Origin of the sequence: Cesiribacter sp. SM1, assembly GCF_020178975.1 — a bacterium.
Classification (GTDB): Bacteria; Bacteroidota; Bacteroidia; order Cytophagales; family Cyclobacteriaceae; genus Cesiribacter.
In genome coordinates, this window is the sequence record NZ_JAHXBU010000094.1 from 1 (window position 1) to 57,671 (window position 57,671).

Annotated in this window: 51 protein-coding genes and 1 rRNA gene (1 of these 52 running past the window's edge); 27 read left to right on the forward strand and 25 right to left on the reverse strand. The window is 45.0% G+C overall.

Features of this window, described 5'->3' with window-relative positions; genetic code table 11:
• Positions 1-205 (reverse strand): 16S ribosomal RNA (locus KWJ01_RS24220); the annotation flags it as partial.
• A gap of 1,466 nt (positions 206-1,671) precedes the next feature.
• Here KWJ01_RS24220 and KWJ01_RS24225 point away from each other — a divergent pair.
• The 4 genes from KWJ01_RS24225 (at position 1,672) to KWJ01_RS24240 (ending at position 6,436) form a co-directional block, all read left to right on the forward strand.
• Entirely contained in the window at positions 1,672-3,855 is a 2,184-nt protein-coding gene (locus tag KWJ01_RS24225; protein WP_224999719.1) for a S46 family peptidase, read from the forward strand.
• 161 nt (positions 3,856-4,016) lie between these two features.
• Positions 4,017-4,625, forward strand: a complete 609-nt coding sequence (locus KWJ01_RS24230) for a sigma-70 family RNA polymerase sigma factor (RefSeq protein WP_224999720.1) — start codon at positions 4,017-4,019, stop codon at positions 4,623-4,625.
• Complete coding sequence (locus KWJ01_RS24235; protein ID WP_224999721.1) at positions 4,625-5,470, forward strand: anti-sigma factor domain-containing protein; 846 nt, start codon at positions 4,625-4,627, stop codon at positions 5,468-5,470. The genes KWJ01_RS24230 and KWJ01_RS24235 overlap by 1 nt, the downstream gene beginning before the upstream one ends.
• A gap of 159 nt (positions 5,471-5,629) precedes the next feature.
• Positions 5,630-6,436 carry a hypothetical protein gene (locus tag KWJ01_RS24240; protein ID WP_224999722.1) on the forward strand — a complete coding sequence of 269 codons (807 nt, stop codon included), beginning with the start codon at positions 5,630-5,632 and terminating at the stop codon, positions 6,434-6,436.
• A 125-nt stretch (positions 6,437-6,561) separates the two neighbouring features.
• Here KWJ01_RS24240 and KWJ01_RS24245 read toward each other — a convergent pair whose 3' ends face one another.
• The 3 genes from KWJ01_RS24245 to KWJ01_RS24255 all read right to left on the reverse strand — a co-directional run bounded on the left by KWJ01_RS24245 (position 6,562) and on the right by KWJ01_RS24255 (position 9,327).
• Positions 6,562-6,885 carry a DUF721 domain-containing protein gene (locus KWJ01_RS24245; RefSeq protein ID WP_224999723.1) on the reverse strand — a complete coding sequence of 108 codons (324 nt, stop codon included), beginning with the start codon at positions 6,883-6,885 and terminating at the stop codon, positions 6,562-6,564.
• A gap of 162 nt (positions 6,886-7,047) precedes the next feature.
• Positions 7,048-8,004 (reverse strand): c-type cytochrome, encoded by a 957-nt coding sequence (locus KWJ01_RS24250; RefSeq protein ID WP_224999724.1) that lies wholly within the window; start codon positions 8,002-8,004, stop codon positions 7,048-7,050.
• Between the two features lie 192 nt (positions 8,005-8,196).
• Complete coding sequence (locus KWJ01_RS24255; RefSeq protein ID WP_224999725.1) at positions 8,197-9,327, reverse strand: DNA replication/repair protein RecF; 1,131 nt, start codon at positions 9,325-9,327, stop codon at positions 8,197-8,199.
• 157 nt (positions 9,328-9,484) lie between these two features.
• Here KWJ01_RS24255 and pdhA point away from each other — a divergent pair, with 157 nt between their 5' ends.
• The 4 genes from pdhA (at position 9,485) to KWJ01_RS24275 (ending at position 13,209) form a co-directional block, all read left to right on the forward strand.
• The gene (gene pdhA / locus KWJ01_RS24260; RefSeq protein WP_224999726.1) at positions 9,485-10,525 is read left to right on the forward strand and encodes a pyruvate dehydrogenase (acetyl-transferring) E1 component subunit alpha; all 1,041 of its coding nucleotides are present in this window, start codon (positions 9,485-9,487) and stop codon (positions 10,523-10,525) included.
• A gap of 60 nt (positions 10,526-10,585) precedes the next feature.
• Entirely contained in the window at positions 10,586-11,296 is a 711-nt protein-coding gene (locus KWJ01_RS24265; RefSeq protein ID WP_224999727.1) for a tetratricopeptide repeat protein, read from the forward strand.
• Positions 11,297-11,390: 94 nt separating this feature from the next.
• Positions 11,391-11,885, forward strand: a complete 495-nt coding sequence (gene ribH, locus KWJ01_RS24270; RefSeq protein ID WP_224999728.1) for a 6,7-dimethyl-8-ribityllumazine synthase — start codon at positions 11,391-11,393, stop codon at positions 11,883-11,885.
• 4 nt (positions 11,886-11,889) lie between these two features.
• Entirely contained in the window at positions 11,890-13,209 is a 1,320-nt protein-coding gene (locus KWJ01_RS24275) for an aspartate kinase (RefSeq protein WP_224999729.1), read from the forward strand.
• A 240-nt stretch (positions 13,210-13,449) separates the two neighbouring features.
• On the opposite strand, the gene KWJ01_RS24280 is transcribed toward KWJ01_RS24275, so the two are convergent.
• The 14 genes from KWJ01_RS24280 to KWJ01_RS24345 all read right to left on the reverse strand — a co-directional run bounded on the left by KWJ01_RS24280 (position 13,450) and on the right by KWJ01_RS24345 (position 27,487).
• Positions 13,450-14,766, reverse strand: a complete 1,317-nt coding sequence (locus KWJ01_RS24280) for a sugar transferase (RefSeq protein WP_255651204.1) — start codon at positions 14,764-14,766, stop codon at positions 13,450-13,452.
• 162 nt (positions 14,767-14,928) lie between these two features.
• Positions 14,929-16,071: a glycosyltransferase family 4 protein gene (locus KWJ01_RS24285; protein ID WP_224999731.1), complete on the reverse strand. Its 1,143-nt coding sequence runs from the start codon at positions 16,069-16,071 to the stop codon at positions 14,929-14,931.
• Positions 16,072-16,117: 46 nt separating this feature from the next.
• Entirely contained in the window at positions 16,118-17,362 is a 1,245-nt protein-coding gene (locus KWJ01_RS24290) for an O-antigen ligase (RefSeq protein ID WP_224999732.1), read from the reverse strand.
• A complete protein-coding gene (locus KWJ01_RS24295; RefSeq protein WP_224999733.1) occupies positions 17,346-18,437 on the reverse strand; it encodes a glycosyltransferase family 1 protein in 1,092 nt (363 codons plus the stop codon). The genes KWJ01_RS24290 and KWJ01_RS24295 overlap by 17 nt, the downstream gene beginning before the upstream one ends.
• Complete coding sequence (locus KWJ01_RS24300) at positions 18,406-19,677, reverse strand: hypothetical protein (RefSeq protein ID WP_224999734.1); 1,272 nt, start codon at positions 19,675-19,677, stop codon at positions 18,406-18,408. The genes KWJ01_RS24295 and KWJ01_RS24300 overlap by 32 nt, the downstream gene beginning before the upstream one ends.
• A gap of 91 nt (positions 19,678-19,768) precedes the next feature.
• Complete coding sequence (locus tag KWJ01_RS24305) at positions 19,769-20,827, reverse strand: glycosyltransferase family 2 protein (RefSeq protein WP_224999735.1); 1,059 nt, start codon at positions 20,825-20,827, stop codon at positions 19,769-19,771.
• Between the two features lie 3 nt (positions 20,828-20,830).
• Positions 20,831-21,781, reverse strand: a complete 951-nt coding sequence (locus KWJ01_RS24310; RefSeq protein ID WP_370634762.1) for a glycosyltransferase family 2 protein — start codon at positions 21,779-21,781, stop codon at positions 20,831-20,833.
• A gap of 109 nt (positions 21,782-21,890) precedes the next feature.
• Positions 21,891-22,838 (reverse strand): glycosyltransferase, encoded by a 948-nt coding sequence (locus KWJ01_RS24315; RefSeq protein WP_224999736.1) that lies wholly within the window; start codon positions 22,836-22,838, stop codon positions 21,891-21,893.
• An 11-nt stretch (positions 22,839-22,849) separates the two neighbouring features.
• The gene (locus tag KWJ01_RS24320; protein WP_224999737.1) at positions 22,850-24,412 is read right to left on the reverse strand and encodes an O-antigen translocase; all 1,563 of its coding nucleotides are present in this window, start codon (positions 24,410-24,412) and stop codon (positions 22,850-22,852) included.
• Positions 24,413-24,421: 9 nt separating this feature from the next.
• A complete protein-coding gene (locus KWJ01_RS24325; protein ID WP_224999738.1) occupies positions 24,422-25,528 on the reverse strand; it encodes a DegT/DnrJ/EryC1/StrS aminotransferase family protein in 1,107 nt (368 codons plus the stop codon).
• A gap of 45 nt (positions 25,529-25,573) precedes the next feature.
• Positions 25,574-26,266 (reverse strand): hypothetical protein, encoded by a 693-nt coding sequence (locus tag KWJ01_RS24330; protein WP_224999739.1) that lies wholly within the window; start codon positions 26,264-26,266, stop codon positions 25,574-25,576.
• 10 nt (positions 26,267-26,276) lie between these two features.
• A complete protein-coding gene (locus KWJ01_RS24335) occupies positions 26,277-26,666 on the reverse strand; it encodes a MaoC family dehydratase (protein WP_224999740.1) in 390 nt (129 codons plus the stop codon).
• Complete coding sequence (locus tag KWJ01_RS24340; protein WP_224999741.1) at positions 26,667-27,092, reverse strand: FdtA/QdtA family cupin domain-containing protein; 426 nt, start codon at positions 27,090-27,092, stop codon at positions 26,667-26,669.
• Positions 27,089-27,487 carry an FdtA/QdtA family cupin domain-containing protein gene (locus KWJ01_RS24345; RefSeq protein WP_224999742.1) on the reverse strand — a complete coding sequence of 133 codons (399 nt, stop codon included), beginning with the start codon at positions 27,485-27,487 and terminating at the stop codon, positions 27,089-27,091. The genes KWJ01_RS24340 and KWJ01_RS24345 overlap by 4 nt, the downstream gene beginning before the upstream one ends.
• 709 nt (positions 27,488-28,196) lie before the next feature.
• Here KWJ01_RS24345 and KWJ01_RS24350 point away from each other — a divergent pair.
• Positions 28,197-29,249, forward strand: a complete 1,053-nt coding sequence (locus tag KWJ01_RS24350) for a hypothetical protein (RefSeq protein WP_224999743.1) — start codon at positions 28,197-28,199, stop codon at positions 29,247-29,249.
• A gap of 222 nt (positions 29,250-29,471) precedes the next feature.
• Here KWJ01_RS24350 and neuC read toward each other — a convergent pair whose 3' ends face one another.
• Entirely contained in the window at positions 29,472-30,605 is a 1,134-nt protein-coding gene (gene neuC / locus KWJ01_RS24355; protein WP_224999744.1) for a UDP-N-acetylglucosamine 2-epimerase, read from the reverse strand.
• 325 nt (positions 30,606-30,930) lie between these two features.
• Here neuC and KWJ01_RS24360 point away from each other — a divergent pair, with 325 nt between their 5' ends.
• The 18 genes from KWJ01_RS24360 (at position 30,931) to KWJ01_RS24445 (ending at position 51,348) form a co-directional block, all read left to right on the forward strand.
• Positions 30,931-31,599: a heme exporter protein CcmB gene (locus KWJ01_RS24360; RefSeq protein ID WP_224999745.1), complete on the forward strand. Its 669-nt coding sequence runs from the start codon at positions 30,931-30,933 to the stop codon at positions 31,597-31,599.
• Complete coding sequence (ccsA, locus tag KWJ01_RS24365; RefSeq protein WP_225000357.1) at positions 31,596-32,261, forward strand: cytochrome c biogenesis protein CcsA; 666 nt, start codon at positions 31,596-31,598, stop codon at positions 32,259-32,261. The genes KWJ01_RS24360 and ccsA (KWJ01_RS24365) overlap by 4 nt, the downstream gene beginning before the upstream one ends.
• A 5-nt stretch (positions 32,262-32,266) precedes the next feature.
• The gene (locus tag KWJ01_RS24370; protein ID WP_224999746.1) at positions 32,267-32,533 is read left to right on the forward strand and encodes a CcmD family protein; all 267 of its coding nucleotides are present in this window, start codon (positions 32,267-32,269) and stop codon (positions 32,531-32,533) included.
• Positions 32,534-32,579: 46 nt separating this feature from the next.
• Entirely contained in the window at positions 32,580-33,002 is a 423-nt protein-coding gene (locus KWJ01_RS24375; protein WP_224999747.1) for a cytochrome c maturation protein CcmE, read from the forward strand.
• Positions 33,002-35,539, forward strand: a complete 2,538-nt coding sequence (gene ccsA, locus KWJ01_RS24380; RefSeq protein ID WP_224999748.1) for a cytochrome c biogenesis protein CcsA — start codon at positions 33,002-33,004, stop codon at positions 35,537-35,539. Before KWJ01_RS24375 ends, ccsA (KWJ01_RS24380) begins: the two co-directional genes overlap by 1 nt.
• Positions 35,540-35,595: 56 nt before the next feature.
• Positions 35,596-36,393: a Rossmann-like and DUF2520 domain-containing protein gene (locus KWJ01_RS24385; RefSeq protein WP_224999749.1), complete on the forward strand. Its 798-nt coding sequence runs from the start codon at positions 35,596-35,598 to the stop codon at positions 36,391-36,393.
• Between the two features lie 53 nt (positions 36,394-36,446).
• Positions 36,447-37,328, forward strand: coding sequence for a geranylgeranylglycerol-phosphate geranylgeranyltransferase (locus KWJ01_RS24390; protein WP_370634765.1), 882 nt, complete (start codon positions 36,447-36,449; stop codon positions 37,326-37,328).
• A gap of 33 nt (positions 37,329-37,361) precedes the next feature.
• Entirely contained in the window at positions 37,362-37,952 is a 591-nt protein-coding gene (locus KWJ01_RS24395) for a phosphoribosylglycinamide formyltransferase (protein WP_224999750.1), read from the forward strand.
• A gap of 101 nt (positions 37,953-38,053) precedes the next feature.
• Complete coding sequence (gene purH, locus KWJ01_RS24400) at positions 38,054-39,580, forward strand: bifunctional phosphoribosylaminoimidazolecarboxamide formyltransferase/IMP cyclohydrolase (RefSeq protein WP_224999751.1); 1,527 nt, start codon at positions 38,054-38,056, stop codon at positions 39,578-39,580.
• Between the two features lie 76 nt (positions 39,581-39,656).
• Positions 39,657-40,688, forward strand: coding sequence for a rod shape-determining protein (locus KWJ01_RS24405; RefSeq protein ID WP_224999752.1), 1,032 nt, complete (start codon positions 39,657-39,659; stop codon positions 40,686-40,688).
• A gap of 7 nt (positions 40,689-40,695) precedes the next feature.
• Positions 40,696-41,526 carry a rod shape-determining protein MreC gene (gene mreC / locus KWJ01_RS24410; RefSeq protein ID WP_224999753.1) on the forward strand — a complete coding sequence of 277 codons (831 nt, stop codon included), beginning with the start codon at positions 40,696-40,698 and terminating at the stop codon, positions 41,524-41,526.
• 2 nt (positions 41,527-41,528) lie between these two features.
• On the forward strand, positions 41,529-42,044 hold the full coding sequence (locus KWJ01_RS24415) for a Rod shape-determining protein MreD (protein WP_224999754.1): 516 nt from the start codon (positions 41,529-41,531) through the stop codon (positions 42,042-42,044).
• Entirely contained in the window at positions 42,041-43,849 is a 1,809-nt protein-coding gene (gene mrdA, locus KWJ01_RS24420; RefSeq protein WP_224999755.1) for a penicillin-binding protein 2, read from the forward strand. Before KWJ01_RS24415 ends, mrdA begins: the two co-directional genes overlap by 4 nt.
• A gap of 17 nt (positions 43,850-43,866) precedes the next feature.
• A complete protein-coding gene (gene rodA / locus KWJ01_RS24425) occupies positions 43,867-45,135 on the forward strand; it encodes a rod shape-determining protein RodA (RefSeq protein ID WP_224999756.1) in 1,269 nt (422 codons plus the stop codon).
• Between the two features lie 167 nt (positions 45,136-45,302).
• The gene (locus KWJ01_RS24430) at positions 45,303-47,204 is read left to right on the forward strand and encodes a DNA mismatch repair protein MutS (protein ID WP_224999757.1); all 1,902 of its coding nucleotides are present in this window, start codon (positions 45,303-45,305) and stop codon (positions 47,202-47,204) included.
• A gap of 25 nt (positions 47,205-47,229) precedes the next feature.
• Positions 47,230-48,330 (forward strand): anhydro-N-acetylmuramic acid kinase, encoded by a 1,101-nt coding sequence (locus KWJ01_RS24435; protein WP_224999758.1) that lies wholly within the window; start codon positions 47,230-47,232, stop codon positions 48,328-48,330.
• A gap of 25 nt (positions 48,331-48,355) precedes the next feature.
• Complete coding sequence (locus KWJ01_RS24440) at positions 48,356-49,582, forward strand: Glu/Leu/Phe/Val dehydrogenase dimerization domain-containing protein (protein WP_224999759.1); 1,227 nt, start codon at positions 48,356-48,358, stop codon at positions 49,580-49,582.
• Between the two features lie 245 nt (positions 49,583-49,827).
• Positions 49,828-51,348 carry a sodium:proton antiporter gene (locus KWJ01_RS24445; RefSeq protein WP_224999760.1) on the forward strand — a complete coding sequence of 507 codons (1,521 nt, stop codon included), beginning with the start codon at positions 49,828-49,830 and terminating at the stop codon, positions 51,346-51,348.
• 114 nt (positions 51,349-51,462) lie between these two features.
• Here KWJ01_RS24445 and KWJ01_RS24450 read toward each other — a convergent pair whose 3' ends face one another.
• The 6 genes in view from KWJ01_RS24450 to KWJ01_RS24475 are tightly spaced (at most 59 nt apart) and all read right to left on the reverse strand, a layout consistent with a single transcriptional unit that may run on beyond the window.
• The gene (locus tag KWJ01_RS24450) at positions 51,463-52,095 is read right to left on the reverse strand and encodes a porin family protein (RefSeq protein WP_224999761.1); all 633 of its coding nucleotides are present in this window, start codon (positions 52,093-52,095) and stop codon (positions 51,463-51,465) included.
• Positions 52,096-52,115: 20 nt separating this feature from the next.
• The gene (locus tag KWJ01_RS28405; RefSeq protein WP_224999762.1) at positions 52,116-53,030 is read right to left on the reverse strand and encodes an LD-carboxypeptidase; all 915 of its coding nucleotides are present in this window, start codon (positions 53,028-53,030) and stop codon (positions 52,116-52,118) included.
• Positions 53,031-53,089: 59 nt separating this feature from the next.
• Positions 53,090-53,656: an OmpH family outer membrane protein gene (locus KWJ01_RS24460; protein WP_224999763.1), complete on the reverse strand. Its 567-nt coding sequence runs from the start codon at positions 53,654-53,656 to the stop codon at positions 53,090-53,092.
• Between the two features lie 19 nt (positions 53,657-53,675).
• The gene (locus tag KWJ01_RS24465; protein ID WP_370634797.1) at positions 53,676-54,167 is read right to left on the reverse strand and encodes an OmpH family outer membrane protein; all 492 of its coding nucleotides are present in this window, start codon (positions 54,165-54,167) and stop codon (positions 53,676-53,678) included.
• 49 nt (positions 54,168-54,216) lie between these two features.
• Positions 54,217-56,946 (reverse strand): outer membrane protein assembly factor, encoded by a 2,730-nt coding sequence (locus tag KWJ01_RS24470; RefSeq protein WP_224999765.1) that lies wholly within the window; start codon positions 56,944-56,946, stop codon positions 54,217-54,219.
• Positions 56,943-57,671: the 3' portion of an isoprenyl transferase gene (locus tag KWJ01_RS24475; RefSeq protein ID WP_224999766.1), read on the reverse strand. The gene runs 21 nt beyond the window's last position; 729 of the gene's 750 nt are visible here — the last part of the coding sequence; the start codon falls outside the window, past its right edge — the gene reads right to left on this strand; it ends in the stop codon at positions 56,943-56,945. The genes KWJ01_RS24470 and KWJ01_RS24475 overlap by 4 nt, the downstream gene beginning before the upstream one ends.

The window sequence follows — 57,671 nt, forward strand, 5'->3', positions numbered from 1 at the left end:
TTAATCATATCCTCATGCGATTCAATGATGCCATGGGGTATTAATCCGGGTTTCCCCGGGCTATCCCCCAGTATAGGGTAAGTTGCATACGCGTTACGCACCCGTGCGCCGCTCTAGGTCTCCCGAAAGAAACTTGCCGCTCGACTTGCATGTATTAGGCCCGCCGCTAGCGTTCATCCTGAGCCAGGATCAAACTCTCCATTGTATATGTGCTTTACATCAGTTAAACTGATGTGCATTCTGTACCTGACCTTTCAGTAAACTGTATGATCAAATAAAAGAACACAATGTGTCATTTGCATCCCGAAACTCTCAAAGTGTCTTAACGAAGTTTGTTCCTACTGCTGATTCTCATCAGTAAATAAGACCAAAGTCTTCACTAAGCGGTTTGCTGTCAAAACATCTATTCAAAGAACTTTTCAGATTCCCTCTTATCACTATCACTACTGATAAGGCTTCCTCTCTTGTAGTTACTATCTATTATAGTAGCTATGTCTCTATCTCTTTCTATCGCCTCGGCTCGTTTGCCTGGGCTGCTCTTTTTCCAAAAGCGAGTGCAAAGTTAAGTAAGTTTCGCCTCTTATGTCAAGCTTTTTCCAGAGAAAATTTTCAGAAGTTTCTAACCTCTTCCCTCTTCTTTCGTTTAGCTTAACTGCTAGTGATCTTCATCCTTATGCTTATGCTAAGGTAAACATCCCTTGCTCCTCATTCGCTTTCAGTATTTCAATACCCGGTCCTGCGACCGCTTTCTTTTATTTCCCCCAGCCTGCTGCCGTAAGGGGAGTGCAAAGGTAGAAGCTTTTTTCCTCTTTGCAAGTGGCAAAGAGGAAAATATTTGAAGTTTTTTCTACTCCTTTTTTCAAGCTCTTCTGCTTGTGCTTTCACCACTTTTACATAAGGGCGCCTCTAAGGCGGCAAGAGTCTTAACCTCTGCTCTCTATGCTAAAGTTCCGGCTTTGGCTAAACTTTTTCAGATCTTCCTTAGAAGATAGAAGATATCAAAAACTAATATCTCTGCTGCTTCTAAGCTGAATCTGCCAAAACTCTCCTGCCGGTGCTGCTCTTTGCTTCACTCTTTCAATGCTTCAATCTTTTGCCCTTAGCTCTTTTGCCCGGGGCGCTTATTTATAACTGATCCAAGGCTTCTGATAGTTCCTGGGAAATAGACATTTTCTTGTCTTTTTCCTAAGACCTTGTACTGCTTCAGACTTCTTTTAGCCTGGTGTAGTATAACTATCTGAAGATGCTGTGAGTTCCCGGAGGTGAGAATTTATTCTTGCTCTCCTGGCTCCCTGCACTCTCCTTTTCAGGGGACGCAAGAGTCTTAACCTAATGGCTGTACTGCCGGTTCCCCTATCCAAAGAAAATCTTCAGGATCTTTACAAAGCTTTCAATCTTGTCTTTCCCTCCTGCCTTTCGCTGAAGTGGAGTACAAAGGTAAAGGCTCCCGATCCTGATTTCCTAGTGCTGTTTCAGGTATTTATTTTTTGCCGTTTTGGCTATTCTCTATTGCTAGTTTGCCCTCTCCTCATTCTCCCGCTTAATCTTTGGCTTTCATTATTACCAACATTCACATTATTTTCTGTTTGATGCGTTATGGAAAAAGGAAAAGGGCATAAAATTATTTTAATTAATTTCAGCCCAAAGAATTATCACCATTATATAATGTATATGAAGAGGATACTGTTGCTATTCCTGGCGCTCTGCCTGTCTCCGGCTTTGTGGGCAGCGGAGGGCATGTGGTTACCCCTGATGCTAAAGGCACTGCAGGATGATATGCAGGCGCAGGGGATGAAACTTACAGCCGAAGATATTTATAGTGTAAACCAAAGTAGCCTGAAAGATGCCATTGTTTCGTTTGGTGGCTTCTGTACTGGTGAGTTAATTTCCGATGAAGGTTTGATCCTTACCAACCACCACTGCGGCTATGGTGCAATCCAGGCTCATAGTTCTGTACAGGACGACTTGCTCACCAAAGGCTTCTGGGCGATGAACAAGGAGGAAGAAAAAGCGAATGCCGGTTTATTTGTTACATTCATTGTGCGGATGGAAGATGTAAGTGAACAGGTACTGAAAGGAATTGCGCCTGATATGCCCGAAGCTGAAAGAGAAAAGCTAGTGGCTGCGCGTATCAAAGAAATCTCCAGGGCCGCTACCGAGGGCACCCACTACGGTGCAACCATTAAGCCCTTCTACTATGGCAATGAATACTATATGTTCATTACCGAAACTTATGAAGATGTTCGCCTGGTAGGTGCTCCCCCCTCCTCTATTGGAAAATTTGGAGGCGATACCGATAACTGGATGTGGCCACGCCATACCGGCGACTTCTCCCTTTTCAGGGTATATGCCGGTCCCGATGGTAAACCTGCCAAATACTCTCCAGAGAATAAACCATTAAAACCCCGCCACCACCTGCCTGTTTCCCTTGATGGTGTACAGGAAGGTGATTTCACGATGGTCTTTGGTTTCCCCGGCCGCACTCAGCAGTACCTGACCTCACATGCTGTAAAGCTCCTGATGGAGCAGACTAACCCGCACCGCATCAACATCAGGGATAAGCGGCTGGAGATTATGGGCCGACATATGAAGGCTAATGATACTGTTCGCATTCAGTATGCCAGCAAATATGCCGGCGTAGCCAATTACTGGAAAAAGTGGATGGGCGAGAACAGGGGGCTGCACCAGCTGAATGCCCTGCAGGACAAGCAGGCACTGGAAGCACAGTTTACGGCATGGGTGCAGCAGAACGCAGAGCGCAGGGAAATGTATGGCAACTTACTTAACCGTTTTGCCGAACTATACCAGCAACAGGAGCGGATTGGATTGGCAGACACCTATCGGAGAGAAGCACTCTTAGGAGTAGACCTGATTCGCCTTGGCTCAAGCTTTGCACCAATTGCCTCTGGCAGTATGCCAGCTACAGACTTTACCACGCAGCGCGATCGCTACGATGCAGCCTTGCAGCGCCATTTCAAAGATTATAATGTGGCCACAGACAAAGAGCTGTTTGTGGACATGCTGCTGATGTACAAGCAAAATGTACCCAGCGAGTTTCAGCCGGAGTTGCTACAAAAGATTGACGCAACCGAAGCGGCTGTAAAAGCATATGCAGATAAGGTGTACAGCCAGTCTATACTTAGTTCACAGAAAAGAATGCAGGAAATGCTGGCTACCTACAATCCTAAGGCAACGGCTAAGAAGCTTCGTAAAGATCCGGGCTTTGTATTAGCCAGGGCTATTCAGGACATCTATGAAAAAGAGGTTGCACCGGTATTTGCCAGCACAGATCCGGAACTGGAGCTGCTGTACCGCCGCTTTGTAGCAGGTCTGCGCCAGATGCATCAGGATAAGCTGTTCTATCCTGATGCCAACAGCACCATGCGCGTTACCTATGGCATTGTAGATGGCTCTACACCGCAGGATGGGGTTAAATACCGCTACTACACTACGCTGGAGGGTATCATGGAAAAAGAGGATCCCAGCAACGAAGAGTTTATTGTGCCCCAGCGGTTAAAGGAAATTTACCAGACCAAAGATTATGGCCCCTACGCTAATGAAGATTACATGCCTGTTTGCTTTATTGCCTCAAACCATACTACCGGCGGTAACTCCGGCAGCCCGGTGATTGATGCAAGGGGCCGCCTGATTGGCCTTAACTTTGACCGCAGCTGGGAAAGTACCATGAGCGATATCAAGTATAGTCCGGAGATATGCCGGAACATTGCTGTAGACATCCGCTACGTACTGCTCATCATTGATAAGTTTGCCGGCGCCACTCACCTGGTGGAGGAGATGACGCTTGTTGATGAAGCCGCTGCCACAGAAAAAGTAGAATTATTAGAAGTAGATTAAGCAAACAAGAAGCTGAAATACCGGAGCCCTTTCAATAGTTGAAAGGGCTTTTTTTATGTTGAATGACAGGCCAGCCCTGTTCGCTTCAAAGCCCATTCTAAAGCTATTCCTATACAGTATGTATAAGCTGACTTAGAATTTGATAAACAAGGGTGACTCTAGTGAGGCTTTTTTATTCTCAAATCTTTGATTTACCTTGGACAGCAAATAGCTTATTTCTGAAAGCAGCAACTCCCCATATAGATGAACCTCAACTGGTAGCCCGCCTGAAAGCCCGGGATAAAGATGCTTTAGGTTATCTTTATGACCATTATTCGGCTGCTATATATGGTGTGGTGTTGCGAATTGTAAAGAAGGAAGATATAGCAGAGGAGGTAACACAGGATGCCTTCATGAAAATATGGAACAACATTGGCCAATATGAGGCCAGTAAAGCACGTTTATTTACCTGGATGTTTAACCTGGCTCGTAACCTGTCAATCGACAAACTGCGCAGCAAGGAAATAAAGCGGGAGCTAAAAACCGATGCTGTTTCCGACAACGTATATAGTATAGACAACCAGCACCACAATCAGCAAAAAACAGATACCATTGGTATAGTAAAGCTCCTGGAGCATTTGCAACCCGAGCAGCAATTAGTAATAAAGTTGTTGTACCTGCAGGGATACACTCAATCTGAAGTAGCGGAAGAATATGGCATTCCGCTGGGAACAGTTAAAACGCGCCACCGCCTGGCCATGATTCATTTACGAAAACTTGTTGGAGAGTAGTGGATATACAAGCTTACATATCATCCGGTATCCTGGAATCCTACGTGCTTGGCGAGCTTTCTCCATCAGATGCCCTGCAGGTTGAGGAAATGGCTGCCCGCTATCCCGAGGTTCGCGAAGAGCTACAGCTGATAGAAGAAACCTTAGCTGGGATAGCACAGGCGGCAGCCGTTACACCCAGGCCTGGCCTGCGAGCTTCCATATTGGAAAATATTGCAGCAGCTGCTCCTGATGCGGTAGTACCCCCTGCAGCAGCAGAGCCTGCAGCTGCGGCACCTGTACGCCCGTTACAGCCTGCAGAACCCGCAGTTCTTCCTCAAAAACAGTATTCCTGGCTAATGGCTGCCAGCATAGGCCTTGCCATTATGTCTTCGCTGGCAGCACTATTTTTCTGGAGCCGCTGGCAGGATACCGAACAAAGGTTAGCTTCCATGATAGCACAGAATGCTGTAATGGTGCAACATGTATCCACTCTGGAAAATCGTACCCAAGGTATGGAGCAAACCCTGGCGGTACTAACAGATCCTTCCTATAAAGCAGTGCCTATGGCCGGACTGGCCCCTGCTCCTGATGCACAGGCCATTGTGTACTGGAACCCGGCCAGTGCAGAAGTTTATTTAAACGCAGGCAGTTTACCAGCAGCCCCAAGTGGCAAACAATACCAGCTTTGGGCAATAGTAGATGGAAAACCTGTGGATGCTGGTATTTTTGATGCAACAGGTCTGCAGCTGAAAAAAATGAGGCAGATACAAAACGCCAGTGCCTTTGCCGTTACCCTGGAACCAGCCGGTGGCAGCCCTAGTCCTACCATGGATCAGATGTATGTGATGGGTGCAGCATCTTAAACTATAAAAATCAGCTCTGTTAATAATACCAATAGCCTGGCCCGCGCCAGGCTTTTCTTTTGCGCCGGGTATCTATTTTATTTTCAACTGCTGAAATCCGGTTAACCCGGATACTTCGTAGCTACTCAAAATTCTTGTAGAACTAACTTTTTATTAACTATGCTACGACTAAGCAACAAACTAACTTTTTTAGGAGCAAGCCTCCTGGCATCTATCAGCTTTTTAGCTGCCTGTGAAAATGATGAAGCAGAAATGCCCGTAATGCCTGATGGCCCCACCGGCAGCCTGCAGGTAAATGACCAGCTGCTTTCTTCAAATAAAATAATAGTACCCGCTATTACCATGAGCAAAACTGGCTGGGTAGTGGTGCATAAATCTACTGCAGATGGTGGTCCGGTGGTACCCGCCATTATATCGGTACCCAAACAGCTAATGACCGGCACCAGCAGTAATGTGGAAATTATGCTGAAAGATGAGGTAATGCTGGAGGATGGAGAAACCCTGTGGGTGATGCTCCATACCGATGACGGGGTGATGGGAAGCTATGAGTTTGATGGACAGAACGGACTCGACGGCCCCATTATGGAGGGCGACATGATTGTGATGGAGTCTATTGAAGCAGGCTCTCCGATGATTGTGGCAGAAGATCAGGCTGTAATGAACGGAATGGTAACCATAGCGGAGGTGAACGCTGCAGTAGATGGCTGGTTGGTAATCCACAACGACAACGGCAGCGGGCAACCCATTATTCCTGAAATTATTGGAAAAACATGGGTGGAAGCCGGCAGCAGCAGTAACGTAATGGTGGCGCTAGATGAGGGGGTAATGCTTCAGGCAGGGCAAAAGCTCTTCCCGATGCTGCATGTTGATTCGCCCGCCAATGAAACATACGATTTCCCTGATAATGGCGACGCGCCGGAGATGTTCGGTACAGGGATTATTATGGTAGACTTTACAGTTCAGTAAAGCATATAAGCTGAAAAAGCTCCTCTGCTTTAGCCAGGAAAAGCTGCCTCTGTTGGGGGCAGCTTTTATATTTTTTGGCAGTGGCTCTTAGGCATACGGTAGAAACATTACCTAAAGCATAGGGCTCAGATAAAGATTACTTCTTCCAGCAGGCCTTCGCCATATTCGCGACTAATGATTTCGAGCACCTTGCGCTTGCTGTTGTTCAGTTCGTGCTTAAGTGGGGCAGAGTTAAGCTCTACAAACAGCACCTTATTGCGTACATAAATTTTACTGGTGCGATTGGCAATTGGCGCTCCCATGAGGCGCTCCCACGAAGCAACCAGGCTGGCTTCGTCGAAGCGCGCCTTTATCTTATAAGTTTGCAGCAAGTCCTGGAGGGCCTCACCTATGGTATAGGTGTTGGTGGTGCTGTTTCGGCGGTTGCGATATTCTGAAGAGGAGCTCATAGAACAAAGATACTAAATGGAAGCTGGCAAAACAGGCACTGCTGATAAATCTATACTATTAATGTATAGGACAGAATGCACTGTTGCTAAACCTGAAAAAAGCGCAGAAGTTATCAAAAGCAAATAAGCCCTGCCAGCTGGCAGGGCTCCATGATGCGCTTATTACATAGATGATCGTTTTACCGGATTATTTACAGGCGGAACAGTCTGGAGGTAAGCAAAGATTGCTTTTGCTTCATAATCTGTAAGCTGTGGATAAGGCATCATTGGGTAACGCAAGGCAGGCTCCCCATCTTTCATACCATACTTTACTGCTTTAATGAATTGCTCTTCAGTCCAGTTACCAATGCCTGTTTCTTTATCGGGTGTAAGGTTCATGGTTAGCAATTCTTTACCTTTCAGATCAAGCATTTTGTTTCCACCGGCCAGAAAATGATAACTATTTTCCGGAACCATCACATCCAGCTTGGTAAAGTCGCCGGAGTGGCAGGTCCAGCAATCGAGGTTAACGGTGAGGTAACGGCCATAAGCCACCAGGTCGGTGCTGTCTGGTATGTTGATGGCTGTGGTAGGAAAAGGCAGTGGCTTGAATTCGATGGTAGACAGAAACTTGGTCATGAATGAGGGCTGGCTGGGCACGCTGGGTATTTCAGATGCTCTTACCATTTCATCGTCAGACCGTAAAAAGGCTACAATGGAGGCAATGTCTTCATCAGACATATGCGGCAACTTGGCCATATAAGGCGGTGCATAGCTGCCATCTCGCTTAATGCCTGTGCGCAGCAGGTAAATAATTTCTCCATCCGTCCACTCGCCAATACCATAGGTTTTATCCTGCGTAATGTTAGGCGCATGTATTTCGCCGAATACAGGAGGCGCATCGCTCATATGTTTTCCTGTAAGACGCTTGGTTTCTGCATTCATATGGCAGCCGGCACAGAGCATCGTGGCAAGCTTTTTACCTCTTGCAATGCGCTGGGGGTGGATTTCCACGCTTTGCTGGAGTACTGGCTTATCATAAGTAGGAATTCCGCGCAGCTGAATGAAGAGCGCGCCGGCACCAATCAGCAGCACAACAACTGCAAAGCCGGATAACAGGTAGCGTAATGCTTTTTTCATGTGGCTAGGGGTGGTAAGGGGTAGAACGGGAAAAGAAAGGCTTTATAAGCCCTGATTTATAATCAGGAGTATAAAGGCCATTTCTTAATATAAATATTATAATTTAATCTTAAACCGTAAAGGCATATGGTTAAATTATTTATAAGTTATATCCAAAACAACCTGCCAGGCTTTGCCGGGAATCAGCTGTTACTAGTCCCTTAACAACGTTTGTTCATCTACAGGAACAGCCGTTCCTTTCTCTACATAAAAATATACTACCTCACTCTCTGATAAATCTTTGAATAAGCGGGCAGAACGCTCCGGCCGGGCATCCGTTACAAACAGTTGTCCGAAAGCATGGCCCGAGACAAGTTCCATTAACCTGGCCATCCGTCTATCATCAAGCTTATCAAAAATATCATCTAATAAAAGTATAGGCTTGAAGCCTTTGTGCTCACGCAGCAGATCGAACTGTGCCAGCTTTAGTGCTATCAGAAAGCTCTTTTGCTGACCCTGCGATCCGTACTTCTTCAAAGAAAAGCCATCGATCTCAAAGGCATAATCATCCCGGTGAACGCCTATGCGGGTTCGCTGCAGGGCAACATCACGCTGCAGGTTATCCTGCATTAGCTTCTCCGGGTTTGTATCATCTAAATTAGTCTCGTACCTGATAAAGACCTTTTCTTCGCCATCGGTAAGGTTGCGGTAGTGGTGTTCGAACAGAGGCATGTACTCCTGCATAAACAGCCGGCGCCGCTCCAGCAGGGGCAGCCCATACTGCAGCAACTGAAGCGTAAATGGCTCCAGCAGATCGTGTTGTACCCTGCCCTGGTCGGAAAAAGTTTTTAAGAGGCTGTTGCGTTGCTTGAGGGCATGGTTATAGCGCAGCAGGTTTTGCAGGTAGGGCGAATCGATCTGTGAGAGTATGCCATCGAAAAACTTGCGGCGGGTTTCACTTCCCTCCCGGATCACATCTGTATCATTAGGGGCAATAAGAACAATAGGATAACGGCCAACGTGCTCGCTAAGCCGCTCATATTCTTTTCTGTTTCGCATCACCAGTTTACGCTGGCCCTGTTGCAGGCTACACTGCACAGTATCAACATTTTCCTCACGTTTAAACCATCCGCGGATAACCATTAAGGCTTCTTCGTGCTTAATACTATGGGCATCGGTTGTATGAAAGGCGCTTTTAGTCAGGCTCAGGTAATAAACAGCATCTAGCAGGTTGGTTTTACCACTGCCATTTGCGCCCACCAGACAATTGATGTCCGGCGAAAAATCCAGCGATAAGTCGGGATAATTTTTAAAGTTTAGCAATTCCAGCTTTTGCAGATGCATTAATTATTTTCTTCTATTGGGTTTTTCCCTTATTTTCGCACAACCCTGGCAACAGCATAAACATTTAGCTTTATAATTGTTTTGCACAATAAGCAAAGCCTGCCAGTAAATACCCCTGCAGCCGCTATGGGGCGACAGCAGCAAATTGAGAAAACCTATGGCAACAACAAAGAAGGCACCATCGAAAAAGACGGAAAATAACGGAGCTGAGGGCAGCTTCTCTAAAGAAACATACCTAACCTGGTTTGAGAGCATGCTCCTGATGCGCAAGTTTGAGGAAAAAGCAGGGCAGCTCTATGGCCAGCAGAAAATCCGCGGCTTCTGCCACTTGTACATTGGTCAGGAAGCCTGCGTTGCCGGCGCAGTTTCTGCACTGGAAGAAGGCGACAAATATATAACCGCCTACCGCGACCACGCACATCCACTGGGGCTGGGCTCCGATCCTAAAGCCATCATGGCTGAATTGTATGGTAAGGCTACTGGTATCAGCAAAGGTAAAGGTGGCTCCATGCACATGTTCGATAAAGAAAAAGGATTTTTTGGCGGTCATGGTATTGTGGGCGGTCAGGTACCGCTGGGTACTGGTATTGCCTTTGCCGAAAAATATATGAAAACAGGCAAGCTGTGTATTTGCTACATGGGTGATGGCGCCGTACGCCAGGGTGCTTTCCATGAGGCCCTTAACCTGGCCATGACCATGAAGCTACCGGTTATTTTTGCCATCGAAAACAACGGTTACGCCATGGGTACATCTGTAAAGCGTACCTCAAACGTAACAGAGCTTTACAAGCTGGGTTCGGCCTATGATATGCCAAGTGAGCCTGTAGATGCCATGAGTGTTGAGGAAGTGCATCACGCAGTAGCCAGGGCGGCAGAGCGTGCCCGCAATGGCGAGGGTCCTACCCTGCTTGAGTTCCGCACCTACCGCTACAAAGGTCACTCTATGTCAGATCCGGCCAAGTATCGCACTAAAGAAGAGCTTGAGGAGTACAAGTCCAAGGATCCGATTGAGCAGGTACGCATGACGATTCTAGAAAAAGGCTATGCCACCGAGGCCGATCTGGAAAAGATATCTGACAAGATTAAGGAACAAGTAGCTGAATCAGTGAATTTTGCAGAAGAATCTCCGTGGCCAGATGCGTCTGAGGCCTTTATAGACGTTTATGTACAGGAAGACTATCCCTTCATTAATGATTAATAAAATATTTCTAAATAATTGAGGGATAATTAGTACATTTGCAGCCTTAATTAGTTTGTAATGGCAGTAAAACAAAGTAGACCGAACAAGCCGGAGCAAGAGCATGTGTATGAGAGCCCGGAGGCGCTTCGCGATCGTTTGGCTCGTGGCGAGTCTTTTATCGAAAAGAATCGTAAATGGGTTTTTATTCTGGGGGGTATAATCGCTTTGGTTATAGCAGGCCTTTTTGCTTACAACTATTGGCAGGACAGGCAGAGCCAGAAGGCACAGGAAGAAATGTTCCAGGCTCAGTTTTATTTTGAAGCCGACGATCTTGACCGCGCCCTGAATGGTGATGGTAACTATCCTGGCTTCCTGGAGATTGTAGATAACTATGGCAGTACTGAAGCCGGTAACCTGGCTAAGTTTTATACAGGCCTGATTTACCTGAAAAAAGGTGAGTATCAGCAAGCCATTGATTATCTGGAAGATTTCAGCTCTGACGATCTCCTGGTGCAGGCACGTGCCTACGCACTTACCGGCGATGCCTACCTTGAACTTAAGCAGTATGACAAGGCTGCTGATCTATACACACAGGCTGCCAATTATAAAACTAATAAGTTCTTTTCTCCTATCTACCTGGAGAAAGCTGCTATTGCCCATGAGCTGGCTGGTAACAACCAGGCTGCTTTAGAGCGCTATACTGAAATTACTGAGAAGTATTATGGTGCCAATGAGTACGAGAATGCCCGAAAACAAAAGGCTAAACTCGAGGCTATGGCATCGAAATAAGCTCTTTGTATAATAAATTTACAAAAGGGATAAGGTGCCAGACACTTTATCCCTTTTTCTTTTTTAAGCCCACAAGCAATCACCACTATACCCTATGGCATCTTCTTTAAAAAACCTAAGCTCCTACAGCAGTAAGAACCTTGTTGACATTAGCCACAAGCGTTTTGGCATCATTGTTTCGGAGTGGAATGATGAAGTAACCGAAGCACTATATCATGGGGCCTATCAGACCCTGCTGGAGCATGGCGCCAGGGAAAAGAACATTATCAGCCAGACAGTACCAGGCAGTTATGAACTAAGCCTGGGAGCCCAATGGCTGGCAGAACGTTCCGATATCGATGCTGTTATCTGCCTTGGCTGCGTAATTCAGGGAGAAACCCGGCACTTCGACTTTATATGCGATGCCGTTGCCCATGGCATTACCAACGTAAGCTTAAAATACAACAAACCTGTAATATTTGGCGTACTCACCCCCGATACCCACCAGCAGGCACTGGACAGAGCCGGCGGAAAGCATGGCAACAAAGGCGATGAAGCCGCCATTACAGCAGTGAAAATGTTAGGCCTAAGACAAAACCTAGAACAATAGCAAAATGAGAGTAATTAAATTCGGCGGCACCTCTGTTGGTAGCCCCGAGCGCATGAGCACCGTTGCAGAACTTACGCTGCAGCAACCACAGCCCGTAGTGGTTGTATTATCTGCCGTATCAGGTACTACCAATGCCCTGGTAGAAATGGCAGCCCTCGCCACAGAAGGCCGCCACAAAAAAGCCCTTATTCAGCTGGACCAACTGCAGGAGAAATACCTGGCTTTTGTACCTGAACTGCTCAAAACAGAAGCGGGCAAGCAGCAGGGCAATGATATTCTGAAGGACCACTTTGGCTGGCTGGAGCGCTTGCTTAGCAAGGAAGGCTTTGGCACCGTAGAGGAAAAAGAAGTACTGGCACAGGGAGAGCTGCTTTCTACGCGTTTATTCTCTGCTTTTCTGAAGGAGCGCGATATTAAATCTACCTTACTGCCTGCGCTTGATTTTATGCGCATAGACCAGTGGGGAGAACCCGAAATAGAAACTATTCGTGAGCTGGTATTGCCCCTGCTGGGCGAAAATCCAACAGGCATATACATTACCCAAGGCTATATTTGCCGCAACCACCGCGGTGAGATAGACAATCTCCGCAGGGGTGGCAGCGATTACACTGCTTCTCTGGTTGGGGCCGCCTTAAGAGCAGATGAGGTTCAGATCTGGACAGACATCAGTGGTATGCATAACAACGACCCGCGCGTAGTGGCCAACACAAAACCACTGGCACATATGTCGTTCGATGAGGCCGCAGAACTTGCTTATTTCGGTGCAAAAATTCTGCACCCCAGCAGCATCCTGCCTGCCCAGAAATATAACATCCCCGTACGTTTGCTTAACACCATGAAGCCACAGGATGAGGGCACCCTGATCAGTGGAACAACAGAGGAAGCCGGCATTCGGGCCATTGCTGCTAAGGATGGTATCACAGCCGTAAAAATCAGGAGCGGCCGTATGCTGATGGCCTATGGCTTTCTACGCCGTGTGTTTGAGGTATTTGAGCAGCATCGCACTCCTATCGATATGATCACCACTTCTGAAGTGGCCGTTTCACTTACCATCGACGATGCTACCAATCTTGATGCCATCACCAAAGCCCTGGAAGCTTATGGCACTGTAGACGTCGACCGGGAGCAAACCATCATCTGCATGGCTGGCTACAACCTGATCAACCAGCGTGGTAAAGCAGCCCAAGCCCTCGAAGCCGTGCAGCACCTGCCCGTCCGCATGATTTCCTATGGCGGCAGCAGGCATAACCTGTCGCTGCTCATTCCATCGCAATACAAAACCGATGCCCTACAGAGTTTGCACAGGAGACTCTTTACAGAGTAGAATAAAACCTGCTTTAGAAGCAAAGAAAGGACTGCCAATCAGCAGCCCTTTTTTTTGCTCATTACCTTGTGGGCCTGCAGCACCAACAGACGATGCGAAGAAGATTGAACATCATCAGCTAAAGGACAAACGTTGCTCATAAGGCACAGGCACAAAAAAGGCCCTGGAGTAACTCCAGAGCCTCTAAGTCATGCATCTCTTATTCTTATAAAGCAGCCTTGGGGGCAGATTGCCAGCTGCTTATTTTCCTTTACCCTGGATCATCACCATGGCAGTCATAGCCATCACCCGGAGGTCAAGCGCCAGGGAAGCATTATCAATGTAAAGCAGGTCATAGCGCAAGCGCTTAAGCATTTCACTAACATTCTCTGCATAACCATACTTAACCTGACCCAGAGAGGTAATACCAGGCTTAACACGTAACAGGCGCTTATAATGAGGCGATGTTTCAATGATCTGGTTGATCCAGTATTGTCTTTCCGGGCGAGGTCCTACAACTGCCATATCACCTTTCAGCACATTATAGAACTGTGGCAGCTCATCGATACGAGTTTTTCTCATAAACCTGCCCCAGCAGGTAATCCTGGGATCATTGGTAGAAGAAAGCGCCGGTCCGAATTTCTCTGCATCAATACGCATACTTCGGAACTTATAGATATTAAACGGCTGCCCATCTTTACCAATCCTTTCCTGCACAAAGAACACCGGCCCTTTGGAAGTAAGCTTAATGATCATGGCCACCATCAGCAGAAAGGGGCTGATCACAGTTAACACGCAAAGGGAAAAAGCAACATCGAAAGTACGCTTCAATACGCGGTTTTTCACCTCATCCAGTGGGATCGCTGTAATGTTAAGTACAGGAATATTATCGTAACGCTCAAGCTTAAAACCTTTCTGGGAGAAGCCCCTGAAGTCTGCAAGTAGTTTTACTTTGATAATATTCGCATCAGCGAAATCCAAAAGCTCTTTCACTTTAGTGTAACGTACATAGGGAAGGCAGCAGTAAATTTCATCGACCTCATTCTTCAGTGCATACTCTTTGAGATCATCCATCTTACCTAGGATACCCTGACCTGTTCTGTTGTTATCGAAAAAGCCCAAAAGCCTGTAGCCATATTCGGGATGTTCCTCAAAATGCCTTTTCAACTCTTCTGCGAGATCACCATAGCCCATCACAACCACGTTACGGATATTATATCCATAACTTCTGTAAGACTGGAGGGTGTAGTAGAAGGCAGCCTTCCATCCAAAGTCAATCAGTACAAGTAGTGCAAAAGTAAGAATGAGGTGTTCTCTGGAGTAGTCTACTCTTCTGCCGATGAAGAGAAACGCAGTAAGTACCAGTAGATGAATTACGATTAAGCTCAGCTGCCTGCGTAGTACCTTAGAGAGTACCTCGGTACGTGCAATCTGGAACGGCTTGTAAAGAGCAGTTAACACCAGCCAGCTGATGTTAAAAAAGTAAAACATCTCAGCATAAAGGTGATTCTCCAGAAATTCGGCATTGCCAAACTTCAGAAAGTAGGCTAAGATAAAGGCAAGGTTAAGACCTGCCAAATCACCCAGAATTTGAAATGAATTTAAGAACCTAGAGTACCTGTGCGCCGCCATATGCCTTCTGTTAGCTGTTACTTTTAAGGGCCTGCAAATTAACGAAGGATATAATGATTTCTTGTTCTCATTTGCTGAAAAAATTACATAACAATCTGCGACACAACATCAATAGCCTTTTGTTATGAAATCCTGATATTTGATGGCTATGTACTCTTCTACCTGCTTTTCGAAACGTTGAGAACTAAACTTTTCGGCATGGGCTCGAATCTTAATCGGATCAAAACTTACCTTGCTTGCCTCAAAAACTTTAACCGCTTCTCCTATTGCTTTTGCAGTTTGCTCATAAAAGAACACCCCAGTATCCGGAGCCGATACTGTTTCCAGACTTCCACCTTTACCAAATGCAATCACAGGTGTTCCGCATGCCTGCGCCTCCACTGGAATGATCCCAAAGTCTTCTTCGGCTGCAAAAATAAAAGCCTTAGCCCGCTGCATGTAGTACTTTAGCTGGTCGAAAGGTTGATAGCCCAGTAATTCAATATTTTTAGTAGCCCTGGCTTTGATTTTATCATAATCGGGTCCACTGCCAATCACTAACAGCTTTTTATCAGGCATTTGGCTGAATGCTTCTACAATGATATCAATCTTTTTATAGGGCACCATTCTGGAGGCTGTCAGATAAAAATCCTCTTTATTTTCATGAAGTTTGAACGCATCCGTATCAACCGGTGGGTAAATCACATCGGCCTCACGGCGATACACTTTGTTGATACGTCTCGCTATAAATTGGGAGTTTGCAACAAAATGGTCTACTCGGTTGGTACTGATAATATCCCAGCTACGCATTCTGTGAAGCAAATATTTAGCCAACCAGCCTTTCATACCGCTGTTCAGACCAGCCTCCTCCAGATATTGATAGTACAGATCCCAGGCATAGCGCATGGGCGAGTGGCAGTAACAAATATGCAGCTGATTGCTATGCGTTAGCACTCCTTTGGAGACCGAAGTGGAAGAAGACAAGATCAGATCGTACTCTGTAAGATTAAACTGCTCCACCGCCAGCGGGAACAGGGGCAAAAACTTACGGTGATTTGATTTAGCCGTTGGCAGTTTCTGGATAAAACTGGTGTGCGCATGTTTGCCTTGCAACATGCGCTGCCTGTACTCATCAGAAAAGAAATCGATCAGGGAAAAAAGCTCAAAATTAGGGTTAACATTCAGAAAGGACTGTACACACTTTTCAGCGCCACCTTCTGTAATAAGCCAATCATGCACCAGGGCTGCCTTATATTCTTTAAGATCAATCATTTATGGAGGAAATAACTTTTACATGACTTTTACCAGTGATTACCGATTAGAACCAGTCGCTTCTATCACTCTTTGAAAACTTAAGCAAGATGTAAAAATACATAAAGAAGGTAATTCCTGCCTGTCTGCTCAATAATTCCTCGGTTTGAAAGCAGATCAGACTAAAGATTAGAAACATTGCTAGCAGGAAGTTTCTTTCTCTGTAAGAGAACCAGAGCCCGACAACAAAAATGGCTAAGAGCAAAAACAGACCAGGAAGCCCTGTTTTTACCCATACTCCTAAAAATTGGTTGTGGGTGTTGTAGTCTATCTGCCGATAGGCATCTGTTGGTAAAGTATGCAGGCAATTATTCAATACACTTTGTGCATCGCCAACACCTGTACCTAAAAAATAATGATCTTCTAGAATTTCTTTTGTACAATGAAAGATTCCCACACGAAGGTTTGTAGAATTGAAATGCTCGCCCTCCGGTAGCTCATATTTTGTTTCGATTGTCTCTAAAGCTCTTTGTCGTATGGTAGGAATAGCAATTATTGACAGAACCAGAATACCCAGGACTACAGCAACCAACATCAGTTTCTTCAGTAAGCTCCACTGTGCAACAAGCAGTTGAAAAAATAGAGTAACAACGAAAGCAATCATTGGCATTCTTGCAGCTAAGAGCATACTTACTCCAATAAACACCACTATGATGAATGCCTTACCTAATATTTGAAAAAATGTACTTTTTCTGCTGGAAAGCTGATCGATACAGATGATTCCTGCAAAAAGTATAAAAGTTGATAAGTAGGTAGGATGTGTACCTGTAATTTGCTCTGCATATTGTCGCTTTTGAATTTCTTCAAAGTGCGGAGGAACAGATGGATCGCTTTCATAGGAAAAGATATACATGCCAAGGAGATAGCACGCAAGTAAAAAGCATGCCGCCACGTAGACTGTTAGAGCAATATCAAAATGCTTATTTTTCAGCTGCAGCTTATTCCAGAAAAGCATAAGTGGAAACACTGCGAGTGGTACACTTTTTTCGATTACGAACAAACCAGCGGGGAGATTATCTGTATATACTAAGGATGCTGTAAACATTAGAAAAAGGCCGATTGGCAGCATCCAATATATTAGATCCGATCTTTTACCTGCATTTCCATAAAGCCCTGCAGCAAATGTTACCACACACCATATAATGGTGAAATTACTTCTTAAGGAAACAGATAAAATGGGAAATAAAGCCAGTGCAATAGTACTCCAAGAGAAATAGTCTGGCAGCTTTGAAGCCTTAAATATTTTCAGCAACGTATTGAAATTTATTTTCTAAGATCTTTAAGAAAGATTGTGCAGACTCTTTCCAGCTAAAGCGAGCATGCTGGTAATTGGCTTCCTCAACAAGCCTAATACGCAAATCAGCATCGGTGATTCCCTTTCTTAGTCCTTCGGCTATAGACTTTGGATTCATTGGATCAACAAATATAGCAGCCTTTGCACATACTTCGTGAAAAACTGCCAGATCGGAAGTTACAACCGGCACTCCAAAGGCCATCGCCTCTAGATTAGGAATGCCAAAGCCTTCATACAAAGATGGATAAGCAAACAAACGTGCATGCCTGTAGTAGTCAGCCAACTCAGTATCGGAGACCCTGCCAATAAACTTTATCCGCTTGTCCTCCTCAATGCCGGGAACTGTGTTGCTAAATGAAAATAATTTATTGCCACCACCTACAACATATAGTTGTAAATTAGATATTGGTAGGGCCTGAAAAGCCTGTATAAGCCTTAGCAAATTTTTTCTTGGGTCCAGCGACCCTACTGTCAGGATATAAGCCTCTCGTTCATGCTGATGAACGTTTTTGGGAGATTGCAGCAGGTGATCTGCAACGCCATTATAAACAACAGAAATTTTAGACTCGCTAACCTTTAACACTGCAGCAATTTCTTGCCGCATTGCATGACTTACCGTGATAATGTGCTGTGAATTCTTTGCTATTCTGGGAATTAAAAATTTGTAATAATTTCTGAATACAAAAGAAAACCAGGCCGGGAAGTGCAGAAAAGCTAGATCATGAATTGTTACAACCTGGTTTTCATAAAAAAGAGGTGCTGTATTGGTAAGATTTACCAATAGTGGAGAACCCTTTTTCTTTAAAAATGCTGTTAACTCCAGCTGCTCCCATGCATGTCCTTTTAGCTTTCCAATCTTTTTAACTGCCAAGCCATGGTTATCATCTACAGTGTTTGGAACCAATATCTGAAATTGAATATCTGTTTGACGGATGGCTTGCTTTAGTATTTCCAGCGCAAAACGCTGTACGCCAGTAATAGCCTGAGTTAAAAAGCGGCCGTTAATGTATACTGTTTTCCTGCTGGCTTTCATAATTATAATCGAGTTTTAACTGGTTATAGGCCAGTCCGAGAAAAAGCCAGATTACCAAGTAAGAGTACTCTGGAACAGCTATCATCATTGATAGATACAAGAAGACAAGACTGTACCTTAAGGCACTTTGCCTTTTGCCATTTCTAAGTTTGAACACAGGGTAGAGGAATGCAAACGTAAATGTAAAAAAACCCAAATACCCACTATTAACCAGAATGGTTGTAAAAAAATCTGTTGATCGTACTGTGCCAAAGCCAACTCCCGTAAGCTGTACAAAAAAAGGCAGCTGCACAAAAAAACTAAAATGGTTAATAAAGAATGTGCTCCTTTCTGCCCCGGATGCATTCTTTGCCGTTAATTTTTGCCACACAACTTCTTCAAATAACTCAATAAGTGTAGGCAGAAAAAGAATGAACAGCACGACAGCGCCAAAAAGACTAAAGAAAACCAGTTTGTCTCTTATGCCCCTTTGCAGGAATCGCCCTGTCAATAGTATGGCAAGTCCCAGGTAGAACGTCGTAGAGAAAGAAAGAACAAGAGAAATCAAAATTGCATAGGCAATTTTCGTTTTGCCAGAGAAATAAGCATAAATAAAGACAGGGAAAACTGTTAGGGCATACATAGAAGGCTCGCCAGTAAGACTCTTGAACCTTTGTAATACTATTCCACCAAAACTTATAGACTGCAGTAAACTTCCAGACCCATCTTCTCCAAATACTCTGTTTGATAAGAAATCGCCATATGTACCCGTTAGGACAAAGTAAATCTCTTCATAGAATCCGTATATCAAAAGCAGCACAGCGCCTGCATATAAATAACTATCATGAAAATCTGACTGATAATATACATATACGTACACAAAAGCTAGCAGGCAAACAAACAAGTACAAATGCTGAGTAAAAAAGCTACTCCGCAGAAAAAATCCTTTATCCTGACTTATCAAGATCAGATTTTCTGATGAAGGGAACCGATGTTCAAAAAGTAAAACATTCAGCTGAGATAACAGAGCCAAAATAAATACTATACTTAGAGCTAGGCAAAGCCTAGTTATGTATACACTGGATTTGTAGCGTGAAAAAATTATAGCTAAAGGAAGAGATAAAAACGTTAGAAGATATGCAGGCGTAGTTCCTTTTACTGATGGAAAAACGACTATTGATGTCACAAAGAACAATAATAACCAAAAAGCCAGATAGCTTTCGGTCAATCTGTTTCGCCTCAACAATAGTGGAACATCCATATAGAGAATATAATATATTAATTACAGTTTCAGAATGAGTGAACCAACTTAGGGAACACTTTCTAAAAATTGTACAGCAGCAAAACCACCCTTATCTTTTCAAGAGAGGATCTTCTTGCTGATAAGGTCGGGAAGGATTGAACAACATTTTCATAATCATACCAACTCGCTTCAACTCCTTTCTTTTGATTCTGTTGGCAATAACTATCAGAAAGCTTAATTGAGTAAGAGGAAGGTACTGTGGATAATACTTTCTGGTAAAAAGGAGCCTATTGCGAAGAGCGTAGTAATCAGCTAGTTCAGACTTTTTTTTCTTATAATCAATAGCATTATTGATGGTTGCTCCCTCCTTATGATAGACCAACGATGTGGGGCAGTAATCAATATAATAGTGGTACTTTTTAGCAACAGTTGCCCAGTCTATCTCCTCAAAATAAAGAAAATAGTCTTCCGACATCAGCCCTACCTCTTCCAGAAAATGTCTTGACACGAACATAGAAGCACCTATAACGTAATCTATCTCCATATGCTCCTTTGCCGCTAAAGCTTTGACTGGGAGTCCCTGTCCCTGATGGCCAGTAACTGCAAAATACTTATTGAACTTGCCACCTACTCCCTGCACTAGCTCAGGTGTATCGTAGTACAAAAGCGCAGAACCTAATATTCCCAGCTTTTTGTTTCCCTCTGTATTTGCTTCTGCATAGTAATTTACCAAAGCCTTTAGGGCATCGGAGTCAACAACAGTATCATTATTCAGTATCCAAGCAAAGCCAAAATCATCTCTTTGCATTACATATCTTAGACCAATATTATTACCTGCAGCAAAGCCTTGGTTGCTGTTAGCTTTAATCAGGGTTAGCTTATTTGAACCATCTCCTTCTGCACTTTCAATCTCATGTTCCATTAAAACCTTGATATTAATAGGCTTTTTTATATAAGGCTGCAATATACCTTCAAACAATGTTTTAATGGAATCTATCTTCCCATTTGCCCAGTTCAATATGTACTCAATAGAATCGTTCGTATCCGAATTATCAACAACAATTATCTCAAAATTGGAATAATTCAATTTCAGGCAGCTCTCTAAACATTCTACTGTATCGAGGTGGCCTTTATAATTGAGCACGATTATGTAAACTTTATCTTTCAATTTTTACTTAAGTTTCGCTATCATCTTAAGAAGTATAAAATTTAAAAGGCCTCTGTTAGAGCACAATAGTGATCGCTCAGTCCTGGTGAAGGGCATTTTGCCAACATACCTGCTTAACTCCTGCTTATCAGTTTTATAATATGCAACGAGGCTGATAAAGGCCTTTTTAAATTTTCTATCAAATAATCCGTTCAGGTCACTATCAGAACTAAAAAACACTTTGTGTTTTTTGTATAGAACAACTAATGCAGTAAGCATTTTTACGCCATTATTAGTCATACTTGATCCATGAAGGCGTATGTAGGTAATGGCATTTGCATCGTCTGAATAGTAAAAATGAAAATTATTTTCTGCAGCCCTCATCCAAAGATCCCAATCTTCATATGACTTCAACTCAATATCAAAAAAGCCTGTTTTATCGAACAGAGATCTCCTAACCAAAGGAGCGCTAACCACCATAATATTACCCCTGATTAACTGCCGCAGAACTTTTCTTCCCCGACCCGAAACCTTAGGCATCCATTCCCTGCCTTTTTTTTGAAAATCTTTATAGAAAACAGCCGGATGTTCCGTATCAAAATAAAGTGCCCTGCAGTACACAATATCTGTTTTTTCAGATGCAGCAAATACTGCAGCCTGGCTCGCTAGCTTTTCTTTAGAGAGCAGATCGTCCGCATCAAGAAACTGAATGAATTCGCCTTTACTTTTTAGTATTCCTGTATTTCTTGCTGCTGATAGTCCTTGATTAGTCTGATGAAAATACTTTACTCTTGGATCCTTCTTCTCTAACTCTTCTGCAACTTCTCTGGTACTATCCTGTGATCCATCATCTATGATCAGGCACTCAAAATTTTGGTATGTCTGATCAAGAACAGAATTAACAGTTTCCTCCAAAAAGTGACTGTAATTGTAGCATGGTATAATTACAGATATCAATGCTTGGTTTTTCATCATTTATTTTCTCACTGTGCAGCAGCATTCATTCTGAGAAGCATCAAGAGATTTTCTTTTCTGTGTCAGTACAAAACACAATCTACTATGGCTACGGCATCAAACCCTAAATTTACCAACTATAGCTCTTCAGTTTTATATTCCGATATGCTTTGATTGGTACTCCGGTTAGTTTATCTAACAATTTCATGGCTTTTGTATTTTTATTTAGTCCTAGAGCATTAAAAGCCTTCATTCTTTTAAAATCATATGTATAAAGAAGTCTTTCAATATGAGGCAGGTTAGGATAAATGTAGTAGATATATATATCCTCTAACTTTTGATCATAGGCTGTAAAGAGCTTCCTCTTATTTTGTGGCAGGGATACAGATTCATTGTGTAGCCTGTATTTTACTGTTGCTTTGTTCAGATAGTATATCTTGTAACCTGCTGATGTGATCTTTATCCACATTGGCCAGTCTTCCACCATAGGAATTCTCTCATCAAACCCGTTCATTTTCTCCAGTAAGGACTTTTGCATGAACACCGATGGTGCAACAACATAATTTCTTCTTAATAAGAGCTCAAACTGCTTTGAGGCTGTTATATCGGGCATGTTGAAAACAAAGTGATCAATTTTAGATTCCTGAAAAAAACATTCCTCTTTAAAGTAATTCTGGTAGATCAACTTTTTTGAACAAACAATCTGTGCTCCTGGATTAGCTGATATGAACGTAAGATTGGCTGCAATACATTCAGATAGAAGAGCATCATCTCCAGCTATGAATTTTAACCACTCTCCGTCGGCAGCTTTGAGGCCTCTGTTCAAATTTGAGGTAACTCCTGTATTTTTTGTAACAGTAATCACTTCTGTTCTTACAAACCTATCTTTATTTTCAGAAATCCATTTTCTACAAACTTCTACTGTATTATCCACCGAACAGTCATCACAGATAATTAACTCAATCTTCTGGTAAGTCTGTGACTTTGCACTCTCAAGTGTATCCAGCACAAACTTGGCTGAATTATATGTAACGATCACAATAGAAACTAAAGGACTCTCTGAATGAAAACTACTCATACCGGAGATAATTATTTTTTAAAGAACCTGTTCCTGATATTTTCCAATATTGCCATCAGGCCTAAACGTTTGTTTAACTCCTGATAAGCATGAACTACAGACACAACAATGAGGCATAAGCCTACCATATAGGAGTATGGTTGTTCCAAAACTTTAACAGCCAGAAAGCAGCTAATTGCCAGAATTAATTGTATACCAAAGAGTTTGTAAAAGTGGAACTCAAAATTAAATTGATATCTAGCCCTTGCTAATAAGTATACTTGCAGCAGGTACACCACGTATGTCAGCAAAAATGAGACTCCCAGTCCGGTGAGGCCACCTAACTGATACCCTATTAGATTAAACCCCAATAGATATATATTAGTAACAAGTTCGCTGAAGAAAAACAGTTTACTGTCTCCCTTAGCCAAAAACATAAATGCTATTGCCCAACTTGCTGCTTTAAATAGCATTCCTACAGCAGCCCACTGTATCATGGGAGTGATCTCAACAAACTTTTTTGAATAAAGGAAAATTACAATCCAGTCAACGAACACCAGGAAGAACAGAATAATTGGCGCCATTATAAGTAATGCAATTTCTCCCTGCTGATTGATTATGCTGGCAGCCTGCTTATTATCATGCGCCACACCAGACAGTCGCGGGTAATAATCTGTTGCCATGGCGGCAAATATCATTCCTACATAAGTGTTTATAATTTGAAAACCTGAATTGTACAGTCCTACATCTTCAACCCCTCCCTGATTACTAATGAATATGCGTACAATATAACTTACCAGCGTAGTAACCAAGCCACTGATACTAAGGAAGAAGCCTAGCTTTAGCATACCCCTGCCCTCTAAAACAGTTCTTAGCTTACTAACCTTTACTCGCTGTATCTTAACTTTTCCAGCAAAAAAGTGCGCAATTGTTAGGGATGCGGCAGAACTTAGAATCAAAGCAGGAACAACACCATCAATTCCGAAGAAATAATATAGAGGTAGTGTAGTAAACAAGGACAAAACATTGCCATATACATTTGCTCTGGCCAGGTAGTTTAGATGTCGCATTCCCTGCAGCACTACCAGTTGGCTGTTGGTTAGCTGATTGAACAGGAGTGTAACCGAAATCCAGGCAAATGCCGAGGTATATTCACTATTGCCAAAGGTTAGTTTACTAAGCCATGGCGACGATGCTATCATCAGCAGTGTAGCAAATAAGCCAGTAATCCACACCCATCTGCGGAAAACAGTAACCACTACACCACTTCTATGAAGATCATTTGTACTATGAGCTGCTGCAACATCCTTCACAGCACTCGTACTTAACCCAAAGCTGGCAAAACTATTGATCAGATCAACGGCTGAGGTAAGTAACCCTACCACTCCAATACCGGCCGGACCGAGCAGTATTGCAATTACTTTAGAACGTGTAATTGATATCAATATATTGAATGCCTGTACCCCCCCGAACAGAGAAGTGGCTTTCATGATCTGGCGATAAGAAGATTGCTTCTCTAACTCTGCTACAATATGTTCCTCAGGTTCCTTAGAACTTACTTCACCCTCTGAAAAGCGATCAACTTTTGATAGCACAATAATATATTATTTATTAACAAACCCATTCACCACCTCTATAACTCTTGCCACCTCTTCATCCTCCATTACCGGACTAATTGGCAGACTTAACACTTCATTATGAATTTTTTCAGTTATCGGAAAAGATAAATTATTTAAGGCTGAATATGCCTGTTGCTTATGAGGAGGTATTGGGTAATGGATTAATGTTTGTATGCCATTGCTGGTCAGGTACTCCTGTAATCTGGCCCTATTTGCACATCTTACTACAAATAAGTGCCACACATGTTTCTCCTCCTCTTCCACAAAAGGCAGTACAATTTCCGAATTAATGATACTCTTACGATACGCAGCTGCTATGGTCTGTCTTCTTTTTGTATCAGCATCAAGATATTTAAGCTTTACACTGAGCACTGCCGCCTGAATTTCATCTAGCCGGCTGTTTAGGCCCAGGTACTCATTTACATATTTTATCTTAGAACCATAATTAGCCAATGTTCTCACTAATTCCGCTAGAGAGGCGTCGTTAGTGGTTACAGCACCGGCATCTCCCAATGCTCCTAAATTTTTACCTGGATAAAAACTGGTACCTGCAGCATCTCCCAAAGAGCCAGTTGGCTTCCCTTTATAGAGGGCTCCTTGTGCTTGTGCATTATCTTCAATCAGTTTTAAGCCATACCTGTCACAAACAGCCTGGATCTTATCATTGTAGGCACATTGTCCGTACAGGTGGACAATCATGATGGCCTTTGTTTTTGAGGTAATTACTTCCTCTATCTTTTCAGGATCAATATTATAAGTTCTTAGATCTGGTTCCACTAAAACAGGGGTCAACTTGTTTTCAGAAATTGCAAGCAGAGATGCTATATATGTATTAGCAGGTACAATTACTTCATCGCCCTCCTGCATCACCCCTAACTCAATATAAGCTCGTAGAATAAGGCGCAAAGCATCCAATCCATTTGCAACTCCTATTGTATGCTGCACATTGCAGTAATCAGAAAAACTATTTTCAAATTCTTTTACTTCATTTCCTAATAAATACCAACCCGAGTTAATTACTCTGTTAACTGCCTCTTTTATTTCTTCACTATTTTTTTCGGTAATCTTCTGAAGATCTAAGAACTTGATCATATAGATTTATAAAATAACCTTAATAAAATGATGTACAGAACCTAATTAGCTCTTGGAATTACAGTAAAGGGGTCTCTTGCTGTTAGTATGTAGTTGGTCAAACTCTTCAGTAATTGAAAGAATTTTATCGCTTTTGGGGGCAACCCCAGTTAATACATAAGCATTGATTTCTTCTGTATATTCAGTAAAGCCGAATTTCTCAATTGCATAATGATTTACTCTTGGGGGCTTACCATTAACATAAATAGTGAATGGCTTAACATTTTTTGTTAATGCACTCCCCATCCCAATCATAGAAAATTGACCAACCACCGAATACTGATGAATTGATGTATGCATAGCAATATTTGCTCCATTCAAAATAGTTGTAATACCCGCCAACACACACATAGGGGTAATTACTACATTATCATGAATCACAGCATCATGGGGAATATGCACACTTTGCATAAGAAAAACATTATCACCAATCTTAGTAATATCTTTGTAACAAGGTTTCTGTACAGCAGTGAACTCCCTTATTATATTGTTACTTCCTATCTCAATATAACAGTCTGATGAATCATAACGAGGATTTCTCGTATCCTGTCCGGGGGAACCAATCACTACGTGAGGTCCGATGATGTTATTATTGCCTATTTTAAGGGGGCCTATCAAGATCGAATAAGGTAGGATTTCGTTATTGTCGCCTAATTCGACATCCCCTTCTATGATTACAGTTGGATGTATATTATTCATTCTTAGGTTTCTATTTCTTTAAGATCAATGCTGCACCATCAACAACTAGTTCATTATTCTGATTAACACACTGAGTTATCAGCCTATAGGTATTTTCTTTCGGTATTTCTACAATCTCTACCACTGCTGTTATTGTATCACCTATAAAAACCGGCTTCAGAAAAGCAACATCCTGCTTTAAATATATTGAACCTGGGCCTGGTAGCTTATTTGCAATAACCGCACTAATAAATGAGGCATACAGCATACCATGACTGACACGACTTTTGAAAATAGTTGTCTTGGCATACTCTTCGTCCAGATGTACAGGATTCATATCCATTGAAAGATCTGCAAATAATTCAATATCAGCAGAGGTAATGACCTTGGATAATTGCGCTTTTTGCCCTACTTGAAGCATTTATGATTGTCCCCCTGTTTTGTATTTCTCAAATTCTAAATAATCTCTTATGTAATCTCCTTCGTCGTAAACCTGTGAGGCAAGCACTAAGCATATACTGCCAGAGGAGAAGTTATCTAACTCTCTCCACAAACCAGCCGGCATATACAAGCCCATATAAGGCCTTGATAAATGGAAAGTCCTTTTAACCCTGCCATCATTTAATATAATGTCAAAGCTTCCACTTGCCGCTATGATTAACTGTTCAAGCTCTTTATGGCCATGGCCTCCTCTGGCTTCACCGCCTGGTACATCATATAGGTAATAAACCCTTTTCACCTGAAATGGAATTTCCTGATTGTTGTTAACAGCGGTAATGTTCCCGGCAGGATTGTAAAGGCGCGGTAATTGTAACTTGGTACAATCGAAAACAGTTGTGTCTTTCATGCCTGCCCCCTTTCATACAACTGAAAATCACGGATGTAATCACTCTCTGTGTAAATCCTGCTGGAAATATGCAATCCCAACGAGTTAGTAGAGAAATTCTCCATGTGGCGCCATGTTTGTGCTGGAATATAAAGGCCGTAATAACTGCGATTTAACGAAAACTTTTCTTTGCTTCCATCCGGGTCTGTTATAACAACATCAAAGCTCCCGCTTAATGCTATGATAAGTTCTTCCTGTTCTTTATAAGCATGACCACCCCTTTGCTCTCCTCCAGGCACATCATAGGTCCAAAACACTCTTTGAATTTCAAAAGGCACATGCGCAGGATTCTGCAGGAAAGTGAGGTTACCCCGTGGATCTAAAATTTTTGGAAATTGAATGATATATGGTCTCAACTTACTTTAAGCTTATATTATACTGTTGATTTATCTTGTAAAACCCTTTCAGGCAGTACACATTTACAGACCCAATCCAGTTCCACAAACCCAAAACTTAATGTGAGGAAACCGTCGATGGACTGGGATTTATTGTGCAATGCTAATGGCAAGTTTAGCTTGGCCACTTAAACTAAATTTGAATCTGGCAAGTTCCTGTCATCGTGAAGTGGTTAGCGTTGTTCTCCACAATTGGTTTTATCCGAGTACAAAGGTCGGGCAAAAATAAAAATTTTTCTACTGCATATCGTATTTAAATAATGCAATAAGCTTAAATATATTACAAGCACCCATTTCTTACTTTTATTCAATAAGACATGCACAACTGCCCTTCACTAGTCTTTAACAATCAAAACGTTGACCCACACACCATGAATCTCAAAACATGATTATACAACAACACAGAACACTACATTCTTAAAAATATTCACCTATTTGAAGTGGCAGCAACAACATGAAACAGTGTATCTCATATTATCAATTTACAAACCTCCAGATCACCTTTAGGAACACGACCTTATAATTTGCCAGCAACAAGTTTACCAAAGCTTGCCAGCTCAGTAAATTTTCATCCTTTCTGTACTTACTTACTCCTAAACACAGGCAAAAGAATTTAATGTTTCCGTTAAATGTCTAAAAGAATGTAAATTAGCAGCCAAATTTATATTTCATGCAAGACAAAGTGCCTACCAGACATACAGTTGCATCTGACGAAGTTGATATTAGGGAGATATTTGCTGCCATAGGCCGTTTCTTTAAGGGAGTTGGGAGAAGTATTGTTACTACAATCATACGCATCCGGCAGGCCACAAAAAAGTTTGCAAAGTTGATCATAGCCTCCATTCTGCTTGGAGCAGTATTAGGCTATCTTAGTTACAGTACTTATGAGGCTTACTACGCTTCCACCCTAACTCTTAGCTCGAAGTACTATAATGTGGAGATGCTGGAAAGCTCAATAGAGGAAATCAATCAATTAGCAGGGGAAGGCAACCATTTGATCTTAGCCAACAAACTTAACATTAGCCCTGAATTAGCCAAACAAATACGTTCCTTCGAGGTAAAGTCTGTTGTTTCAACCAGTGATGTGATGGAGATGGAAAGCATCCTTCAGGTGGTAGAGAGAAATACTGAATTAACAGAAGATCAGCAAGATGAGATTCGTGATAGACTGCTGGCCAGTGCAAATAATTATATAATTATTGTAACCGTTTATGATTTAGTTGTTCTGGATGCACTAGAAGAAGGCATTACCCGTTACCTGACAGACAACGAGTACGTGAGCCGAAGAGTTAGCATAGCACATGAAAGGCTGCTTTCTATGAGGGAAAAGTACAAGAGAGAGTTAGAGCGTTTGGATAGATTAAAGAATTTACAGGCAGAAACATTTAGTAAGTTAGCCGAGACCACCAGAGCTGGTTCTAATAATGTTATCTTAGGTACCGGAGAAACTGCCAACGACCCACTTAATGTCTATCGACAGGATTTAGAGTTTTACCAGGAGGCATTAGATGCCGACTCCGAATTAAAATTGAACGCTAGTGTTGAAATTGTTAGCGGTTTTACCGCATATAGCAGACCTGCAAGCTTATCTTTAAATGGCCAGCTGCTGCTAGGCGCATTGATTGGCATGGGCATTGCATATCTGATTATCCTGCTCATAGGTATTAACCAGGCACTTAACCACTACGAAGCAAGGTACTCTGCCAGAAAGTCTCCAGCTTAGCCAAGCTTTCACAAGGGCACTTACTAAGCGGCTAAGTCCTAACCCATCAGCCCTTACCACCCTATCAAACGCAAAAGTCTGACGGCATCATTTTGCTTATTACTAAAAAATTTACTGAATTTTTCAAATAAAGGAAGAATAAAAATTGCTAAACAATGCAGTACATTTTAACTTAAACTTTCAACTTGATGTGTAGGCAGTCATACAAACCCAAAACTACCCTTACAATTTACCCTGCAGGAGCCTGTTCTTTAAAAAATCCACAATGCTTACAACTGCCCCTGCTTTATAGTACGGATTCTGACCCTCGTAATTTCCCAGCCGGGCTATTCTTGAAGCTTCTTCTACTATCTTTTGCGCATCGAAGGGGCAATGGATTACATTTTCTCCGGCAAAACGCCCCTGCTGCCTGTTGCCCAGGTTAACCAGATACTTATGTAGAGAAGCTGCTTCTATAATACCACTTGAGGTATTGCCCAAAAGGAAATCCACATGCTTCATACAGCTGAAATAGCTCCTGGTGCCAAAGTTTTCTACCAGGTGCACCTGCTGTGGAAAGCTGGCTTTTAGCCTGCTAAAACCATTTCTGAAAACTGAACCCATTGTATCAGAATTCGGCATGGTAATGATAATCTGATACGACTGCCCGATCAGCGCCTCAATTGCTTTTACTACTTCTTTCAGATTTGCTTCATTCGAGGAAATATCAACCGTTTCAGGGTGCACCGTAACAAGTATGGATGGAACAGAAAGGTCTATCTCCCATTTCTCATAAAACTCCTCTACACTTAGCAGCCTGATATTATCCAGGTTTTGCAGACTTAAGGAACCGGTGACCAGAATGTTTTCAGCAGTTCCCAGGATTTGCTCCACACGCTTTGCATAATGATCTGTGGATACAAAGTGAAAGCTGGATGCCAGTGTCAGGCAGTGGCGGTACACATTGTCTATGGCACCCAGAGTGGTTTCCCCGCCATGGATATGTGCAAACCTGATGTTAAAGGGAATACCCGCATTTACCGCCCCAAACATTTCGTAACGGTCGCCCAGGCAAAACACTATATTAAACTCGCTGCCATGCTCCTTCCAGAAATCAGCAAATTTCAGAGAGGTTAAGGCACTGGCAGTTGCTATGGAGTTTGCATCATCGTGCAGCAGAAGTGAATTGATGGTGTACTCAACTTCAAAACCATCACCAGTAATTTCACGAATGGTGTACCCATGAAAATGCGACAAATGTGTACCAAAAGCGATGATCGACAATTGAAAATCATCATCCTTCTGAAGAGCTTCCAGTAATGGCTTGTAAATTCCATAATCTGCTCTTGAGCTTGTTAACACTCCAACCTTGATCATTTATATGAAGCAGTTAAGCTTTATTCCTTCTGGCAATATTAGTTAATTCTTACTCCCGATACCAATGGTAACGCTAAAGGCAGGGATGATGGCACCCGCACTGCCCCCACAGTTTCAGGCATAGCCTTAATTGAGGCAGGCTGTAACCTTGCCTGGCAGATAACCGCCTAAGCAAAACTACAATGGCTGGGTAAATGCATCTCAACAGCTGCTGCTACTGCTGCCAACCCTTTTCATGCAGCCAAAGTTATTCATATACCCGATTTTTGCCGCTAAAATATTATTTCCGGGCTTTGGGTAGTATCTTTGCGGCAAAAACAGGCTCATGCGGCTAGAGGAAGTAAAGGCACTGCTATACAAAGAGTTACTGCTGGAATGGCGGCAACGTTATGCCTTTAATGGCATGCTGCTCTATGTAAGCAGTACTATTATAGTATGTTATATGAGCTTTGGCGTGCGCAGCGGCATGCTTACCCCTCCTGTCTGGAACACCCTCTTCTGGATTATCATGCTCTTTACGGCTGTTAATGCCGTTGCTAAAAGTTTTCTGCAGGAAGCTGAAGGGCGACAGCTGTATTATTATACCCTGGCCTCTCCGCAAGGAATTATTCTGGCTAAAATCGTGTATAATGCTATGCTCATGCTCCTGTTAACAGGGGTGGGCCTGCTTTTTTACTCAGTGGTGCTCGGCAATCCGGTGCAGGATCCGCTGCTATTTATAGTAGCCATGGTGCTGGCAGCCATTAGCTTTTCTTCTACCTTTACCATGATTTCAGGCATTGCGCAAAAAGCCGGCAACAACAGCACTTTAATGGCTGTTTTGGGGTTTCCTGTAATAGTGCCTACCCTGCTAATGGTAATAAAAATAGCTAAAAGTGCCATGGATGGGCTGGAGCGCAGCCTAAGCCTGGATGAACTGGTAACGCTGCTGGCAATAAATGCAATAGTAATCACAGTCTCTTTAATGCTGTTTCCTTTTTTATGGAGAAGCTGAAAAAACATTGGTGGAAAGTACTGGCGGCCCTGCTGCTGTTTTATACAGTAATAGCGGGACTACTTATGGATGCGCCCCGGCTGCACATCCTTAACGAAACCATAAGAGCCCTGCACTTCCATGTGCCCATGTGGTTTGGCATGCTGGCCCTGCTGCTGCTTTCTGTAGTGTATGCAGTTAAATACTTGCGCAGTGGCGAACTGCGTCACGATCGCTACGCCGTTGAGTTTGCCAATGCTGGCTTAATATTTGGCATACTCGGCATTGTTACTGGTATGTTCTGGGCACACTATACCTGGGGCAAATTCTGGAGCTTCGATCCCAAACAGAATATGTCGGCCATTGCACTGCTCATTTACCTGGCCTACTTTGTACTGCGCGGCTCTTTTGAAGACGACCACCAGCGTGCCCGCATCAGCAGCGTATACAATATCTTTGCTTTTGCAGCCATGGTGCCGCTCTTATTCATATTACCACGCCTTACCAGCTCTCTGCACCCGGGCAACGGCGGCAACCCGGGCTTTAATGCCTACGACCTCGACAGCAACCTGCGCATGGTGTTTTACCCGGCTGTTATTGGCTGGTTTCTGTTAGGGCTCTGGTTTGCCTCCCTGCGGGTAAGGCTAAGACTGGTGCAGGATAAACTGGAAGATAATCTATAACAGAGATGCGAAAAATATTATTGATCCTTTGCCTGTTTTGCTCACTCAATGTGCTGGCGCAGGAAAAGCAGGAAATTACCCAGCAGGACTATGCCAACCAGCAGGTAGAAATGGCCGACCGCTTTAGGGCCGATGGCAAAATCTATGTGGTAGTAGGTGTTATTGGCCTTATTCTGGGCGGACTCCTCACCTATGCGGTGATCATAGACCGCAAGGTAAGCAGGCTGGAAAACCTCGTTGAAAATAGATCAAGTAAACACCTGGTTGGATGAAATTTTAACCACCCCGGTGCTGTTAGTAAAATAGAAACCAAGTGCTATGAAATTTTCACACATTCTGGGCATTGTGGTAATAGCAGTAGCTGTTATCATTATCATTTCCACCACTGGAGATGCCAGCTCTTATGTTGATTTTAAGGAAGCAAAAGCAATGGCTGTTTCCGACACCCGTGAAATTCACGTGGTGGGCACCCTTAAAAAAGATGCCCAGGGGCATGTAACAGGCATTATGCCTGCAGCCGATAAGCTTTCTTTTTCTTTTCTGATGATCGATGAAAAAGGAAAAGAGCAGCAGGTGTTTTACAACAACCCCATGCCTCCGGATTTTCTGCGTTCCGAGCAGGTAGTGGTGATTGGCCGCTACCAGGGCGATTCCTTTGTGGCAGGACAAATCCTGCTGAAATGTCCTTCTAAATATCAGGAGCAGGAGCTTCAACCTACTCAACAAGCACAACTCAACTAATGGTACACGAATGGATTGGCCAAACCGGCCACTTCTTTGTAGTAATCTCCTTTGTGGCTGCCCTCTGGGCTACCTGGAACTACTACTGGGCAAGCCGAAAAGACACTGTTAATCCCGGCAGCTGGCTCAAACTGGGCCGCATCAGCTTTGGCATTCACAGCCTTGCCCTTTTTGGCGTGGTTGCCTCCCTGTTTTACATTATTTACAACCACTATTTCGAATACCACTACGCCTGGAGCCACTCCAGCCGTAGCCTGCCTGTTCACTACATGATCTCCTGTTTCTGGGAAGGTCAGGAGGGCAGCTTCTTGATATGGATGTTCTGGCAGGCCTTGCTGGGCCTTATCCTGATGAAGTTTGCCGGTAAATGGGAGGCCCCTGTACTGGCTGTAGTAGCATTTGTACAGGTGTTCCTGGTATCCATGATCCTGGGCTCTGTTATTCCCGGCCTCGACCTGAAGATTGGCAGCTCTCCGTTCTTGCTGCTTCGCGATGTGATGGAAGCACCGGTTTTCGCCCTTAATCCAGATTATGTACCGGAAGATGGCACCGGCCTTAACCCGCTGCTTCAGAACTACTGGATGGTGATTCACCCGCCTACCCTTTTCCTTGGCTTTGCGCTTACGCTGGTTCCATTTGCTTACTGTATAGCAGGCCTGTGGAAAAAACAGCACGGCGACTGGATTAAGCCGGCCCTTTCCTGGACCTCTGCCGCAGCTCTTGTTTTGGGTGTGGGCATTTTAATGGGCGCCTATTGGGCCTACGAAACCCTTAACTTTGGTGGTTACTGGAACTGGGACCCGGTAGAAAATGCCGTTTACGTACCCTGGCTGGTACTGGTAGCTGGCCTGCACCTGATGATTGTGTACCGCAAGAACGGTACAGCCCTCAAACCTGCAGTGCTGTTCATCATCTCCATGTTCCTGCTCATACTCTACTCTACCTTCCTTACCCGCAGTGGTATTTTAGGCAACTCATCCGTACACTCCTTTACCGACCTGGGCCTTTCCGGTCAGCTGTTGCTGTACATGATGGCATTTGTGGTACTGGCAGCAGTGCTGGTGGCCCGCGAGTGGAAAAATATGCCATCTACCGCCGAGGTAAGTGTGTACTCAAGAGAATTCTGGATATTTATAGGTGCCACCATCCTAAGCCTCATGGCTTTCCAGGTACTGGTACCTACTTCTATACCTGTATATAATAGTATTGCCAGCTGGTTTGGCATAGAGCTTAACATGGCACCACCAGCAAACCCGGAGGTTTTCTATACCAACTTCCAGCTGTGGTTTGCTGTTGGCCTGGCGCTGCTTTCCGGTACTGCCCAGTTCTTCTGGTGGCAGAAGATGGACCTGGCCAAACTCAGGAGCGCCCTGGTTCTGCCTGCCGTAGTTTCCCTTATTGTTGCTTCCATGGCGCTTGTTGCTCTGGACATTAAGGAGCCTAAGTACCTGGTGTTGCTGGTTGCCGCCATTTATGCAGTTGTTTCTAACTTCTTTGTGCTGCTGGGCCTTAAGCATACTAATTTAAAACTGGCCGGTGGGTCGGTTGCCCACATTGGTATTGCCATGATCCTGATGGGCATCCTGTTCTCCAGCGGATATTCTAAAGTAATCTCACAGAACAGCTCCGGTCTGCTCTACAGCCGCGAGTTTGCCGATGAGGTAAACCAGGAGAACGTACTGCTGTGGCTTAACGAGCCGCAAAAAATGCAGCAGTACCAGCTGGTGTACAAAGGTCAGTTCCTGGAGGCCGACGATGCACCAGGCTATATTCATAAGCAGCTGCTGCGCCCTACCGACAAGCCGGATCTGTACATTGCCCGCGGCGATTATTACCATAAAGGTAAAAAATACTTTGGCCAGGGCGATACAGTGCAGGTGCAGCCCGAAAACACCTATTACAGGGTAGAATATACCGATGCCGACGGAAAGAAGTTTACCCTTTTCCCGCGTGCACAGGTAAACCCGCAAATGGGCTTTATTGCCTCTCCTGATATTTTCCGCGGCATCGAGAGCGACCTTTACACCCACGTTTCGGTAGTACCGGATCCGAAGGAGCCCCTGAAATGGAGCGATCCCGAAGAACAGAAGATCAAGATCGGCGACAAGTTTTTTGTAAACGACTATGTAGCTGTTCTGGAAGGCTTACAGCAGGTACGCGAAGTAGAAGGTGTAAAGCTGAACGAAAGCGATATTGCCGTAAAAGCAAAGATCAGGATTATGGCAGAAGGCGGCAGTGAGTTCTTCGCAGAGCCCGTCTACGTCCTGAAAATGGAAGAGAAGACCTCCGGTAACCTGCCTGCCGTAATCGATGACCTTGCAGTTAAGCTAAGCTTTGTAGCCATACATCCGGAAGATGACAGCATCACCATCAGCCAGAGCAAAACCCAGAAAGACTACATCATTCTGAAGGCAATGGAAAAGCCGCTGATCAACATTCTCTGGACAGGCACCCTGCTGCTGGTCGTTGGTTTTGGCATCGCCATTTACCGGCGCTACACCGAATATAAGCTCTTGCAGAAAAAGGGCCAGTATTAGTAATAAAATAATAAGAACAAGAGCGGCCCAACAGCCGCTCTTACTTTTTTAGTGCTATGGCAGAAACATTCAACATCAGTATTGTTGGCGCCGGCAGAGTTGGCTGGCACCTGGCACAGGCACTTTCAGCTGTAGGCCATACCATTCAGGAGATCTGGAGCCGCCGGCAAAGCCAGGCCCACCTGCTGGCTGCCAAGCTGCCAAATGCCCGTGTAGTCCATTCCCTTGATTTCTCAGAAAGCCCATCACAGGTATTTCTGTTAACGGTTACCGATGCAGCACTGGCAGACATAGGCCACCGCCTACGCTTACCCAAAGATGCCGTTGTTGCTCACAGCTCGGGCAGCCAGGCCCTAAACATGCTTAATACCATAGCAGCAGGTGGTACAGGCGTGTTTTACCCCTTACAAACCTTCAGCAAAGAAAAAGAAGTTAACATGGCTGAGGTTCCTTTTTTTATTGAAGGCTCCAACCCTGCTACTACACTTATCCTGGAGGCCCTGGCGCTTTCACTCTCCAACAAAGTTCACAGGGCAAGCGGTGAGCAGCGCAGGCAACTGCACCTGGCGGCAGTCTTTGCCAGCAACTTCAGCAACCATATGCTGCGCATTGCCCACGATCTGCTGCAGGAAAGCAGGCTGCCAACAGATTTACTGCACCCACTCATTGAAGAAACCCTCCAAAAGGCCATAAAAATAGGTCCGGCGCCCGCACAAACAGGGCCTGCCGTGCGTGGCGATATTCCCATCCTGGAGCAGCACCAGAAACAGCTACTGGCCCACCCCGAATGGATGCAGCTGTATAAGCTTATTTCTGATGATATTCTTGAAAAAAGTAAAATAAACAAGCAATAAAGGCTTCTAACAATCTGTTCAGATTTTTGTATTTTTACCAGCTATAACAGAGCATGATGGAAGCGCAGCTAAGTTTCAGACGGGTAGGTACTGCTTTTAGCAGCTTGCTGCTGTTAACACGCTTCCCTAACCTCCTGATAGTAGCACTCACCCAGTACCTGACGGCCATATTCCTGGTGGGGCCTAAAACAATCTGGCTGGAATATATGACCAGCCCGAGACTTTTTATCTTATCGTCTTCTACAGTTTTAATTGCTGCCGCCGGTTACATCATTAACGATTATTATGATGTTAAGATAGACTACATCAACAAGCCGGAGCGTGTTATTGTGGGCAAGGTCCTGAAGCGCAGGGTGGTCATGGCTGTTCATACTATATTTAATATTACCGGCATCTTACTGGGAGCCAGCTTATCTCTAAAGGTAGGTGCCCTTAACTTTCTGGCAGCCGTATGGCTCTGGCTTTACTCAAACCAGCTAAAGCGGCTGCCATTTGTTGGCAACTTCAGTGTGGCAGTACTTACTGGTTTATCGGTATATGTAGTAGCGCTGTATTACGATGAAAACACATCACTCATCCACGCCTATGCGCTCTTTGCATTTGTACTAAGCCTGGTTCGGGAGATAGTAAAAGACATGGAAGACCTGAAGGGCGACGCCGCCTTTGGGTGCAAAACGCTGCCAATTATCTGGGGCATCAGACGCACAAAGTATTTACAGTATGTGTTGCTGGCAGGCCTGGTTTTTTTATTAATAAACATGGCAGGAAAAGTCAGTGATCTATGGTTGAAAAACGCCTTTTTCCTCTTAATTTTACCAGTAATATATTTTACAGCCAGACTGGCCCGTGCCGACAGCCGTCGCGAGTTTGCCTGGTTAAGCAGCTTCTGCAAATGGATTATGTTGGCGGGAGTACTTAGTATGATTTTGTATTAGCCAGCTTATTGTAACTCTGTAGTCGTCATCACTTTGAAAAGTAATAAAATCCGGATTGCTGTCTTTGCCTCCGGTAGTGGATCTAACGCCGAACGTTTTTTTGAACATTTCAAACATTCGCCCCTGGCAGAGATTGCGCTGGTATGCAGCAATCGGCAGGATGCTTATGTACTGGAGCGTGCCAGGAACCACCGGCTGCCCACCTACACTTTCACCAATAAGCAATTACAGGAAAGCCAGGATGTACTGCTGAAGCTACAGGAAGAAAAGATTGACCTGATTGTACTGGCTGGTTTTCTGCGGCTTATTCCCTCCTACCTGATCGAAGCCTTTCCCAACAGCATTGTAAACATTCACCCTGCCCTGCTACCCAAATGGGGCGGCAAAGGCATGTGGGGCATACACGTGCACGAGGCGGTGGTAAAGGCAAAAGAATTACAGAGTGGTATTACAATTCATTATGTAAATGGCCGCTACGACGAAGGCGACATTATATATCAGACCAGCTGTGCATTAACAGAGCATGACAGCCCGGCCGAAGTAGCAGCTAAAGTTCTGCGCCTGGAGCATGAGCATTACCCTAAAGTGGTAGAGCAACTAATCAGGGAGAAATATAAAGAGTAACAAATAAAGCGATAACACCTTATCCTCGTTATAGTATGGGGTCACACCGGCCATATAGTCCGGCAGCCCTCTAAATCAGTAATTCACACCCTTAAATAATCATGGAGCAGCGTAAGATTCAGTCAGCCCTAATCTCAGTTTATTATAAAGACAAGCTCGAGCCTATCGTTAAGCTGTTAATGGAGATGGGAGTAACCCTGTACTCTACCGGCGGTACCGAAAAGTTTCTTCGCGACCTTGGCGCAGAGGTTATTCCTGTAGAAGACCTGACCGAATACCCCTCTATTTTTGGCGGAAGGGTAAAAACGCTGCACCCAAAAGTATTTGGCGGCATTCTGCACCGCCGCCAGCACCAAGGCGACCAGGGCGAGGCGCAAAAATATAATATTCCCGCCATCGATCTGGTAATTGTTGATCTCTATCCGTTTGAAGAAACTGTTGCTTCCGGCGCCTCAGACGATGACATCATCGAAAAGATAGACATTGGTGGTATATCACTAATCCGCGCTGCCGCAAAAAACTTCCGGGATGTTCTCATCGTATCGAGCCGCGAGCAGTATGCACCACTTGAGTTGCTGCTGAGCGAGAAAAAAGGGGTTACAACACTTGAAGACCGTAAACTCTTTGCTGCGCACGCTTTCGATATCAGCTCCAACTACGATACTGCTATATTTAATTATTTTAATAAAGAAGATACCCTTCCCCGCCTCAAAATCAGTGAACGCGAAGCCAGAGTTTTGCGTTATGGCGAAAACCCGCATCAGCAGGGACTGTTCTTTGGAAATTTGCACGAAATCTTTTCTCAGCTAAACGGCAAGGAGCTATCGTACAACAACCTGGTAGACATAGACGCTGCTGTATCGCTGATAGAAGAATTTGAGGGTAAAACTGCTTTTGCGGTAATAAAGCATACCAATGCCTGCGGCTGCGCAACAGCCAATACGGTACTGAATGCCTACCTGAAAGCACTGGAAGCCGACCCTGTGTCTGCCTTTGGTGGCGTGCTGGCCACTAATACAATAGTAGACAAAAGTGCTGCCGAAGAACTGAATAAGCTTTTCTTTGAAGTATTGATAGCACCAGACTTTGAACCTGAAGCCCTGGAGCTGTTAAAGAGCAAGAAAAACAGAATTATATTGAAGCAAAGCCAGAAACTACCAAATACCAAACAGGTAAAAAGTTTACTGAACGGCTACCTGGTACAAGACCAGGATACACTGGCGGAAAAAGCCGGCGAATTTAAAACAGTAACCAAAAAAGCTCCGGCTGATACCGAAGTAAAGGCCCTGGAATTTGCCGTTATTCTGGCCAAACACACCAAGTCCAATACCATTGTGCTTGCCCGTGAAGGACAGCTGATTGCCAGTGGTGTGGGCCAAACTTCAAGGGTAGATGCACTAAAGCAGGCCATTCATAAGGCCGAAAGCTTTGGTTTATCGCTGGAAGGTGCCGTTATGGCCTCAGATGCCTTCTTTCCCTTTGCAGATTGTGTGGAAATAGCACACGGTGCCGGAATAGGTGCAGTGGTGCAGCCGGGAGGCTCTGTAAGGGATCAGGAGTCTGTGGATTTCTGCGACCTGAACGGTATGTCTATGGTATTTACCGGAATTAGACATTTTAAGCATTAATATTACGTTATGCTTTGTATGTCGCTATGAATTTGTAAATTTTCGTGAGAATTAACCCCTGATAATCATAACGCCAATGGGCATTTTCGACATATTTTCGAACGACGTTGCAATAGACCTTGGAACAGCAAATACGCTGGTAATCCACAAAGATAAGATCGTGGTAGATGAGCCATCTATCATCGCCAAAGACCGCAATACAAACCAGGTTTTGGCAATAGGCAGGCTGGCCATGCAGATGCACGAGAAAACGCATGAAAACATCAAGACGATACGCCCGCTCAAAGACGGTGTTATCGCCGACTTCTCCGCTGCAGAAGAAATGATTCGGGGAATGATCAAGATGATTGATGAGAAAAGCGGCAGCCGCTTTTTCCCTAAATCATACCGCATGGTCATCTGTATTCCATCTGGCATTACCGAAGTAGAAAAACGTGCTGTACGTGACTCTGCCCAGCACGCACATGCAAAAGAGGTATACATGATCCATGAGCCGCTGGCTGCTGCCATTGGTATTGGTATTGATATTGAGCAGCCCATGGGCTCTATGATTGTAGATATTGGAGGTGGTACAACCGAAATTGCTGTGATAGCCCTTTCAGGTATTGTTGCCGACCAGTCTATTCGCGTAGCCGGAGATACGTTTAACCGCGATATCCTCGACTATATGCGCCGCCAGCACAACCTGCTGATTGGCGAGCGCTCTGCCGAGAAGGTAAAGATTGCAGTTGGTTCCGCCCTTACAGAGCTGGATAACCCGCCGGAAGATTATGAAATCCGCGGCCGCGACCTGATGACTGGTATTCCCAAGATCATCAAAGTAACCTATTCCGAAATTGCTTTTGCACTGGATAAGTCCATTTCCAAAATTGAAGAAGCTGTACTGAAGGCGCTGGAGATCTCGCCCCCTGAGCTTTCTGCCGATATTTACGACAATGGTATTCACTTAACAGGTGGTGGTGCACTACTTCGCGGCCTCGACAAACGCCTGGCCATGAAAACCAAGCTGCCTATTCACGTGGCGGATGATCCGTTAAGGGCAGTAGTACGAGGCACAGGTATAGCCATGAAAAACCTGGATGCTTTCAAGTCAGTACTGATGACCTAAAAGTCTGATGAATACACTCTTTCAGTTTCTGTACAAATACAGGGCTTTAGCGTTGCTTATTGTGTTGGAGTTGGTTTGCGCCTGGCTGATTGTGCAGAATAACCGGTACCAAAGTGCCGCTTTCTTTAATTCAGCTAATACGGTTGCTGCCTCTGTTACCCAAACTTCCAACGAAGTAAGCAGCTACCTATACCTGAAGGAAACCAACGAAAGTCTTGCTGAAGAAAACGCACGTCTGCAGCAGGAGCTTCGTCAAATGCAGCAGCAGCTGGCGCTGCCTTCCATGCGCGCTGCCATTCCGCCTGAAGTGGAACAACAGTATACTTTCCAGGCAGCCCAGGTGATCAACAACAGCATTCATAACTCCAAGAACTACGTTACCATTAACAAAGGGCGTGTTGATGGAGTGGAACCTGGCATGGGCATCATTGGGCCTTCAGGAGTGGTAGGCAGGATAAGATCTGCCTCTGACCATTATGCCGTAGCAATCTCACTGCTGCACACCAACATGCTGGTATCTGCCGTGGTGAGCTCTACAGAAGCATTTGGTTCAGTAAAATGGGATGCCCGCAGCCCGCAGCAGGCTACGCTGGATTACATTGCCCGCCACCAGTCGGTTAGTGTAGGCGATTCTGTCTTCACATCAAGCTACAACTCCGTATTCCCTCCGGGTATTCCCATTGGCATTATTTCAGAAGTTAAACTTCCTGAAAACGCCACTTATTACGATATCAAAATTGATCTCGCTACTGATTTCTCCAGCCTCTCCTATGTATATGTTATTCGTAACAGGCTGGTACAGGAGCGCGATTCGCTGGAAAGCATAAGTATAAATTAAGCATGCCCATTGTAGCGCAGGTCTTTTATTTTGTGATCTACCTGATCCTGCAGGTAGTATTGGTACAGCAAATGGTGCTCTTTGATGTGGCATTCTGTTTTCTGTACCTGGGCTTTTTGCTGATGCTGCCTTTTGAATCTGGTGTTATCCGCCTGATGCTGATGGGCCTGCTCATGGGCCTGTGTGTCGATATTTTTTATAACAGCCTTGGAATTCATGCGGCGGCATCTGTGTTCATTATGTACATTAGACCACATGTGGTAAGCCTGATCTCCCCGCGTGGAGGGTACGAAGCCTGGATGACACCAAAACTGAAGATTATGGGGTTTGAGTGGTTTTCGCTCTATAGCGTAATACTCATTTTCCTACACCACCTGGTGCTTTTCTTTGTAGAAGCAGGTGGTTTTAGCAACTTCTTCTATACACTACTGAAAGTGCTGGCAAGTACAGCTTTTACCTATGTGGTAATAGTAATTATTCAGTACCTCTTCTATTCATCATCGCGCAGAAGCTTATGAACGATAGCAGGAAATTCATAATTGGTGCCGTTTTTCTGCTCGTCGCCTTTATTTATTTGTTACAACTGTTTGCCCTGCAGGTAGTCAACAGCGACTATAAGACCCTGTCTGAGGCCAATATTATAAAACGTGTAGAGGAATATCCCTACCGGGGCACTATCTACGACCGTAAAGGGCGTTTGATTGTGTACAACAAGCCTGTATACGACCTGATGGTGGTAACCAAAGAAGCGAAGCTTCCAGATACCACCCGCTTTTGCAATGTTTTAGGCATTACCAGGCAGCAGTTCGACGAGAGAATGCAGGCGCTTCGCCTGGAGCATGGCTATTCTCCGGTTAAGCCTTCGGTTTTTATGAAATCTATGTCTGCCGAGGCTTTTGCCCATATACAGGATCACCTGGTAGATTATCCCGGCTTCTCTATTTCCCCCAGAACAGTACGCTCTTATCCTTATAGTGTAATGTCTAATGCACTGGGTTATATTGCTGAAATTGATAAAGGCAAATTAGAGAGAGATACCAGTGGATATTATAAACGCGGCGACCAGATAGGTATCAGCGGCGTTGAATCTAAATACGAGCCTTATTTGCGTGGCAAGAGGGGCGTTCGCCTCAAAACAGTTAACGTAAGGGGTGTTGTAAAAGGTGATTATAAAGATGGCGAGCTGGACATTCTATCGGTAGCAGGTAAAAATCTGGTGTCTACCATAGACCTGGACCTTCAGCAGTATGCCGAAAAACTAATGGCTGGCAAGGTTGGCAGTGTTGTAGCCATTGAGCCTGCAACGGGTGAAATCCTGGCTATTGTATCTGCTCCAACCTATGATCCGAACCTGCTAACAGGTGGTGATTTTGGAAAGAACTTCTCCATGCTGCAAAAAGACAGCCTGGTGCCTCTTTTCAACAGACCTATTATGGCACAGTACCCTCCGGGTTCTATGTTCAAAATGGTACAGGCGCTGGTAGCCCTGCAGGAGGGTGTTATTACAACCGAAACCCGCCATCAGTGCAACAGGGCTTTAATTGGTTGCCACGGCCCCCACTCAAATGAAGACCTTAGAGGTGCCATTGTTGTATCCTGTAATCCATATTTCTACCAGACCTTCAGGAAAATTATTAACCAGGAGAAATCTCCAAATACTTTTGTAGACTCCAAGATTGGCCTGAACCTGTGGGCAGACTATATGCACCGTTTTGGCCTGGGCGTAAAGCTGGGTATCGATATGCCTGGCGAAAAAGCGGGTAATGTTCCTTTGCCGGCTTATTACGACCGGGTGTACAGGGGCCAGTGGAAATTCTCCACTATCTTCTCACTGGCCATTGGCCAGGGCGAGCTGGGTGTTTCTCCGCTGCAAATGGCAAACCTGGCAGCAATTATTGCTAACCGCGGCCACTATTATACCCCTCACCTGGTAAAAAGCATAGGTGAAAACGGCGATAAACTGCCAGAGTATAAGAAGCGGAACGAAACCGGCGTTGATCCCCAGCACTTCCAGACTGTGGTAGATGCCATGGAAGATGTGGTAATGTATGGTACTGGTCAGTACAGGGCTAAAATTCCGGGTCTGGAGGTATGTGGTAAAACCTCTACCGTTCAAAACCCACATGGCGAAGACCACTCTGGTTTTATGGCCTTTGCACCAAAAAATGATCCTAAAATAGCCGTAGCCGTGTATGTAGAGAATGCCGGCCAGGGTGCCCGTGCAGCCGCTGCCATTGCCAGCCTTGTGGTTGAAAAATATACGCTGGGCGAAATTAAGCGCACGCAAATTGAAGAGTATGCTTTAAAAGGTAAGTTCTATTAAAGCTAAAAAAGCTAGAGGTGAAAAAACACGATAATTTTGCTATAAAAATAGACTGGCTGCTGGTAGTGCTGTATGCAGTTGTGGTGCTGTTGGGGTGGCTGAATATTTATGCTGCTGTTTACGACGAATCCAGCGGGCTAAGCATTTTCAATCCTGAGACCAACTCTGGTAAGCAGTTTATCTGGATAGGGATTTCTGTTGTATTTATTGTACTGATCCTGTTAATGGATTATAACATCTTTACAATATTCCCCTATTTCTTTTATGGCCTGGCCATTGCCATGCTGGTGGCAACACTCATTTTTGCCAGGGAAGTAAATGGTGCGCGGGCCTGGCTGGAGTTTGGTCCTATTAAGTTCCAGGCCTCTGAGCTGGCTAAGCTGGCAACCGCCCTTACCCTTGCCAAATACATCAACGACTATAATGTAAAGTTCAATAAGCTAAAGACCTATTTCATATCCTTTGGCCTGCTGGTGGTGCCAATTGCCTTTATTGCACTTCAGCCAGACCCTGGTACCATCTTGGTGTTTTCGTCTTTCCTGATTGCTTTTTACCGCGAGGGCATGAACCCGGCACTCATCATCATAGGCATTATTGCCGTTGCCTTTTTCCTGCTCACGCTGCTGGTTCCTAAAATGCTGATCATCATAGGCGTGTTCTTAACAGGCTTCCTGGTCATTGGTCTGGCTGCAAAAACTGTTCAGAGGGCTTTCCTGGTATTTATGTCGATGTTCATCATCACTGGGTTTGTTTTCAGTGTTGATAAAATCATGACCGACGTTCTGAAACCTCACCAGCAGAACCGTATCAAAGTACTATTTAACCCTAACCTCGACCCGCAGGGCGTAGGCTGGAACGTTACGCAATCAAAGATTGCCATTGGCTCAGGCGGTTTATTGGGTAAAGGTTTCCTGGAAGGTACCCAAACCAAGTACGACTTTGTGCCTGAGCAAAGCACAGACTTTATTTTCTGTACCATTGCCGAGGAGCATGGCTGGATAGGCAGCTTTATTCTGGTAGTGATTTACATGGCCATCCTGCTCCGCATTATCATGATTTCAGAGCGGCAGAAATTCAGGTTTACCCGGGTGTATGGCTATTTTGTGGCAGGTATTTTGTTCTTCCACTTTATGATCAATATGGGCATGACCATTGGTCTGTTTCCTGTAATTGGTATTCCGCTGCCTTTCTTTAGCTACGGTGGCTCCTCTCTGCTCTCTTTTACGGTGCTGTTGTTCGTGCTCATCAAGCTGGATGCCCACCGAAACCAGATAATAACCAGATAGAAAAAAACAGGTGTAGATTTAGTAAAGCTGTTCTTCTAAAGAGCAGCTTTTTTTTATTTTGGCACCATTACCGGAGCGCGTAACGGCTTAAGTTTAGCGCTATTCCCGCAACTCAATACTGTTATTGGAGTTACTTTTTTGTAATCTTGTGTACAGCCAGCTAAATTATGACGCAACCCTCTCCTAAAGAAATATACCAGAACAACAGTAATCGTTACCAGGCAACTGCAGATCAGTTCAAAAAACAGGTACAGAAATGGGCAGTTGTCAGAATCGTTTTTTTTGTAATTGTGCTTGTGCTCCTGGTTTACCTGGCCAATGAGCGCCAGAGTGCCTGGGTAATTGCACTGCTCTTCGTAACCCCCTTCATTTTTGCTTTCCTGGTAAAAAAGCATCGAAAGTATAAAGAGCAGTGGGGCCTCAACCAGATTTTAGTAGACATTAACCGGCAGGAGCTACAGCGGCTTCAGCATAAGTTCGAGGGCATGCCTACCGGGCAGGAACATTATATGGCCCTCCATATCTACCATCCCGATCTTGATGTACTGGGCCGGCATTCTTTGTTTCAGCTCCTGAACCGCACAGCAACCCCTGGTGGAGAATCGATGCTTGCCTACTGGTTAAGCAAACCGGCACCTGCACAGGAAGTAAACGCCCGGCAGGAAGCAGTAAAAGAGCTTGCTCCGCTCCTGGACTGGCGACAGCAGTTTGCTGCCATGGGTTTATTTCATAAAAAGCCGCATGCAACCCTGGAGCCGCTGCAGCAGTGGCTGCAAAGCCCCAATGTGGTACTGCCCCGCAGCATGTACCGCATTGCATTTGCCACCCTGCCACCGCTCACGGTTTTGCTGATCCTGGCTTTTCTGTTCCTGGATATTTCCTTCTGGTGGATTATTGGCGCTGCTATTGTAAATGCACTGGTAGTGTTCCGCCTGGCACCTGTAGCCAAAGTTGCAGAAGAAGCAGCCTACAACAGCATAACCATACTTAAGGGTAGTGCGGGCATGTTTGAGCTGCTTGAAAACGGCAAATGGCAATCGGCTTACCTCCAGGAGCTGCAGCAGCAGTTTATGAAACAGGATGCTAAAGTATCGGGGCAGATCAGGGAGCTATCGAGGATTTTAGACGGACTGGAATCGCGCAGCAACGGGCTTTATATGGTGCTGAACACCCTGTTTCTACAAGACCTCTACTGGATGTTGCGGGCAGAGCGCTGGAAAGAACGTGTTAAAGCAGATATCGACACCTGGTTCGAAGCACTCTACGTCTGGGAGAGCCTGAACAGCATGGCTGGCCTGGCTTATTCAGAGCCGGACTGGACATTCCCGGAGGTTGTCACATCTGCTACTCATCTGTATGAGGCCAAAGAGCTTGGCCATCCGCTCCTGCCAAACGGCAGGGTAACCAATGATTTTGAGCTAAGTGGTAAAGGAGAAGTAGTATTAATTACCGGTTCAAACATGGCCGGAAAGAGCACCTTTTTAAGAACAGTAGGCATTAATGCTGTGCTGGCATTGGCAGGGGCACCTGTTTGTGCCAGGCAAATGCGCTTAAGCTGTATGCAGGTTTTTACCAGTATGCGCACCCAGGATTCACTTGCCGAGAATGTATCTTCCTTTTATGCCGAATTGCAGCGCATACGGCAGCTGCTTAGGCTGCTTAGGGCCAGTTCGGTGCAGGAAACCCTTACAGATATGCCAACACAGGAGCTGGCCCTGCCTCCGGATGCCAACCCCGAACTGCCGGTGCTCTTTTTACTGGATGAGATCCTGAAAGGCACCAATTCTGCCGACAGGCATAAAGGAGCCGCTTCGCTCATCAGGCAGCTGCAGGGACTCAATGCTTCCGGGCTTATTTCTACCCACGACCTAGACCTGGGACAGACGGCCAGTGGAGCGGGCCTGCGCAACTACAGCTTTAACAGCGAAGTAGTAGGACAGGAAATCCGCTTTAACTATAAACTGGAGCCAGGCTTGTGCAGTAGCTTCAATGCCAGTGCACTTATGGCCAAAATGGGTATAGACATAGACCTTGGGGGAGAAAAACCTCAAAAGACCGCCTCCAGATAGTCTCGATTTTTTTAGAACTAATGATATGATAAATACCTACACCCTTATTGGCGCCATGTCAGGCACATCTTTAGATGGGCTAGATTTGGCCTGCTGCCATTTCAGGCTGCTCGAAGGAAAATGGGAGTACTCTGTACTGGCATCCGAAACCATACCCTACGATGAGCACTGGCAGCAGCGCCTGGCAGACTTAATGCAGGCCGATGCGATTACTTTCATCAAAACAGATCGTGAGTTAGGCAAATGGATGGGTGAGCAGGTACGTATCTTTATGGACCAGCACCAAGTACAGCCACAGGCGCTGGCCTCTCATGGCCACACTGTTTTCCATAAACCCGAAGAAGGCTATACCGTGCAAATTGGCCATGGCTTTAATCTGATGCTTGCCAGTGGCCTGCCTGTTATCAATGATTTCAGGAGCCTGGATGTAGCCCTTGGCGGGCATGGCGCTCCCCTGGTACCCATAGGAGATGAGCTGCTCTTCAGCGATTTTACCTATTGCCTTAACCTGGGTGGCATTGCCAATATTTCTGCCCCTGGCAGCAGTGGAAGAATTGCCTATGATATTTGCCCGGCCAATGGTGTGCTCAATTACCTCTCCCGCAAGCTGGGCAAGCCTTATGACGAAGACGGCAGACTGGCTGAAAGCGGCAGCACCATAGAAGCATTGCTGCAGCAGCTGAACAAGCTGGCCTATTACAGTCAAAAGCCGCCAAAAAGCCTGGGATACGAATGGGTACAGGAGCATGTACTGCCGCTGTTGGCTGCCAGCAAAGCCTCTGTACCCGATCTGCTGGCAACCTTCTGTGAACATATTGCCGTACAAATTGCGCAATCGATTAAGTTATTGCAGCTAAAAGAAGCTCTAGACGGACAGAAGCGCTTGCTTGTAACGGGTGGAGGTGCCTTTAACCATCACCTGATCAGGCTTATACAGCATCATGTTGCTCCCCTGGGAGTTGAGGTGGTTATTCCCGATAAACAAACCATTGGATTTAAAGAAGCCATAATTTTTGCTTTTTTAGGAGCCCTGCGCCTGATGGGCGAACCCAACTGCCTGAGCAGTGTAACAGGCGCTGCCGCAGATAATTGCGGTGGGGTTATTTATGACAACATTCTACAATAATACAGGGCAACTGCCTACCTGAATAATGAAAGAACTACTCAAGAAATTCGAGAACAAACGACCAGAAATAGTATTTGAATGGAAAGACCCTGAAACCGAAGCCGAAGGCTGGGTGGTGATCAATTCTCTTAGAAATGGTGCCGCCGGCGGTGGCACCAGAATGCGCCCCGGCTTGGATCGCCACGAGGTAGAGTCGCTGGCCAAAACAATGGAGGTTAAGTTTACAGTATCTGGCCCTCCCATTGGCGGAGCAAAATCGGGCATAAATTTCGATCCGGCCGATCCGCGTAAGCAGGGCGTGCTGGAGCGCTGGTACAAAGCAGTAATTCCCCTGCTCAAAAGCTATTACGGTACCGGTGGCGATCTTAACGTAGATGAAATTCATGAGGTAATTCCCATCACTGAAGATTATGGCCTGTGGCACCCGCAGGAAGGGGTTGTTAATGGCCATTTTGCTGCCACCGAGCCACAGAAGATTCAGAAAATAGGCCAGCTACGGCAGGGGGTAAGTAAGGTGCTCGAAGATGTGAATTACAGCCCTGCCATTGAAAAAAAGTTCAGGGTTGCCGATATGATCACTGGCTGGGGTGTAGCCGAATCTGTACGCCATTATTACGATCTGTGGGGCGGTAAGCTGGAGGGCAAGCGGGCCATTATTCAGGGCTGGGGTAATGTAGGTGCAGCGGCAGCCTATTACCTGGCAAAATCAGGTGTGAAAATCGTAGGCATTATTGATCGGGTGGGCGGCCTTATAGAACCTAATGGATTTACTGAAGAAGAGGTGCGCCAGCTGCTGTTAAACAGAAACCGTAATATGCTGAATGCTCAAGGCATGCTGAGCTTTGAAGAAGTGAATCGCCGGATCTGGGATGTTCCTGCAGAAATTTTCATTCCGGCAGCTGCCTCGCGCCTGGTAAGCCGCGAACAGGTAGCACAAATGAAAAAAGGAGGTCTTGAAGTAGTTAGCTCAGGAGCCAATGTTCCCTTCAGGGATTCTGAAATCTTTTTTGGCCCTACCATGGAGTTTGCCGACGGGCAGGTATCAGTAATAGCAGATTTCATAGCAAACTGTGCCATGGCCCGGGTATTTGCCTATTTAATGAGCAGCGAGATAGAAATTACCGATGAGGCGCTGTTCCATGATACTTCTGATACCATCAGGCAGGCTTTGGTACAGGTACGTGAACTTACCCCCGGCACTACAGGTCTGTCTAAGGCTGCTTTTGAAATAGCACTGCAGCAATTGGTGTAATCTGTTAATCTTACAACTGTTTATTCACTGTTTAGACACTATATTTACTGTTAGTTACAGGCATGCCCAATAATTTTGGGCTCCTGTAATAAATATCAGAACAAAAAACTGCAGTATATGGACTGGAAATAAGGTAAATTCTTATTTTTAGCCATGAAAATTAACAGGTAAGTTTCTGAGTAGGCCAGCCTACCCATGCCCGCTATAGACAGGCTCCAACCTGATATTCGTCTGACTTTTTGTACATGAAGAAATATTTCCTAACCCTTTTTCTACTGATTTTTTCCATTATTGGTTTCAGTAGTAATAACTCTGCCCTGGCAATACAAGCAAGTGATTCTGTAGTTGTAGCACAATCTCATACCGATGAAGCAGCAGAAAATACTGCTGTTCATCTTGCCGAAGGTGAGGAAGCGCACCCTGTAACTTCTGCTCCTGCCTGGGCAGTTATTCCTTTTGTGGCTTTACTGCTCATGATTGCCACAGGACCACTTTTTTATGAGCATTTCTGGCATAAGCGTTATCCGCTGATAGCGATTGGACTGGCTTTGCTGGTGGTGTTCTATTACATCTTTTACCTGCTTAACGTTGCTTCCGTTATTCATGCCCTGGCAGAGTATGTGCAGTTTATCTCACTGCTGGCCGCTCTGTATATAGCCTCCGGGGGTATCATGATCAACATTGACAAGAAAGCCACCCCCATGGCCAATGTGGTGCTGTTGATAGCAGGAGCTGTTATTTCTAATCTTATTGGCACCACCGGTGCCTCTATGCTACTGATCAGGCCTTTCATCCGGCTCAATAAAACCAGGATCAAGGCTTACCATATTATCTTTTTTATTTTCGCGGTAAGTAACATCGGTGGCAGCTTAACGCCTATCGGTGATCCTCCGCTGTTCCTTGGCTTTCTGAAAGGGGTGCCATTTACCTGGACCCTCACACATAATTTTCTGCCATGGCTGCTTGCCCTCGCCATCCTGATCACAATCTTCTACATTATTGACAGGCGCAATAAGGAGAGTATGGACGATCTGGTAGGCGATGTTAGCTACACCAACCGTATCAGGCTGGTAGGCTTAAGGAATTTTGCCTGGCTTGCTGTAGTAATTGCAGCAGTGTTCATAGATCCAAAAATTTTCCCTGAGGTTGTACCTGGCATTCATTACCACGGCGAAACTTTCTCTTTTGTAAGGGAGGCCATCATGCTGTCTGTAGCATACCTCTCCTACCGCTTTGCAAGCAAGGAGGCCCATGCAGGCAATGATTTTAACTTCGAGCCAATTCGTGAAGTTGCCTTTATCTTTATTGGAATTTTTGGTACGATGATGCCTGCCCTGGAACTGGTAGGCTCCTTTGCCAAATCAGAAGCCGGGGCTGCTCTTATTACCCACAACACCCTGTACTGGGGAACAGGTTTGTTATCAGGCTTTTTAGATAATGCGCCTACTTATTTAAACTTTCTGGCTGCAGCCATGGCATCTAAAGGTGCCAGTTTAAGTAATCCCGGAGAGGTGGTTGCCTTCTCCCAGGGCCAGTACCCCGATAGTGTACTTGATCTGATGGCGATTTCTGTTGCAGCTGTTTTCTTTGGTGCCATGACCTATATCGGAAATGGTCCTAACTTTATGGTGAAATCGATCGCAGAACAGATTGGTATAAAAATGCCTTCGTTCTTTGGCTACATTATTCGCTTTTCCATTCCTGTTCTCCTGCCAATCCTGATCTTAATCTGGCTGGTGTTCTTTGCTTTTGCACCAACCGCCTAAGCATTCATTATTACTAAACAAATTTAGTAAGTACAGGAAGATAACGATAACATATTGCCCAACGCACATATATGTAAAGCAGAACTGCTAATGCGCATTGTGTATAGCTGAATCTTAAAAAACCAGGGCTCCGTATAGCTGCATTCCGTGCAGGCTTGCCCCTCCGAGATAGCTGCTGGCAATCTGTTTTTCCTCAAGCTTACGCAGGCTGTATGCATAGCGGGCACCAAAAGCCAGCGGGCTCATGTTTATTTCCAGGCCTGCATTAAGGCCGTAGTTCCATTTCTGCAGTTCGTTGGGTGTAAGCCTGGATACAGCCGGGTTGGTAGCCGAGCTTACATTATCATTCATGAGCAGGCCTATGTACGGGCCAGCCTGAATTTCAAAAATATCGTTAGCCCGATAGCTTAGCAGGATGGGGAGCTCTGCAAAATCAAAACTGTAGGTAGTTTCATAGGCCTGTCGTGCTCCATCGCCGGAGTAAGAGAGAGTTGCACTGTTGCTGTTGTACAGCAACTCTGGCTGCAGCCACCATTTATACATTAGCGGAAGCTTCATGGCTACGCCAGCCTGCCAGCCAATGCTAAACGAAGGCTGATAGCTGCTGCCGGTAAAGGAAGAATACAGCGCGCCACCTTTCAGCAAATAACTTTTAACTGCCTCAGGCCTTGTGTATGCACGATGAACCTGTGAATGCCCCAGTAAAGGAATGAGTACAAATAAGGTACTCCACAGCCATTTTTGCATAGCGATACTATAGAAAAGATTTAAGACATCGGAACGGGCTGGAACAACGCAGCACCTGAATCACTAACTTCCAGCACCACCCTGGCACCTACAGGTACAGCAAGGTTCAGTGGCTCATGTCCTATTTCAAAGCCAAATGCTACCGGATAAGAATAGGCTGCTACATGTTCCTGTATGATCTCATAGGCATCTTTGCCAAAGGGTACTGCATTATCGCGCATACCCGACATCTGCCCCACTACAAGGCCTGACAGGCGCTCTAAACGCCCGCTTCGTTTCAGGTGCACCATCATACGGTCTACGTGGTAGAGGTACTCATCAAGGTCTTCCATAAACAGAACAGCGCCATCATAGGAGGGCTCCGATGCCGTAGCAATCAGGTTGTTGAGCAGGGACAGGTTTCCACCCAGCAATATACCCGCTGCCTTCCCTGCCCTGTTAAGGGCATGAACGGGGGCCTTTATGGCTAAAGGTTCCCCAAGGAGCAGCTTTCGCAGGCTTTCTATACTTTGTGTTCTTCCGGGCTGCTCATCAAACCCTCCGGCCATAGTGCAGTGTATTCCCTGTACTCCCAGGCTACACAGGTGGCAAAGTATAGCCGTAACATCACTAAAGCCACAGAGCCACTTAGGTTGTTGCAAAAAGCGGTTCCAGTCCACACCATCGATGATGCGGGTAGTACCATAACCGCCCCTGGAGAAAAGAATAGCCCTGATGGAAGGGTCATTCAGCATTTGCTGAAACTCCTGCAGCCGTTGCTCATCTGTACCGGCAAACTGGTGATGCCTGGAGAATACATATTTACCCAGCACTACATTAAATCCCCAGCCTTCTAAAAGTGCTTTGGCCTTTAGTATGATTGCTTCCTCTGCCCAGCGGGCAGTGGAGGTTATAGCTATGGTATCTCCTGCTTGTAAATAAGGTGGATGTTGCACAATGCAAAATAAAAAACCCCGGACAAAAAGCCGGGGTTAAACTAGAAAGATTCTAATAATTATTTTTGTGCGTTAGCTGCTTCTTTAGGAGTTACTCCCATTTTTTTCAGCACAAGATTAGAAATATCCTGGCTTTCGTCAGCTACAAACAGCAGTGTTGGTACACCTGCTACTTCAGAGTTCAGAACGTGGCTATAGTTGTTTTCTTTGGCAACCACATCAATATTATTCTGAATTTTATCATAAGCTGGCGCTAACAGATCAGATTCTTTTTTCTGGATCAGGCTTTGGGCATCGCGCTGGCTTTGCTCAATTTTGCCCTGCAGCTCACGCAATTCTGTTTCTTTCTGCTGGCGAATTTCTGGCAGAAGTGTCTGGCCTGTTTTGTTGTATGCTTCCATCTTCTGCTGGAACTCCTGGTATTGAGTCTGCAGCTGAGTGGTTAGTTGTTTTTCATACTCAACCAGTTGCTTTTCTATCTGCTTATATTCGGGCATCTGGCTCAGAATATAGTTAACGCTGGCATATCCTATTTTAGTCGGTTTTGGTGTAGCTGCCGTTTGTGCCATGGCACCGAATCCTGTGAGCAGCAGCGCCAAAAGAGCTAATACAAATTTGTTTTTCATGCTATCGCGTATTTGGTTTTTATTTGATTGTGTCTTCTTTATCACCTAATCCAAGCTCTTCCAGCACATAGTCTGTATAATCATGGACAGGATTTGTGTAAATTATTACCAGTTCTCCTGATTTATCAAAAACAACCTGCAGTTTTTGCTTTACAGCTACCTTTTCAACAGCATCAAAAACTTTTTCCTGCACCGGCTGTAAAAGCTCTTTCTGCTTCAGAAAAAACATGCCTTCGTAACCAAACACCTTGGTCTGGTAATCTTTTAAGGTTTGTTCTCTCTTTTTTATATCAGTGAGCCTTTCCTGCTTCATGGCATCGGTAAGCAAAACCTCTTCGGTTTTAAGGGCACTGTAAAGTGCTTCTATTTCCTTTTGCTTATCCTTTATCTCATCCTGCCAACCCAGGGATACCTTTTGTATCTCCTGCTGTGCCTCTTTATACTCCGGCATCTTGTTCAGGATGTATTGCGTATCTACATAACCAAATTTCTGGCCAAACACGTTCGGCACGGCCAAAAAAATGAAAAAAAGTAGAAAATAAATTTTCCTGTTCATTCAACTAGCGTAATTGCTGTCCAATTGTAAAGTGGAACTGAGGTCCGCTGGCTCCAGCGTTGCCAGGTACCTGGTCGAAGCCATAGCCCCAGTCTACACCAATCAGGCCAAAGGCAGGCATGAAAATCCTGGCACCTATACCGGCAGAGCGGTAAAGCTTGAATGGATTGTATTCGGCATAGCTGCCCCAGTTATTACCCGCCTCGGCAAACGCCTGTATATAAATGGTAGCAGAAGGCTGCAGTGATATCGGGTAACGAAGCTGCAGGGCAAACTTATTATAGATAATACCTCCAATTCTGGTACCCTGTGCATTTGTTGGCATGATCGAGTTATTCTCATAACCTCTGAGGCCAATGATGTCACGACCAAGCAGATATCCGCTCGACTGGCCCGAAAGACCATCACCACCCACCACAAAGCGCTCAAACGGGCTGATAGGATTTCCGCTGCCATAGGAGCCGATAAAGCCCATATTTGCTTTGGTATTGATTACCAGCTTGCCAATTACCGGCGTGTACAGCTCGGCATCGAACATATACTTGTGGTATTCAACCCATTTATAACGATCTTCATCAGCCACATCTGTACTGTAATTCCTGTCATTAAACAAGGAATAAGGCGGCGTAAAGCTTGCCGAAAGCGTGTAGGATGAGCCGCTCAAGGGATAGATTGGTGCACTCACACTATTACGCGCAAGGGTGGTGTTGAAGGTGATGTTATTAGCATTACCATTCAGAATTCCTATATCCTGCCCCAGGCTATATCCAGCTGCAGGCTGTCCTTCTTCATCTAGCCGGGTATATATATTGTATATCTGGTAAGAAAGGGAGTTCCTGATCTGGAAGAAGTCGTCAGGCCATTTAGCACGGCGGCCAAGTCCTACTGAAACATTCGTTACCCGCAGGTGACCAGACTGCTCACCAAAGGTAAACAGGTTAGCTCCTGATCCGTAGTAGCGCTGAATAGAGTGGCTAAGGTTTACACTAAATGAGTTAGGCTTTTTACCACCCAACCATGGCTCAGAGAAAGTGAACGAGTAGCTCTGGAAACGACGGCCGCTTGCCTGTGCTCTTAGGGCCAGCGTTTGGCCATCTCCTACCGGCAATGGATCCCAGGTGCTTGGTTTAAAGATATTCTGAATGGAGAAGTTATTGAACACCAGACCAAGTGTACCAATAAAGCCACCATAACCGCCTGCACTGCGGCCACCCCAGCCTGCAGACATTTCTATCTGGTCGCTTGGACGCTCCTGTACGGTATACTCAATATCTACAGTACCATCTGCAGGGTTTGGTATAGGATTGATGCCGAAGCTTTCCTGATCGAAATAACCAAGCGCCAGAATTTCACGCTGGGTACGGATTACATCGGTACGGCTGAATTTATCACCAGGCAGGGTACGTACTTCACGTAAAATCACATGATCTTTCGTCCGTTCGTTGCCATTGATGATAATCCTTTTGATAGTAGCCTGCGGACCTTCCTGTACACGCATCTCCACATCAATGGAATCGCCTTCCACTCTTACTTCAACAGGTTTGATGCTGAAAAAGAGGTAGCCATTGTCCATGTAAAGCGAACTGATGTCCAGGCCGTTTGGATTGTAGTTGAGCTTTTTCTGGATAAGCTCCATGTCGTACACATCGCCTTTGTTAATTGCCAGCACACGTGCCAGGGCGCTGTCGCTGTGTACATAGTTGCCAGACCAGTCTATTTCGCGGAAATAGTATTTACGGCCTTCTTCTACATCTATGTTAAGTACCAGCATGTTTTCCTTAGGAGAGTGGTAGAGCGAATCTCCTACTATCCTGGCATCACGATAGCCTTTGGAGTTATAGAATGCAATAACTGCATCTTTATCTTCCTCAAACTCATCGCGTACAAATTTAGAGCTGCTAAAGAAGTTTGGCTTAACATGCGTAGCCAGGTAATCTTTAACATCCTGTGTTTCTATTTCTCTTGTGTTGGAGAAGAACTCAGCAACATCTGATGGGCGGAAATTAATGATTCTGCTGAAAAGATCTTTGAAAAGGGTAACGCGTGGTTTCTCCTTTGTATTCTTCATCCTGGCCTTCAGGCGGGAGTCTGCCAGGCTTTCGTTGCCTACAAAATTGATCTGGTCAATTCGCTGCTTTTTACCTCTTGTTACCAGCACACGCAGCTTAACACTGTTGGCCAGGTTTTTTTCTTTTTCCGGAATTATTTTTACAGAAGCATTAAGATAGCCTTTGTCAACAAAGTACTTTCTTACACTTAGTTCAGTATTTTTAATGAGGGCGTCGGTTACCACCCTGCCCCGGATAAGCTTTACCTGTTCCTTGATATCATCAGCCTGGCTCCGGTTTACTCCTTCAACCTCATAGCTGGTAAGGCGGGGGCGTTCTGTGAGCCCTATTTCCAGCCACACTTTATCGCCTTCTATCTTAGAGATATATACACCAACATCGCCAATAATGCCCTGTTCCCAAAGCTTATTGATGGCACTGGTAATGGCATCGCCCGGTATTCTGATACGGTCGCCAGCCCGCAGGCCAGTAAGAGATACCAATGCATCTGCATTCAGGGTTTCTACCCCTGTTACGGTAATTTCTGCGATTTCGTACTCCTGGGGGTTCGCGTAATTTAACTCAACGCCTGATTGTGTGCGGCCTGAACGCCGCAGACCAACCTGGGCATCAGCTAATATGGGCAATGTTGCCAGCCCTAGGCACAATAAAAAGATCCTTATCATCCCTGTTTACTCAGGTTAATTTGTTCACTTGTTTTACCAAAACGTCTTTCTCGCTGCTGATAGGACAAAATAGCCTCATACAGATGTTCTCTCCGAAAGTCTGGCCATAGCACTTCCGTAATGTAGAGCTCGGTATATGCCAGCTGCCACAGCAGAAAATTACTAATGCGCATTTCACCACTGGTGCGTATCAATAATTCCGGGTCTGGTATGGGATGCGTACATAACTGCTGTTCAAATAGTTCCTGAGTAAGCGCCTCTGGCGCCATTTTACCTTCCTGAACCGCTTTCATCAGGTTGCGGGCAGCCTGCATAATTTCCCAGCGGCCACTATAGCTAAGTGCTAGTGTAAGCGTAAGGCCAGTGTTATGCTGCGTTTGGCTGATTGCTTCATGCAACTGTTTCTGACAGCTACCGGGCAAATCATCCAGATTACCGATATGGTTTAGCTTTACATTGTTCTTTTGTAGTGTACCTACTTCTTTTCTGATGGTAGATACTAAAAGCTCCATAAGGGCATTCACTTCTGCTTTAGGCCTGTTCCAGTTTTCTGTAGAGAAGGCATAAAGCGTTAGGTATTGTACTCCTATCTCTGCACAGCCTTCGGTGGTTTCGCGTACAGCCTGTATCGCATTCCGATGGCCAAACACCCGGGCTGCTCCCTGTCGTTTGGCCCACCTTCCATTCCCATCCATTATAACGGCAATGTGGCGGGGTAAATTATG

What these genes read in the sequence shown, in the direction of transcription:
- KWJ01_RS24225 (WP_224999719.1), top strand. Translation starts at nt 1,672, where the DNA reads ATGAAGAGGATACTGTTGCTATTCCTGGCGCTCTGCCTGTCTCCGGCT.
- KWJ01_RS24240 (WP_224999722.1), top strand. Translation starts at nt 5,630, where the DNA reads ATGCTACGACTAAGCAACAAACTAACTTTTTTAGGAGCAAGCCTCCTG.
- KWJ01_RS24245 (WP_224999723.1), bottom strand. Translation starts at nt 6,885, where the DNA reads ATGAGCTCCTCTTCAGAATATCGCAACCGCCGAAACAGCACCACCAAC.
- KWJ01_RS24250 (WP_224999724.1), bottom strand. Translation starts at nt 8,004, where the DNA reads ATGAAAAAAGCATTACGCTACCTGTTATCCGGCTTTGCAGTTGTTGTG.
- KWJ01_RS24255 (WP_224999725.1), bottom strand. Translation starts at nt 9,327, where the DNA reads ATGCATCTGCAAAAGCTGGAATTGCTAAACTTTAAAAATTATCCCGAC.
- pdhA (WP_224999726.1), top strand. Translation starts at nt 9,485, where the DNA reads ATGGCAACAACAAAGAAGGCACCATCGAAAAAGACGGAAAATAACGGA.
- KWJ01_RS24265 (WP_224999727.1), top strand. Translation starts at nt 10,586, where the DNA reads ATGGCAGTAAAACAAAGTAGACCGAACAAGCCGGAGCAAGAGCATGTG.
- ribH (WP_224999728.1), top strand. Translation starts at nt 11,391, where the DNA reads ATGGCATCTTCTTTAAAAAACCTAAGCTCCTACAGCAGTAAGAACCTT.
- KWJ01_RS24275 (WP_224999729.1), top strand. Translation starts at nt 11,890, where the DNA reads ATGAGAGTAATTAAATTCGGCGGCACCTCTGTTGGTAGCCCCGAGCGC.
- KWJ01_RS24285 (WP_224999731.1), bottom strand. Translation starts at nt 16,071, where the DNA reads ATGATTGATCTTAAAGAATATAAGGCAGCCCTGGTGCATGATTGGCTT.
- KWJ01_RS24295 (WP_224999733.1), bottom strand. Translation starts at nt 18,437, where the DNA reads ATGAAAGCCAGCAGGAAAACAGTATACATTAACGGCCGCTTTTTAACT.
- KWJ01_RS24300 (WP_224999734.1), bottom strand. Translation starts at nt 19,677, where the DNA reads ATGGATGTTCCACTATTGTTGAGGCGAAACAGATTGACCGAAAGCTAT.
- KWJ01_RS24310 (WP_370634762.1), bottom strand. Translation starts at nt 21,781, where the DNA reads ATGATGAAAAACCAAGCATTGATATCTGTAATTATACCATGCTACAAT.
- KWJ01_RS24315 (WP_224999736.1), bottom strand. Translation starts at nt 22,838, where the DNA reads ATGAGTAGTTTTCATTCAGAGAGTCCTTTAGTTTCTATTGTGATCGTT.
- KWJ01_RS24325 (WP_224999738.1), bottom strand. Translation starts at nt 25,528, where the DNA reads ATGATCAAGTTCTTAGATCTTCAGAAGATTACCGAAAAAAATAGTGAA.
- KWJ01_RS24330 (WP_224999739.1), bottom strand. Translation starts at nt 26,266, where the DNA reads ATGAATAATATACATCCAACTGTAATCATAGAAGGGGATGTCGAATTA.
- KWJ01_RS24335 (WP_224999740.1), bottom strand. Translation starts at nt 26,666, where the DNA reads ATGCTTCAAGTAGGGCAAAAAGCGCAATTATCCAAGGTCATTACCTCT.
- KWJ01_RS24340 (WP_224999741.1), bottom strand. Translation starts at nt 27,092, where the DNA reads ATGAAAGACACAACTGTTTTCGATTGTACCAAGTTACAATTACCGCGC.
- KWJ01_RS24350 (WP_224999743.1), top strand. Translation starts at nt 28,197, where the DNA reads ATGCAAGACAAAGTGCCTACCAGACATACAGTTGCATCTGACGAAGTT.
- neuC (WP_224999744.1), bottom strand. Translation starts at nt 30,605, where the DNA reads ATGATCAAGGTTGGAGTGTTAACAAGCTCAAGAGCAGATTATGGAATT.
- KWJ01_RS24360 (WP_224999745.1), top strand. Translation starts at nt 30,931, where the DNA reads ATGCGGCTAGAGGAAGTAAAGGCACTGCTATACAAAGAGTTACTGCTG.
- KWJ01_RS24370 (WP_224999746.1), top strand. Translation starts at nt 32,267, where the DNA reads ATGCGAAAAATATTATTGATCCTTTGCCTGTTTTGCTCACTCAATGTG.
- KWJ01_RS24375 (WP_224999747.1), top strand. Translation starts at nt 32,580, where the DNA reads ATGAAATTTTCACACATTCTGGGCATTGTGGTAATAGCAGTAGCTGTT.
- ccsA (WP_224999748.1), top strand. Translation starts at nt 33,002, where the DNA reads ATGGTACACGAATGGATTGGCCAAACCGGCCACTTCTTTGTAGTAATC.
- KWJ01_RS24385 (WP_224999749.1), top strand. Translation starts at nt 35,596, where the DNA reads ATGGCAGAAACATTCAACATCAGTATTGTTGGCGCCGGCAGAGTTGGC.
- KWJ01_RS24390 (WP_370634765.1), top strand. Translation starts at nt 36,447, where the DNA reads ATGATGGAAGCGCAGCTAAGTTTCAGACGGGTAGGTACTGCTTTTAGC.
- purH (WP_224999751.1), top strand. Translation starts at nt 38,054, where the DNA reads ATGGAGCAGCGTAAGATTCAGTCAGCCCTAATCTCAGTTTATTATAAA.
- KWJ01_RS24405 (WP_224999752.1), top strand. Translation starts at nt 39,657, where the DNA reads ATGGGCATTTTCGACATATTTTCGAACGACGTTGCAATAGACCTTGGA.
- mreC (WP_224999753.1), top strand. Translation starts at nt 40,696, where the DNA reads ATGAATACACTCTTTCAGTTTCTGTACAAATACAGGGCTTTAGCGTTG.
- KWJ01_RS24415 (WP_224999754.1), top strand. Translation starts at nt 41,529, where the DNA reads ATGCCCATTGTAGCGCAGGTCTTTTATTTTGTGATCTACCTGATCCTG.
- mrdA (WP_224999755.1), top strand. Translation starts at nt 42,041, where the DNA reads ATGAACGATAGCAGGAAATTCATAATTGGTGCCGTTTTTCTGCTCGTC.
- KWJ01_RS24430 (WP_224999757.1), top strand. Translation starts at nt 45,303, where the DNA reads ATGACGCAACCCTCTCCTAAAGAAATATACCAGAACAACAGTAATCGT.
- KWJ01_RS24435 (WP_224999758.1), top strand. Translation starts at nt 47,230, where the DNA reads ATGATAAATACCTACACCCTTATTGGCGCCATGTCAGGCACATCTTTA.
- KWJ01_RS24440 (WP_224999759.1), top strand. Translation starts at nt 48,356, where the DNA reads ATGAAAGAACTACTCAAGAAATTCGAGAACAAACGACCAGAAATAGTA.
- KWJ01_RS24445 (WP_224999760.1), top strand. Translation starts at nt 49,828, where the DNA reads ATGAAGAAATATTTCCTAACCCTTTTTCTACTGATTTTTTCCATTATT.
- KWJ01_RS24450 (WP_224999761.1), bottom strand. Translation starts at nt 52,095, where the DNA reads ATGCAAAAATGGCTGTGGAGTACCTTATTTGTACTCATTCCTTTACTG.
- KWJ01_RS24460 (WP_224999763.1), bottom strand. Translation starts at nt 53,656, where the DNA reads ATGAAAAACAAATTTGTATTAGCTCTTTTGGCGCTGCTGCTCACAGGA.
- KWJ01_RS24470 (WP_224999765.1), bottom strand. Translation starts at nt 56,946, where the DNA reads ATGATAAGGATCTTTTTATTGTGCCTAGGGCTGGCAACATTGCCCATA.